The 57,179-nt window shown below is 74.6% G+C and carries 47 protein-coding genes (1 of these 47 cut by a window edge); 17 read left to right on the top strand and 30 right to left on the bottom strand.

The window, feature by feature from the left end; translation table 11 throughout:
• On the bottom strand, positions 1-374 hold the beginning of the coding sequence (locus ACFVVL_RS25030) for a menaquinone biosynthetic enzyme MqnA/MqnD family protein (protein WP_380286950.1). It extends 529 nt beyond the left edge of the window; only the first 374 of its 903 coding nucleotides appear in the window; the start codon lies at positions 372-374; the stop codon falls past the left edge of the window.
• A 378-nt stretch (positions 375-752) separates the two neighbouring features.
• Here ACFVVL_RS25030 and ACFVVL_RS25025 point away from each other — a divergent pair, with 378 nt between their 5' ends.
• Entirely contained in the window at positions 753-956 is a 204-nt protein-coding gene (locus ACFVVL_RS25025) for a cold-shock protein (RefSeq protein WP_380286949.1), read from the top strand.
• Between the two features lie 271 nt (positions 957-1,227).
• On the opposite strand, the gene ACFVVL_RS25020 is transcribed toward ACFVVL_RS25025, so the two are convergent.
• Positions 1,228-2,577, bottom strand: a complete 1,350-nt coding sequence (locus ACFVVL_RS25020; protein ID WP_387678802.1) for a dicarboxylate/amino acid:cation symporter — start codon at positions 2,575-2,577, stop codon at positions 1,228-1,230.
• Positions 2,578-2,956: 379 nt separating this feature from the next.
• Here ACFVVL_RS25020 and ACFVVL_RS25015 point away from each other — a divergent pair, with 379 nt between their 5' ends.
• Complete coding sequence (locus tag ACFVVL_RS25015; RefSeq protein ID WP_387678799.1) at positions 2,957-4,183, top strand: MFS transporter; 1,227 nt, start codon at positions 2,957-2,959, stop codon at positions 4,181-4,183.
• A 206-nt stretch (positions 4,184-4,389) separates the two neighbouring features.
• On the opposite strand, the gene ACFVVL_RS25010 is transcribed toward ACFVVL_RS25015, so the two are convergent.
• The 5 genes from ACFVVL_RS25010 to ACFVVL_RS24990 form a co-directional block, all read right to left on the bottom strand.
• A complete protein-coding gene (locus ACFVVL_RS25010) occupies positions 4,390-5,535 on the bottom strand; it encodes a LacI family DNA-binding transcriptional regulator (RefSeq protein ID WP_387678796.1) in 1,146 nt (381 codons plus the stop codon).
• Between the two features lie 11 nt (positions 5,536-5,546).
• Entirely contained in the window at positions 5,547-5,924 is a 378-nt protein-coding gene (locus tag ACFVVL_RS25005; protein WP_380286945.1) for a DUF4229 domain-containing protein, read from the bottom strand.
• Positions 5,925-6,036: 112 nt separating this feature from the next.
• On the bottom strand, positions 6,037-6,564 hold the full coding sequence (locus ACFVVL_RS25000) for a GNAT family N-acetyltransferase (RefSeq protein WP_387678793.1): 528 nt from the start codon (positions 6,562-6,564) through the stop codon (positions 6,037-6,039).
• A gap of 43 nt (positions 6,565-6,607) precedes the next feature.
• Entirely contained in the window at positions 6,608-7,939 is a 1,332-nt protein-coding gene (locus ACFVVL_RS24995; RefSeq protein ID WP_387678790.1) for an MFS transporter, read from the bottom strand.
• Between the two features lie 462 nt (positions 7,940-8,401).
• Positions 8,402-8,926 carry an ATP-binding protein gene (locus ACFVVL_RS24990; protein WP_387678787.1) on the bottom strand — a complete coding sequence of 175 codons (525 nt, stop codon included), beginning with the start codon at positions 8,924-8,926 and terminating at the stop codon, positions 8,402-8,404.
• A 571-nt stretch (positions 8,927-9,497) separates the two neighbouring features.
• On the opposite strand from ACFVVL_RS24990, the gene ACFVVL_RS24985 reads away from it, so the two are divergent.
• A complete protein-coding gene (locus tag ACFVVL_RS24985) occupies positions 9,498-10,178 on the top strand; it encodes a sigma-70 family RNA polymerase sigma factor (protein ID WP_387678784.1) in 681 nt (226 codons plus the stop codon).
• Positions 10,175-11,413, top strand: coding sequence for a zf-HC2 domain-containing protein (locus ACFVVL_RS24980; RefSeq protein ID WP_387678781.1), 1,239 nt, complete (start codon positions 10,175-10,177; stop codon positions 11,411-11,413). The genes ACFVVL_RS24985 and ACFVVL_RS24980 overlap by 4 nt, the downstream gene beginning before the upstream one ends.
• Before the next feature lie 42 nt (positions 11,414-11,455).
• Here ACFVVL_RS24980 and purU read toward each other — a convergent pair whose 3' ends face one another.
• Together purU and ACFVVL_RS24970 are read right to left on the bottom strand one after the other, a co-directional pair.
• A complete protein-coding gene (gene purU / locus ACFVVL_RS24975; protein ID WP_380286939.1) occupies positions 11,456-12,322 on the bottom strand; it encodes a formyltetrahydrofolate deformylase in 867 nt (288 codons plus the stop codon).
• Positions 12,323-12,446: 124 nt separating this feature from the next.
• Entirely contained in the window at positions 12,447-12,962 is a 516-nt protein-coding gene (locus ACFVVL_RS24970; protein WP_387678778.1) for a hypothetical protein, read from the bottom strand.
• Between the two features lie 174 nt (positions 12,963-13,136).
• Here ACFVVL_RS24970 and ACFVVL_RS24965 point away from each other — a divergent pair, with 174 nt between their 5' ends.
• Positions 13,137-14,435, top strand: a complete 1,299-nt coding sequence (locus tag ACFVVL_RS24965; RefSeq protein WP_387678775.1) for an ABC transporter substrate-binding protein — start codon at positions 13,137-13,139, stop codon at positions 14,433-14,435.
• A gap of 115 nt (positions 14,436-14,550) precedes the next feature.
• On the opposite strand, the gene ACFVVL_RS24960 is transcribed toward ACFVVL_RS24965, so the two are convergent.
• From ACFVVL_RS24960 to ACFVVL_RS24950, 3 genes are all read right to left on the bottom strand, one after another.
• Complete coding sequence (locus tag ACFVVL_RS24960; RefSeq protein WP_380286937.1) at positions 14,551-15,681, bottom strand: hypothetical protein; 1,131 nt, start codon at positions 15,679-15,681, stop codon at positions 14,551-14,553.
• A gap of 185 nt (positions 15,682-15,866) precedes the next feature.
• Positions 15,867-17,243: a transcriptional regulator gene (locus ACFVVL_RS24955; RefSeq protein WP_380286935.1), complete on the bottom strand. Its 1,377-nt coding sequence runs from the start codon at positions 17,241-17,243 to the stop codon at positions 15,867-15,869.
• 985 nt (positions 17,244-18,228) lie between these two features.
• A complete protein-coding gene (locus tag ACFVVL_RS24950) occupies positions 18,229-18,921 on the bottom strand; it encodes a metal-dependent transcriptional regulator (protein WP_380286934.1) in 693 nt (230 codons plus the stop codon).
• A gap of 223 nt (positions 18,922-19,144) precedes the next feature.
• On the opposite strand from ACFVVL_RS24950, the gene ACFVVL_RS24945 reads away from it, so the two are divergent.
• Entirely contained in the window at positions 19,145-19,909 is a 765-nt protein-coding gene (locus ACFVVL_RS24945) for an SIS domain-containing protein (RefSeq protein WP_380286933.1), read from the top strand.
• A gap of 260 nt (positions 19,910-20,169) precedes the next feature.
• A complete protein-coding gene (locus ACFVVL_RS24940) occupies positions 20,170-21,117 on the top strand; it encodes a DUF4231 domain-containing protein (protein ID WP_387678769.1) in 948 nt (315 codons plus the stop codon).
• Here ACFVVL_RS24940 and ACFVVL_RS24935 read toward each other — a convergent pair.
• The 5 genes from ACFVVL_RS24935 to pdxH form a co-directional block, all read right to left on the bottom strand.
• The gene (locus ACFVVL_RS24935; RefSeq protein ID WP_380286931.1) at positions 21,111-22,091 is read right to left on the bottom strand and encodes a 2-hydroxyacid dehydrogenase; all 981 of its coding nucleotides are present in this window, start codon (positions 22,089-22,091) and stop codon (positions 21,111-21,113) included. The genes ACFVVL_RS24940 and ACFVVL_RS24935 overlap by 7 nt on opposite strands.
• Positions 22,092-22,188: 97 nt before the next feature.
• Positions 22,189-24,450 (bottom strand): FxsB family cyclophane-forming radical SAM/SPASM peptide maturase, encoded by a 2,262-nt coding sequence (locus tag ACFVVL_RS24930; protein ID WP_387678765.1) that lies wholly within the window; start codon positions 24,448-24,450, stop codon positions 22,189-22,191.
• A 220-nt stretch (positions 24,451-24,670) separates the two neighbouring features.
• Positions 24,671-28,753, bottom strand: a complete 4,083-nt coding sequence (gene fxsT / locus ACFVVL_RS24925) for an FxSxx-COOH system tetratricopeptide repeat protein (RefSeq protein WP_387678763.1) — start codon at positions 28,751-28,753, stop codon at positions 24,671-24,673.
• Positions 28,750-30,243: a TIR-like protein FxsC gene (locus ACFVVL_RS24920; protein ID WP_380286928.1), complete on the bottom strand. Its 1,494-nt coding sequence runs from the start codon at positions 30,241-30,243 to the stop codon at positions 28,750-28,752. The genes fxsT and ACFVVL_RS24920 overlap by 4 nt, the downstream gene beginning before the upstream one ends.
• A gap of 242 nt (positions 30,244-30,485) precedes the next feature.
• Positions 30,486-31,118 (bottom strand): pyridoxamine 5'-phosphate oxidase, encoded by a 633-nt coding sequence (gene pdxH / locus ACFVVL_RS24915; RefSeq protein ID WP_380286994.1) that lies wholly within the window; start codon positions 31,116-31,118, stop codon positions 30,486-30,488.
• 415 nt (positions 31,119-31,533) lie between these two features.
• Here pdxH and ACFVVL_RS24910 point away from each other — a divergent pair, with 415 nt between their 5' ends.
• Positions 31,534-32,634 (top strand): citrate synthase 2, encoded by a 1,101-nt coding sequence (locus tag ACFVVL_RS24910; RefSeq protein ID WP_380286927.1) that lies wholly within the window; start codon positions 31,534-31,536, stop codon positions 32,632-32,634.
• 202 nt (positions 32,635-32,836) lie between these two features.
• A complete protein-coding gene (gene serC / locus ACFVVL_RS24905) occupies positions 32,837-33,955 on the top strand; it encodes a phosphoserine transaminase (protein ID WP_380286926.1) in 1,119 nt (372 codons plus the stop codon).
• Positions 33,956-34,158: 203 nt separating this feature from the next.
• Here the strand turns inward: serC and ACFVVL_RS24900 are convergent, their stop codons facing one another.
• Complete coding sequence (locus ACFVVL_RS24900; RefSeq protein WP_380286924.1) at positions 34,159-34,923, bottom strand: SDR family NAD(P)-dependent oxidoreductase; 765 nt, start codon at positions 34,921-34,923, stop codon at positions 34,159-34,161.
• 84 nt (positions 34,924-35,007) lie between these two features.
• Between ACFVVL_RS24900 and ACFVVL_RS24895 the strand changes: the two genes are divergently transcribed.
• Complete coding sequence (locus ACFVVL_RS24895; protein WP_380286923.1) at positions 35,008-35,604, top strand: TetR/AcrR family transcriptional regulator; 597 nt, start codon at positions 35,008-35,010, stop codon at positions 35,602-35,604.
• 54 nt (positions 35,605-35,658) lie between these two features.
• Here ACFVVL_RS24895 and thpR read toward each other — a convergent pair whose 3' ends face one another.
• Positions 35,659-36,249 carry an RNA 2',3'-cyclic phosphodiesterase gene (gene thpR, locus ACFVVL_RS24890; RefSeq protein WP_387678756.1) on the bottom strand — a complete coding sequence of 197 codons (591 nt, stop codon included), beginning with the start codon at positions 36,247-36,249 and terminating at the stop codon, positions 35,659-35,661.
• A 46-nt stretch (positions 36,250-36,295) separates the two neighbouring features.
• Here thpR and ACFVVL_RS24885 point away from each other — a divergent pair, with 46 nt between their 5' ends.
• On the top strand, positions 36,296-36,820 hold the full coding sequence (locus tag ACFVVL_RS24885) for a GNAT family N-acetyltransferase (protein ID WP_387678753.1): 525 nt from the start codon (positions 36,296-36,298) through the stop codon (positions 36,818-36,820).
• A gap of 84 nt (positions 36,821-36,904) precedes the next feature.
• Here the strand turns inward: ACFVVL_RS24885 and ACFVVL_RS24880 are convergent, their stop codons facing one another.
• From ACFVVL_RS24880 to ACFVVL_RS24850, 7 genes are all read right to left on the bottom strand, one after another.
• Positions 36,905-38,194 (bottom strand): MFS transporter, encoded by a 1,290-nt coding sequence (locus tag ACFVVL_RS24880; RefSeq protein WP_387678878.1) that lies wholly within the window; start codon positions 38,192-38,194, stop codon positions 36,905-36,907.
• Between the two features lie 360 nt (positions 38,195-38,554).
• Complete coding sequence (locus tag ACFVVL_RS24875; RefSeq protein ID WP_380286920.1) at positions 38,555-38,989, bottom strand: MarR family winged helix-turn-helix transcriptional regulator; 435 nt, start codon at positions 38,987-38,989, stop codon at positions 38,555-38,557.
• A gap of 143 nt (positions 38,990-39,132) precedes the next feature.
• Entirely contained in the window at positions 39,133-40,896 is a 1,764-nt protein-coding gene (locus ACFVVL_RS24870) for a hypothetical protein (protein ID WP_387678750.1), read from the bottom strand.
• A gap of 35 nt (positions 40,897-40,931) precedes the next feature.
• Entirely contained in the window at positions 40,932-41,780 is an 849-nt protein-coding gene (locus tag ACFVVL_RS24865) for a nucleic acid/nucleotide deaminase domain-containing protein (protein ID WP_387678748.1), read from the bottom strand.
• 16 nt (positions 41,781-41,796) lie between these two features.
• On the bottom strand, positions 41,797-42,336 hold the full coding sequence (locus tag ACFVVL_RS24860; RefSeq protein ID WP_387678745.1) for an SUKH-4 family immunity protein: 540 nt from the start codon (positions 42,334-42,336) through the stop codon (positions 41,797-41,799).
• Positions 42,337-42,386: 50 nt separating this feature from the next.
• Positions 42,387-43,388 (bottom strand): nucleic acid/nucleotide deaminase domain-containing protein, encoded by a 1,002-nt coding sequence (locus tag ACFVVL_RS24855; protein WP_387678742.1) that lies wholly within the window; start codon positions 43,386-43,388, stop codon positions 42,387-42,389.
• Complete coding sequence (locus ACFVVL_RS24850; protein ID WP_387678739.1) at positions 43,385-44,104, bottom strand: hypothetical protein; 720 nt, start codon at positions 44,102-44,104, stop codon at positions 43,385-43,387. The genes ACFVVL_RS24855 and ACFVVL_RS24850 overlap by 4 nt, the downstream gene beginning before the upstream one ends.
• 282 nt (positions 44,105-44,386) lie before the next feature.
• Here ACFVVL_RS24850 and ACFVVL_RS24845 point away from each other — a divergent pair, with 282 nt between their 5' ends.
• Positions 44,387-44,812 (top strand): VOC family protein, encoded by a 426-nt coding sequence (locus ACFVVL_RS24845; protein WP_387678736.1) that lies wholly within the window; start codon positions 44,387-44,389, stop codon positions 44,810-44,812.
• Between the two features lie 283 nt (positions 44,813-45,095).
• On the top strand, positions 45,096-45,878 hold the full coding sequence (locus ACFVVL_RS24840; protein ID WP_387678733.1) for an MHYT domain-containing protein: 783 nt from the start codon (positions 45,096-45,098) through the stop codon (positions 45,876-45,878).
• Positions 45,879-45,912: 34 nt separating this feature from the next.
• Here ACFVVL_RS24840 and ACFVVL_RS24835 read toward each other — a convergent pair whose 3' ends face one another.
• Entirely contained in the window at positions 45,913-46,836 is a 924-nt protein-coding gene (locus ACFVVL_RS24835) for a DUF4231 domain-containing protein (RefSeq protein WP_380286912.1), read from the bottom strand.
• 119 nt (positions 46,837-46,955) lie between these two features.
• On the opposite strand from ACFVVL_RS24835, the gene ACFVVL_RS24830 reads away from it, so the two are divergent.
• Positions 46,956-47,405, top strand: a complete 450-nt coding sequence (locus tag ACFVVL_RS24830) for a VOC family protein (protein ID WP_387678730.1) — start codon at positions 46,956-46,958, stop codon at positions 47,403-47,405.
• Between the two features lie 73 nt (positions 47,406-47,478).
• On the opposite strand, the gene ACFVVL_RS24825 is transcribed toward ACFVVL_RS24830, so the two are convergent.
• A complete protein-coding gene (locus tag ACFVVL_RS24825) occupies positions 47,479-48,942 on the bottom strand; it encodes an NCS2 family permease (RefSeq protein ID WP_380286910.1) in 1,464 nt (487 codons plus the stop codon).
• Between the two features lie 249 nt (positions 48,943-49,191).
• On the opposite strand from ACFVVL_RS24825, the gene ACFVVL_RS24820 reads away from it, so the two are divergent.
• The 3 genes from ACFVVL_RS24820 to ACFVVL_RS24810 are packed head-to-tail and all read left to right on the top strand — an operon-like array spanning position 49,192 to position 52,262.
• The gene (locus tag ACFVVL_RS24820; RefSeq protein ID WP_380286909.1) at positions 49,192-49,476 is read left to right on the top strand and encodes a DUF2530 domain-containing protein; all 285 of its coding nucleotides are present in this window, start codon (positions 49,192-49,194) and stop codon (positions 49,474-49,476) included.
• Positions 49,477-49,528: 52 nt separating this feature from the next.
• The gene (locus ACFVVL_RS24815) at positions 49,529-51,988 is read left to right on the top strand and encodes an HAD-IC family P-type ATPase (RefSeq protein ID WP_380286908.1); all 2,460 of its coding nucleotides are present in this window, start codon (positions 49,529-49,531) and stop codon (positions 51,986-51,988) included.
• Positions 51,989-52,025: 37 nt separating this feature from the next.
• Complete coding sequence (locus ACFVVL_RS24810; RefSeq protein WP_380286907.1) at positions 52,026-52,262, top strand: hypothetical protein; 237 nt, start codon at positions 52,026-52,028, stop codon at positions 52,260-52,262.
• A 30-nt stretch (positions 52,263-52,292) separates the two neighbouring features.
• On the opposite strand, the gene ACFVVL_RS24805 is transcribed toward ACFVVL_RS24810, so the two are convergent.
• Both ACFVVL_RS24805 and ACFVVL_RS24800 read right to left on the bottom strand, forming a co-directional pair.
• The gene (locus ACFVVL_RS24805) at positions 52,293-55,598 is read right to left on the bottom strand and encodes a sacsin N-terminal ATP-binding-like domain-containing protein (protein ID WP_387678725.1); all 3,306 of its coding nucleotides are present in this window, start codon (positions 55,596-55,598) and stop codon (positions 52,293-52,295) included.
• A 200-nt stretch (positions 55,599-55,798) separates the two neighbouring features.
• Positions 55,799-56,680, bottom strand: coding sequence for a DUF3027 domain-containing protein (locus ACFVVL_RS24800; protein ID WP_380286905.1), 882 nt, complete (start codon positions 56,678-56,680; stop codon positions 55,799-55,801).
• Positions 56,681-57,179: the final 499 nt, after the last annotated feature.

The raw sequence follows: 57,179 nt of genomic DNA, 5'->3' as shown, positions 1-57,179 counted from the left end.
CGGACCGAGGTGCGGCTGGTGGAGCCGAGGGCGACCCGCCGGCCGTCCAGCTCGGCGAGCGGCAGCTTGCTGACGATCACGCAGGACATCACCGGACCGTCGCTGCCCACGGCGATGTCCGGGAGCACCAGCAGCTCGTCCGCGTGCCGCAGGTACTCCACGCAGGTGATCGGTCCGATGTCCAGGGAACCGTCGACCAGCTGATCGCTCAGCTTCTCCGGGGTGTCCTTGGTGAGGTCCAGATCGAGCAGATTGCCGGTCCTGGCCAGCCCCCAGTAGAGGGGTACGCAGTTGAGGAACTGAATATGCCCGACCCGGGGCCGCGCCGGGGTGTTCTCCCGGGGCTCCCGCGTTTCCGCATCCGGTACTGCCACTGCGCCGCTCCCTTGCTGTTCGTGCGCCTCCCCGCAGCGTATGCCCGCCGTCCCGGGAGTCCCGCACCGCCCTTCCGGGACGCACCGGGACGACCCGCCGGAGCCCGCACCGAGCGTCACAACGGCCTTACGACACGCGCTGTCCAGCCCGTAAGTCACCCCTGGTCGTCACAGCAGCCGCATGCTAGCGTTGCCCTCAGTTGCAGTTTGATTCCCCTTGCAGTACTTGAAGCCTGCGGAGCATGTAACCGCAGGCTTTTTGTAGTTTTTCAGCAATATCGAAAAACTCCGGACCCGTCCGGAGGCAGGGCGATCAGCGCAGCGGACCGGGTGGCCACACGGTGTGGTCCCCGACACGTCCCTCGCAAGGAGAACGGCATGGCTCAGGGAACCGTCAAGTGGTTCAACGCTGAGAAGGGCTTCGGCTTCATCGCCCAGGATGGCGGCGGCCCCGACGTCTTCGTCCACTACTCCGCCATCAACGCGAGCGGTTTCCGCTCGCTGGAGGAGAACCAGGCGGTCAGCTTCGACGTCACCCAGGGCCCGAAGGGCCCGCAGGCGGAGAACGTCACCGTTATCTGACCATCCTCAATGATGATCTGATCGCTCGGGACCCCATCGGGTCCGCCGACGGCCCGCGGCCGTCACCATGAGCACAAGAGCTGCAGTACCCAAGGGGGCCCGCCGTCCGGTGGGCCCCCTGCCTTGTGCCCGCCCGCCTCGCAGCGCGCCGGGCGCCCGGGGCCGCCGGCCTCCGGGCCCGCCGCAGCAGCAGCAGCAGCGCGGGAACACCGAAGGGCCCTCCTCCCGTCCCGGGGAGGAGGGCCCTTCGCGGTACCCGTGCGAAGGAGCGTCAGGCCGTCGCGGCGGCCTGGTTCGGACCCTTGCCCTGGGACGGGATCACGGCCGGGGCCTCGTCGTAGAGCTCACCGGTGGGGTTGTTGTAGGCGACCAGGTCGAGGGTCTTCTCCCGGGCCGCGACCAGGATCGGCACCAGGGCCTGACCGGCGACGTTGGTCGCGGTGCGCATCATGTCGAGGATCGGGTCGATGGCCAGCAGCAGGCCGACGCCCTCCAGCGGCAGACCCAGGGTGGAGAGGGTCAGCGTCAGCATGACGATCGCACCGGTGAGACCGGCGGTGGCCGCCGAGCCGATCACCGAGACGAAGGCGATCAGCAGGTAGTCCTTGACGCCGAGGTCGATGCCGTACACCTGGGCGACGAAGATCGCGGCCAGCGACGGGTAGATCGCGGCGCAGCCGTCCATCTTGGTGGTGGCGCCGAACGGCACGGCGAACGAGGCGTACTCGCCCGGGACGCCGAGGCGCTCGGTGACCCGGCGGGTGACCGGCAGGGTGCCGACCGAGGAGCGCGAGACGAAGGCCAGCTGGATCGCGGGCCAGGCGCCCTGGAAGAACTTGACCGGGTTGAGGCCGGCGGCGAACTTCAGCAGCAGCGAGTAGACGACGAACATCACCAGCGCGCAACCGACGTAGACGTCCACGGTCAGCGTCGCGAAGGGCTCCAGCAGGTCCCAGCCGTACTTGGCGACGGACTTGCCGATCAGGCCGAGGGTGCCGAGCGGCGAGAGGCGGATGACCCACCAGAGGGCGGTCTGGACCAGTTCCAGCACCGACTCGCTGAGCTTGAGGATCGGCTCGGCCTTGGCGCCGAGCTTGATCACGGCGGCGCCGGCCACGATCGCCAGGAAGACGATCTGCAGGACCTCGACCTCGGTGAAGGCGGTGACGATGTTGGTCGGGAAGATCCCGGTCAGGAAGTCGATCCAGCTGCCGGTGGACTTCGGCGGCTTGAGGCCCTCGGTCTTGAGGTTGGTGCCCTCGCCCGGGTTGGTCAGCAGGCCGAGGCCGAGGCCGATGGCCACCGCGATCAGCGAGGTGATCGCGAACCAGAGCAGGGTGCGAACGGCGAGGCGGGCCGCGTTGGTGACGTTCCGCAGGTTCGCCACGCTCACCAGGATCGCGGTGAACACCAGCGGCGGGACGGCAAGCTTCAGCAGCTGGACGAAGATCCGGCCGATCGTCTCCAGGGTGGTGGCCAGCCAGGAGATGTCGGCCGCGCGGGCCAGGTAGCCGAGGCCGACGCCGAGCACGAGGCCGGCGACGATCTGGACCCAGAACGGGGTCTTGCGGATTCTGGCGAGCACGGACGGCGACGAAGTCGCCTCGGGCGCTGTGGACATGACGGTGCGGCTCCGGGGGAGGCGTTGCTGGTGGTGAGGCGGGGGTGAGGACGGCGGCACGGCACGCGGGCCGGACGGGAAGGGGACCGGCCCCGGTCAGGGGCGTGCCGCCTGAATACAGCTCATGGCGCGACAACGGCGCGGGCTGTCCACAGCACCGGACAGACGACACGCGCGGGCGGCGCCGGGCAGCGGGCCCGGGCCGAGCGGCGAACGTGCGTCTGAGGTGGTCACGGCCGACACATTAGCAGTAAAGCTTTGAGATGTTCAAAGTAGTTGTTTGAGTTCTGGGTACGGACCGATTGACCGGTCAACAGTTATACGTATAACTTGGTGGCATCCCCCGCCCGCTGCCCGCCCAGACCGGAGAATCCCGCCCATGGGCTACCTCGCCCTGCTCCGCGCCCCGCACGTCGGCCGTCTCCTCTTCGGCACCCTGCTCGGCCGCCTCCCGGCCGGCATGACCGCCCTGGTGATCGCCCTCGCCCTGCGGGAGGTCCACGCGCCGTTCAGCCGGATCGGCCTGGCCACCGCCGCGTACGCGATCGCGGCGGCCGTCGGCGGACCGGTGCTCGGCCGGATCGTGGACCGCACCGGGCAGCCGCGGGTGCTGCTGGTCTCCGCGGTGATCGCCGGCGGCGGGTACGCCCTGCTGGCCCTCGCCCCCGGCTCGGCGGTGGCGGCCCCGCTCGGCGCCGCGATCGCGGGCCTGGCGATGCCCCCGCTCGAACCCTGCCTGCGCTCGCTCTGGCCGGACGTCGTCGAGGAGGAGCAGCTCGACACCGCCTACGCCTTCGACTCCGCCTCCCAGCAGATCCTCTACGTCGCCGGTCCGCTCGCGGTGGCCGGCATCGCGGGCGCGGTCAGCGCCGTCGCCGCGCTCTGGGTGGCGGCCGCGCTGGGCCTGATCGGGGCGGCCGTCGTCGCCACCGCCGCGCCGGCCCGGGCCTGGCAGGCCCCGCCGCGCGCGCACTCGGCCGGCCTGCTCGGCCCGCTCCGCTCCCCCGGTTTGGTCCTGCTGCTGATCGGCCTGGCCGGCGCCGGCTGGGCGGTCGGCGCGCAGAACGTGCTGTTCATCGCGTACGCCGAGGCCCGTGCCGCGGACGGCCTGCCCGGCGGTGCGGGCACCCTGCTGGCCCTGGCGGCACTCGGCGGACTGCTCGGCGCGCTCGCCTACGGAGCGGTGCCGTGGCGCAGCTCGACGGCCACCCGCACCTGGCTGATGGCGCTCGGCATGGCCGTCAGCTACCTGCCGCTGGTGCTGCTCCCCGGGCCGGTCGCGATGGCCGGGCTCGCCTTCCTCTCCGGGATCGCGCTGGCCCCGCTGCTGGCGGCGGCGTTCGTCCTGGTCGCCGAGCTCGCACCGACCGGCACCGTGACGGAGGCGTTCGCCTGGCTGGTCACCCTCTTCGCGACCGGCAACTCGCTCGGCTACGCCGTCTCGGGCCACCTCGCGGAGGGCTCGCTGCGCCCGGTGGCGCTGTGCGCGGCGGGCGGGATCGGCCTCGGCGCCGCCCTGCTGTTCGGCGCCCGCCGCTGGTTCCGGCCGGCCGCCGCGTCGGCCGGGGCGCGGCCGCTGCCGACCGGACCGATGCCGGTGGGCTGACGCCCGCCGCATCCCCCTGGACGTGACTGCGCCCGTCGGACCGGGTGGTCTGGCCGACGGGCGCAGTCACTTCTTCGTCCCTTCGGCCCGCCGTGGCGGCCTCGGCCCCGCCGGGTGGAGATGACGGCCGGGTGCGCCGCGAGGCCGCGGCACGATCCTTCACCCTGCGGAGCGGCCCGCACGGCGCACCGCACCCGAACGCACCGTCAGTCCTGCGCCGGGGACGGGGCCTCCGTGGTGGAGGAGCGCCGCACCAGCGAGGTGGCGAGCGGCGGCACCGGCGCGACCGCCTCGCCCCGGAGCAGCCCGGCGAGCGCCGCCACCCCGGCCCGGCCGAGCTCCTCGCCCGGCAGGTCGACGGTGGTCAGCGGCGGGGCGAGCAGCGCGGCCACCGGGACGTTGTCGATGCCGATCACCGAGAGGTCGGCGGGCACCCGCAGCCCGCGCTCGGCGGCGGCCTGGTAGACGCCGGAGGCGACCACGTCGTCGTCGCAGATCACCGCGTGTGGCCGGTCCGGACGGGCGAGCAGCCGGTGGGCGGCCTCGCGGGCGGCCGGCTGGCCCTCGTTCAGGCTGACGCCGAGCTCGACCACCTCCAGGCCGAGCCGGCGGACCGTCTCCTCGAAGGCGGCCTGGCGGACCCGGAAGGTGTACGCGGAATGGGTGGAGCGCAGCCGGCCGATCCGGCGGTGGCCGAGCCCGGCGAGGTGTTCGACGGCGGCCCGCATGCCGCCGGCCACGTCCAGCTCGACGGTCGGCCGGGTCCGGTCCGTGCCCGGGTCGGCGTCCAGGAAGACGACGGGGGTGTCGGCGGGCAGCTCACCGAGCTGGCTGTCGTCGGGGGAGCAGATCAGCAGGCCGTCGAAGCGGCTGGTGGTGGCGGCCTCGGCGAGCGTGGCGCTCCCCCAGCCGGAGCTGACCACCACGGCCAGGCCGTGCCGGCCGGCCTCCTCGTGGACGCCCTCCAGGACCCGGCCGAAGAACGGGCCGAGGATGTTCGGCACGGCCAGCAGGATCATCCCACTGCGGCCCAGCCGCAGCTGCCGGCCGGCCGCCTGCGGGCGGTAGCCGAGGCTGCGGGCGGCCTCGCGGACCCGCTCGCGGGTGGCGTCGGAGACCCGGCGGCCGGCCTCGGAGCCGGAGAACACCAGGGAGACGGTGGCCTGCGAGACCCCGGCGAGCCGGGCGACGTCCCGGCCGGTGGGGCGGCGGACCGGGGCCGGCCAGGTCCCGGGCGCGGGCCCGTCGGCCCGCCCCGCCCCGGCGCCGGCCGGTGCGGGGACGCCCGGCGCGGCGCTGTCCGGCGCGGCACTGTCCGACGCGGCGCTGTCCGGCGCGGCGTTCTCCGGCACGACGGCGCGGGTCAGTTCTGCGGGGCGGAGGCGGCGGAGCCGGGGGCGGCCTTCTTGGCGGCCGCGGCGCGGGCGGCGTCGTCCGCGGCGTCCTCCTCGGCGTTCTGCGCGGCGATCCTGGAGGCGGTCCGGGAGCGGATGCCGTCCACCCTGCCGGAGATCTCGGCCGACATCTCGTCGCGCTGGCGGCTCAGCAGCGCGTAGCTCAGCGGGGCCGAGGCGACCGCGGCCAGCAGGAAGAGGAAGACCACGCCCGCCTCGCCGGAGACCGGGATGACCTGGAAGTGTCCGAGGAGCAGCGCGACCAGCAGGCAGCCGAGGAAGATGGAGACCCGCATCGAGGTGTACCGGAGCGTGGCGTGCGACTTCTTGCTCACATTGCTGCCCACCGGGGACACATCCTTCACTGCGCTGGGAACCGGGCCGGTCTCCCAGTGAAGCATGCCCGACGCGCCCGGCGGGGAACGGGTCCCGCCGGGCACCGCTCCGCCGAGCGCGCGATCAGCGCAGGTCGAGCCACATGATGACGTCGTCGCGGTCGTCCCCGGGCGCGACCCGGATGGTGGCGGGCACCCGGCCGACCTCGACGTAGCCGCTGCGGGCGTAGAACGACTCCAGGCCGAGCCCGCCGCGCACCTGGAGCTTCAGCCCGTCCAGGCCCCAGCCGCGCACGGTCCGCTCGGCCTCGGCCATCAGCGCCGCGCCGTGGCCGCGCCCCTGCAGCTCGGGGTGGACCATGACCTTGGCCACCAGCCGCCAGTGGTCCATCGGCCCGAACCGCATCGACTCGAAGACCAGCAGCGCGGCCAGCCTGCCCGTCGCGGCCTCCCGAGCGATCAGCAGCCGGTCCGGCCCGGCCGGCGCCAGCCCGGCGAACTGCGCCACCCCGGCGGCCCCGACCTCCTCCTCGGTCACCTGGTGGACGAAGCCGACGGCCCCGCCGGCGTTGCTGGCGGCGGTCCACAGGGCGGTGATCTCCGCACGCAGCGCGGGGTCGAGTTCCGGGTCGAGGGTGAAGGTGAGCGTCATGGCCCCGGAGCCTAGCCGCCCCTTACGACAGGACGGCCGCGCCTCAGGACGGGGCCGGGGCGGTCCGCTCGGCGCCCCCGGACCGCAGCGCCAGGCAGAGCAGCACCGCGACCGCGCAGAGCCCGCCCGCCGCGTACCAGGCGAGGTCGTAGTCGCCGAGCGCGTCCCGGGCGAAGCCGGCCAGGCCGGCCACCACGGCGGCGCCGATCTGGTGGCAGGCCAGCGCCCAGCCGAAGACGATCGGCGCGTCCTCCCCGAAGTGCCGGCGGCAGAGCGCGACGGTCGGCGGCACGGTGGCCACCCAGTCCAGTCCGTAGAAGATGACGAACGCCAGGATCGGCGGCTCCAGCGAACCCGCGAACAGCTGCGGCAGCACCAGCAGCGAGAGCCCGCGCAGACCGTAGTAGACGATCAGCAGCCGCCCGGCGTCGAAGCGGTCGGTGAACCAGCCGCTGGCGACGGTGCCGATCACGTCGAACACGCCGATCAGCGCGAGCAGGCCCGCCGCCGTGGTGACCGGCAGGCCGTGGTCGTGGGCGGCCGGGATGAAGTGGGTGCCGACCAGCCCGGCGGTGGTCGCGCCGCAGATCGCGAAGGAGCCGGCCAGCAGCCAGAACGCCCGGCTGCGGGCGGCCTGCCGGAGCACCCGCAGCGAACGGGCCAGCACCCGCTCGCCGCCGGCCGGGGCGGGCGGCGGCTCGGTGGCGCCGTACGGGAACAGGCCCAGGTCGGCGGGCCGTTCGCGCATCAGCAGCAGCACCGGGACGGCCACCGCGCTGGCCGCCAGCGAGACCACGACCACCGCCGAGCGCCAGCCGTGCTGCTCGACCAGCCAGGCACCGAGCGGCAGGAAGACCAGGTTGCCCGCCGCACCGGCGGCCGTCAGCACCCCGGTGACCAGCCCCTGCCGGGCCCGGAACCAGCGCCCGGTGATGGTGGTGGCGAACGCGCCGGCCATCGAGCCGCTGCCGAGGCCGACCAGGACGCCCCAGCAGAGCACCAGTTGCCAGGGCTGGCGCATCAGCATGGTGAGCCCGGCGCCGACCGAGATCGTCAGCAGCGCGCAGACCACCACCAACCGCACCCCGAACCGGTCCATCAGGGCGGCGGCGAACGGCGCGGTGAGGCCGTAGAGGGTGAGGTTGACCGAACTGGCGCTGGATATCGTGGCCATCGACCAGCCGAACTCGGTGTGCAGCGGGTCCATCATCAGACCGGGTGTGGACCGGAAGCCGGCCGAGCCGAGCAGCACCAGCAGGGAGACGCCGGCCACCACCCAGGCGTAGTGCACCCGGGGCGTGCGAGCGGGCACGGGGAGCGCGTCGGTGGGGGTGGTGGGATCAGCGGGGCCGGTGGGGGCGGCGGTCTCGTTCACCCGGCCGAGTCTTCCGACGGCGCCGAGCGACGACGAGGGGCGGGGCTGCCAGCTTCCGCCGGAATCGGGCCAACCGGGGGCGGGAACCGGCCGACCGGAAGCGGCGGTTCGGTGGGCGGGCCGGGTGGCCGAAAGGGATCGCCCGTGACGGGCGGATCGGATGGCGGCGGGCCGTGCGCACCCCGAGCACGGCACGGCCGGCCGCCATCCAACCTCGGCACACGGGCCCTGAAGCCGTGCCGATCCCTCCGCACTCGCCAAGGAGCCAGCGCACGACCGGTCCACGGCCCCCCTGCTGACGTGGTCCCCCTGGACAGCAGCACCGCAGCGGCGTTCGGGTGTTCCCTCGGCGTCCCCTCGCGACGGAGCGCTGCACCCAAGAGTGATCAGTCGGATACGTCACGTCAATGGGTAGTCGGAAATTCGGAATGGTTGCGTCAGCTTTCGGCCCGACGACGGGACCTAAGGCTGCGCCAGGGCCACCCAGTCGACGGCGGCGAGCGGGTCCGCGGGCCGGGCGTCCGGGCTGATCTCGCACCAGACCCGCTTGCCGGTGCCGTCGGGGTACCAGCCCCAGCGGTCGCAGAGCAGTTCCACCAGTTCCAGGCCGCGTCCGTTGGTGGCGTCGACGTCCGCGCCCGCGTGCCGGGGGGCGGGGGCGACCTGGCTGGCGTCGGCGACCTCGACCCGCAGCGGGCCGACCGTCGCCGCCTCGCGCACGCCCTCGCTCCCGGGGCCGCCCGGGGAGGAGCCGGGAGCGGCGCCCCGGTGGTCGTCCAGCGGGAAGCAGAGCCGCAGCACGGCCGGACGGCCGGTGTGCACCACGGCGTTGGTGACCAGTTCGGAGACCACCAGGACCACCGCCTCGGCGATCGGCGCGTCCGGGTCCACCCCGTGGTTGAGCAGCCGCGAGCGGGCCCACCGGCGGGCCCGGCCGACCTCGGCGGGGTCCGCCCGCACCGCAAGCTGTACCTGAAGAACCTGCACCGCTCCACCACCCGCACTCGCAGTTCGGCCACCGTCTCGGCCGGGCCCCGGTCGCCCGTCCGGCCCGGGCGCGCACCGGGCCCGCCGTCCGCCGGGGCGCCGCCCGGCGGGTGACCGCACGTCGCACCCGCCGCGGCGCGCCCGCGCCACGTCGTCCGTCGCGCACCGGCCGCGACACGAATACGCCTCAGGATGGTTCGGCGGGCGGACCGCAGCAAGCGCTTCGGGCATATTCCAGCGATCGGGGGACGGGCACGGCATACTGTCCCGTTCACTCTGGCGAGCCCCGGACCGGCGACCGCCCGGCCCAGCCCGACCCGGCCCGGGCCGCGACGCAGAGGCGAACCTACCGCCGTCCGCCCCTCGCACCGCACCCGCCACTCGCGAACCACCCGTGCGACATATGTCCAACCACCTTCGAACAGCACGGCCCCGGGATCCACCGCAGATCCCACGATCCGACGATCCGAAGCCCCGGCCTCCTGTTCTTCACCGAATCCACCCGGCGTCCGAACCGTCCGGGTTACCGTGGGACGCGTCAGCGGCCGGTCCGGCAGGAGGGTGGTGACCGGTGGCCAGCACCGACGGCGCCCCGCGCCGGGACGAACAGCTGCAGCGGCGCCTGGCCCGCGGCGAGGAGACCGCCCTCGGCGAGCTCTACGACCAACTCGCCCCGATGGTCCACGGATTGGCGGGCCGGATACTGGCCGACCAGACCGCGGCGGCGCAACTCACCCGGGAGATATTCGCCCACGTCTGGGAGCACCCCGAGGCCTTCGACCCGGCCCGCGGCTCGCTCCGCTCCTGGCTCGGCGCGCTGACCCACCGCCGCGCGGTGGACCGGCTGCGGGCCCGCCGCGCCGCGGAGGCGGGCCCCGCCGGGGAGGCGGAGGACGAGATCCGCGCGGTGGCCACCGCCGCCCGGGTCCAGTACGCGGTCGCCGCCCTGCCGCAACCGCTGCGTGAGACCATCGCGGAGTCCTACTACGACGGCCGCACCTACCAGGAGACGGCCCGTCGGCTGGGGATCAGCGAACAGGCCGCCAAGGAGCGGATGCGGCAGGGCCTGGAACTGCTCGCCGCCGAACTGGAACAGGAGCGCGCCCGGCACCGGGGCCCCGCCCCGGCCGGCCCCGAACGGGCGGACCCGGAACCGGTGGTCGCGGAACCGGTGGTCGCGGAACGGGCGGTCGCGGAACGGGCGGACACCGAACGGGAGCGCGGGCGGCGGCAGGAGGGCGGGGGGACGTGACGATCACCGACGAGCAGCACGAGGCCCTGCGCTCGCTGCTCGGTGCCTGGGCGCTCGGCGCCGTCCCGCCCCGGGAGGCCGCCGCGTTCGAGGCCCACCTGGCCGGCTGCCCGCAGTGCTCCGACGAGGCCGAGCGGCTGCGCGAGGCCGCCGGCTGGCTCTCCGTCGAGGAGCCGCTGGACCAGCCCGCCGCGCTGCGCCGGCAGGTGCTGGACTGGTGCCTGGCCCGCCGCCCGGCCGACCTGCCCGTCCCCGCCTGGGGCCTGCCGTACGCCGCCGAGACCGCCAAGTTCGACGCCCTGCTGCGCGACCTCGGCCCGGAGGAGTGGCAGGAGGTCGCCGAACTGCCCTGGCACGGCGGCACCGAGTACCTGCGCCCGGCCGAGGTGCTCTGCCACCTCGCCGCCGTGGACGGCTACGTGGCCGTCGCCCTCGGTCTGCCCGACCCCGTCCCGGGCGGATCCGGCCCCGGCTCCGGCCCCGGCTCCGGTGGCACGGCTCCCGGCGGCGCCGGACCGGCGGCCGAGCGCCGGGTCCCGCCGCAGGAGCCCGTCCTCCCGCCGGTCCCCCGGGTGCCGCCGCAGGCCGGCCGGCCCTGGGCCCGGATCGCCGACCGCACCGCCCGGCTCACCGCCGAGCAGGCCGGACAGCCGCCGCAGCGGGTCCGGGCCCGGTGGCGCCGGCACTGCCACGAGCTGGTCCGTTCGGCCGCGCTCGCCCCGCAGGGCAACACCCCGGTGGACTTCGGCTTCGTGACCGTCCCGCTCCGGGACGCCTTCGTCGACCGGGCCTTCGAGTGCTACGTGCACGGCGAGGACGTCGCCCGCGCGGTCGCCTACCCGTACGCCCCGCCGGCCCCGCAGCACCTGCGGCAGATGATCGACCTGGCCGTGCGGATGCTGCCGCTGGCCCTGGCCGGGCAGCGGGCGGCCCGGCCCGAACTCGCCGGGGCGCCCGCCGGTGCCCCCGGGCCCGCCGACGGGAGGACGGCCGGCCGACGGATCCGGCTGGTGATCGACGGCCCGGCGTCCGGCGAGTGGCTGATACCGCTGGACGGCCCGGACGCGGGACCGCCCGGCGGCGAGCCGGTGGCCGCGATGGTGCTGGACGGGCTGGAGTTCTGCCAGCTGGCCGCCGCGCACCGCGACCCGGACCGGCTGCCGGTCGGCGAGCACGGCGACCGGGCCGCGATCCGCGAGGTGCTGCACGCGACGCCGCTGCTGTCCCGGCCGTAGCCGGCCGGCAGGGCGGCGGCATCGGGCGGGCGGGCGGGCGCGTCAGGCGAAGACGACCGTCCGGGTGCCGTTCAGCAGCACCCGGTGCTCGCTGTGCCACTTCACCGCGCGGGCCAGCGCCTGGCACTCGACGTCCCGGCCGAGCGCGACCAGCTGGTCCGGCGTGACGTCGTGGGTCACCCGGGCCACCTCCTGCTCGATGATCGGGCCCTCGTCGAGGGCGGCGGTGACGTAGTGCGCGGTGGCGCCGATCAGCTTCACGCCCCGGGTGTGCGCCTGGTGGTACGGCTTGGCGCCCTTGAAGCTCGGCAGGAAGGAGTGGTGGATGTTGATCACCTTGCCGGAGAGCGCGGTGCACAGCCGGTCCGACAGCACCTGCATGTAGCGGGCCAGCACGACCAGCTCCACGTTCTCCTCGGCGACCAGGTCCAGCAGCCGCTGCTCGGCCTCGGCCTTGGTGTCGCGGGTCACCGGGATGTGGTGGAACGGGATCCCGTAGCCCTCGGTGAGGTCGCGGAAGTCGGTGTGGTTGGAGACCACCGCGGCGATCTCCACCGGCAGCGCGCCGATCCGGGTGCGGAACAGCAGGTCGTTCAGGCAGTGCCCGAACTTGCTGACCATGAGGACGATTCGCAGCTTCTCGTCGCTCGGGTGGATCTGCCAGTCCATCCCGAACGAGGCGCCGATCGCGGCGAAGCTCGCCCGCAGCTTGTCGAGGGTCACCGGCTCGGCGGCGGAGAAGTGCACCCGCATGAAGAACAGACCGCTGTCCCCGTCACCGAACTGCTGGCTGTCGATGATGTTGCACCCGGTCATGAAGAGGTAGCTGGAGACCGCGTGCACGATGCCCTGCTTGTCGGGGCAGGACAGCGTGAGGACGTACTGGGCGCTGGCCGGCTGCTGTTCCACGGTGGTGGTATCCCGTCCTGAGCTCGTGCGGATGTGGACGCTCCAGCGTGTCACACTCCGGGAGGCCCCCCTCCGGCTGCCCGCACTGCGGGACGGACCGCCCCGGACCGGGGCGGCGGCCCGTTCAGACCTGGGTCAGGATCCGCAGCACGTCCAGCGAGCGCGGCGGGACGTCCGGGTCCTCGCCGTCGTTGGCGGCCAGCCTGACGTGCGCCTCGCGGGCCGCCCGGACCGCCTCCGGCCAGCCGTGGTGCTCCAGGTAGGCGGAGACCGGGGCGTCCGCGCCGACCTCGTGCAGGATCCGCACCACCCGCAGCACCGCGACGTCCACCAGGGTCGCCTCGGCGGAGTCCCGGAAGATCGTGCCGACGTACTTCTCGGCCGACCAGCGGTCCAGCCAGGTGTCCTCGACCAGGCGGTAGACGGCGTCGGTGACGTCGCCGTACCCCTCGCGGCCGGTCAGCCAGGCGTCCCGCTGGAACCCGGGGTCGGAGAGCATGTGCAGCGCCGAGCGGAGCCGGGCCCGCCAGCGCCACCAGGGCAGGTCGTTGAGCGGCATGCCGCCCATCGTGCTGGAGCGGTGGCCCGGACGAGAAGGGTTTCGGGCAGACCGATACGAAGATTCTGTGCTGGCGGACATGGGGATCGATCGTACGTTCCCCCACCGTTCGGGCTCCACTCCCGATCTACACGCGTCCCCACCCGGATTTCCGCCCCCGTTTGCCGGCCGTTGGCTGGGCGGTCCTCTCGGCTTGCGACACCGGGGATTGGCTGGAACCGGTGCGCAGCACAGCGCCCAGGGAGGGAAAGACCGATGACCAGCCGTAGGGGCTCGTCCCAGGCCATGCACCCGATCGCGGGACGGCGCCGCCGGCGCCCGATCGCTGCCGTCGCGACCGCCGCGGCGGTGCTCCCAACCCTCTTCTCGGCCTCCGCGTGCGGCGGACCGGCCGATGCCGCCACCGGCAGCGGCGATCTCACCGTCATGACCTGGGCGCCGTCCGACACCGGATCGGCCGACCGCCCCGGGATGACGGCCCTGGCCGAGGCGATCGGCCGGGACGTCAACGTCAAGGGCGGCCTGCACGGCCGCCGGCTGCGGGTGATCACCTGCAACGAGCACAACACCTCCGACGGCGCCAAGGCCTGCGCGCAGCAGGCGGTGGACGCCAGGGCGGTGGCGGTGCTGGGCTCCTACAGCCAGTACGGCGACGACTTCATGCCCGCCCTGGAACGGGCCGGCATCCCGCTGATCGGCGGCTACGGCCTGTCCCAGCCGGAGTTCAGCAGCCCGCTGTCCTACCCGGTGGGCGGCGGCATGCCGGCCCTGATCGGCGGCAGCGGCCGGCAGCTGGTGGAGGCCGGCTGCAAGACGGTCTCGCTGATCCGCCCGGACACCCCGGCCGGCGACAACCTGCTCGGCTACCTGGGCAACGCGCTCAAGCCGGCCGGGATCAAGCTGCTGGACGTCAAGGCGCCGGAGAAGTCCAACGACTACTCCCCCGAGGTCCGCAAGGCGATCGGCGGTGACCAGCCGGGCGGCTGCGTCACCAGCGCGCTGGGCTCGGAGCCGACCGGCAACCTGCTCGACGCCTTCCGCCGGACCGGCGCGAAGAACACCCGGATCGCCTCGGTGATCGGCAGCGTCCAGCAGTCGGTGGTCGACTCCACCGGCGGCGACAGCGGCCCGCTCGCGGGAGCCTTCGTGACCGGCTGGTACCCGCCGGAGTCGGCCAGGATCTGGGACGGCCTGCGGGCGGTGATCCGCGCCGACACCGCCGGGCGGACCATCGACGCCGCCGACCCCGGGGTGCAGACCACCTGGGTGGCCTACGAGGTGTTCCGCCAGGTCGCCGACCGGCTGGCCGCGGCCGGGCGCCAGATCAGCAGCAAGACGGTCACCGGGCTGCTGGACAGCGGCGAGCAGATCGACGTCGGGCTCACCCCGCCGCTGAACTGGGCGACCACCAACATGCTGCCGTCCACCGAGTCGCCCCGGCTGGTGAACACCTGGGTCACCTACCAGGTGGTCAAGGGCGGGCAGCTGACCCTGCAGCGGCCGGGCTTCGTGGACGTGCGCTGGGTGCTCACCGGCGGCAAGCCGCCGGCCTGATCCGGCGCTGCGCCCCCGCGGTTCCCGGGGCCCGGCCGTCCTTCGGCCGGGCCCTTCGCCGTGTCCCGGTGTCCTGCGGCCGGGTCCGTGCCCCTGGTTGCGGGGTGCGGGCGGGTCAGAGGTCGCCGTCGGTGCGGGTGGGCAGGCCGGTCTGGCCGGCGACGGTGTTCCACAGCCCGGCCGCCTGCTTCTTGGCCGTGGTGGCGGTGCCGCTCGCGGCGACGGCGTTCTTGTAGTGCTGGTTGTCGTTCTTCTTCGGGTCGCAGCCGGCCTGGGCGTCCCCGGCCCAGGCCGCGTACTCGTCGTCGGCGGTCGCCGAGGCCGTCCACGCCGCGTTCAGCTGCTCGACCAGCTGCGGACCGCCGGGCAGCTTGTCGGTCTTCAGCCCGGCCAGCTTGCTCTGCAGCTCCCGGCGCTGCCCGGCCGCGGCGGTCAGCGCCTGCTGCGACTCCGGCAGCTTGTCGCACTTCTGCACCGAGGCGACCGCGCCGATCACGGCCTGCCGGCTGTCGTTGGCGGTGCCGAGCAGGTCGGAGAGCGCCTGGGCCTGCGCCTTGACCTCCGGGTTGACCGAGGCGGTCGTCGGGCCGGCGCTCTGGACGGTGGCGGCGACCGTGCCGCTGTCGGTGACCGGGGGGACGGCCTTCTTCTCCGTGCCGGACGTGTCGTCGTTGCCGTTCAGCAGCACCGCGACCAGGATCGCCGCCGCCACGCCACCGGCCACCACGCCGCCGATGAGCAGCTTGGAGGAGGAACGGCCGCCGCGGCCGCCGTCGCGCCCGGCCGGGGCCTCGCCCGGGTGGCCCGGCGCGGGCCGGTCGGCGTATCCCGGCTGCGCGGGCGGGTAGCCGCCCGCCGCCTGCGGGTCCGGGCCCGGGTACGGCGGCAGGTACTGGGTCGCCTGGGCCGGGTCGGCGGGGTGGCCCGGCTGCGGGGCGCCGCCCCAGGACGGCTGCGGGCCGCCCGGCTGGACCGGCATGGCCTGGGTCGGCAGCGCGCTGTCGCCGAAGTACTCCGGCTGCCCGGACGGCTGCCCCGGGTACGGCCCGGCCGGCGGCTGGGCGTGCGGCGGCTGGGCGTGCGGCGGCGGACCGGCGTGCTGCCCCGGCTGCGGGCCGTACCCCTGCGGCGGGCCCTGCTGCCCGGGCTGCTGTCCCGGCTGCTGCGGCTGCTGTCCGGGCTCCGGGCGGAACAGGTCGTCCAGGTTGAAGTCACCCGAGTTGGGGTACGAGCGGCGCTGGCTCAACGCGATTCCTCACCTGTGCACGACCGCGCGCTGACGGCGGACCACATCTCGTCGGTTCTTGGGAGCATCACAGTTCCTTGGACGTCGCGCCCACGCTACCGGTTCACCGAACCGGCCGACCACGTGGGCGGTCCATCCCTCACCGACCCTGCACGCTCTGCGCCGTCCTCCTCGACGGCCCCGGCTCAGGCCGCCTCCGCCTCCGCGCGGGCCTGGAACTCGCGGACCACCCGCTGCTCCCGGAAGGGCTCCAGACGGCGCCGGAACTCGTCCAGGTACTCCACGCCCCGGTTGGAGCGCAGCCCGCTCAGCAGCCGGACCGCCTGCGCCCCGGTCTCGCAGGCCCGCTCGACGTCCCGCTGCTGGAGCTGCGCCGTCGCCAGCAGCACGAGGTCCACCGCGCGGCGCCGCACCCGGGTCGGCGGGTGCAGGTCGAGCGCCCGGCGGGCGTAGTGCTCGGCCGGGCCGGCCTGTTCGAGGTCCCGGTGACAGTGGGCCAGTTCGTCGGCGAGGTAGGCGTCGTCGAAGTGGACGATCCAGTCCGGGTCGTCCTCCGGGCGGCGCTTCTCCATCATCTCCAGCGCCTTGGCGGCCACCGCCTCGCAGGCCTTGGCGTCGCCGAGCAGGGCGTGCCCGCGCGCCTCGGCCGCGTAGAACATCGCCATCGCGGTCGGGGTGGCGACCGACCGGGCGCCCTCCTGGGCGGCCCGGGCGAGCTGGGCGATCTCCCGCGGGTTGCCCAGGGTCGCCGCCAGGTGGCTCATCGAGGCCGCCAGCACGTACCCGCCGTACCCCCGGTCGTCGGCGGCCTGGGCCAGCCGGAGCGCCTGGATGTAGTAGCGCTGGGCCAGGCCGGGCTGGCCGGTGTCCACCGCCATGTAGCCCGCCAGCTCGGTCAACCGCGCGACCGCGGCGAAGAGCTGACGCCCGGTCTCGTCCCGGTAGGAGCCGCCGAGCAGCCCGGAGACCACGCTGTTGAGGTAGTGCACCACCACCGGGCGCACGTGCCCGCTGCCGAACCGGTGGTCCAGGTCGACCAGCATCGCGGTGGTCGCCTTGACGGCCGCGACGTCGGTCGGGCCGACCCTGGTCCCGCCGGTGCGGGCCACCACCGGGTCGGGCGGGGTGATCAGCCAGTCCCGGCTGGGCTCGACCAGCGCGGAGGCCGCCACCGTCGCCCCGGTCAGGAAGTCCCGGCGGCCGACGTCACTGCGCCACAGCTCGCAGACCTGTTCCAGCGCCGCGCCCAGCGTCGGCGCGAACTGCAGGCCGATGCCGGAGCTGAGGTTCTTGCCGTCGGCCATGCCGATCTCCTCGACCGACACGCTGCGCCCCAGCTTGCGCCCGAGCGCCTCGGCGATCACCGCCGGCGCCTGCCCGCGCGGCTGCTGGCCGCGGAGCCAGCGCGCGACGGAGGTCTTGTCGTACCGCAGGTCCAGACCGTGCTCGGCACCGCAGAGGTTGACTCTCCGTGCCAGACCGGCGTTGGAGCAGCTGGCCTCCTGGATCAGCTGCTGGAGACGCTCGTTGGGCTGTCGTGCGACAAGTGGTCTCGCGGCCATTGGGCTTCGCCTCCCCACACCCTCCGGTCCCGGCCGGCGGGCGACGCTTTCTGCTGATCTCTGTTGCCGAGTTGCCGACTGTCCGACCGTTCAAGGAAACTGACACCAGGTTAGCGATCAGCAACGCCAGCGGGATACCCACGGTGACGATGCCGACCCCCCACGCGCCCGCCCATATGCTCCTGTGCGCCCCCACTGCGCCCACCCCGCCTCCCCCCGGCGCGCTCCCGCCCGGTCCGCCTCACCGGTTCGGGTGAAGAGCCCCCACCTGGCGCAATGACCGGGCCCCGGCCGTAACCCGGCTCACGCACGGTAGTTGAGCATCCCGTGGAGGACCTCGGCGATCTCCCCGGCCGGGGGCGTGACGCGCCGTCGTCCGCCGCCCGGCCGGTCCGGCCCGCGGCGGTGCGCCGACCGCCCCCGGCCGCACCCCTGGACTGCCGCCCTGCGCCGATCGAGTGAGGGCGTGCGCTGCGCGAGACCCCGCGCGCGAGTGACGGGCCTTGTCTCCCACCGGAGACGGGGCCCGTCATACGCATGTGCGGATAAGGCTTCGGTGTACCCGCTGGCCAGCGGTGAAAGCCCCTCGTACGAGTGACAGCGCTCAAGGATTGCCTTGATCGTCCGAGTGGGAGAACTTCCAGCGAGAGGGGCCGCCGGACGGGGCGCTCGGTCGGGGAAGCCGGGCGAGGCGGACGGGAGGGACGGAGGGGACGGGAGGGACGGGAGGGACGGGAGGGACGGGGCGGGGCCGCGGTACCGGCCGGGTTCGGGGAGGCCGGTGCCGCGGAGAGCGGGAGGGAACGGGAGGGGCCGGACGGAGCCGGGAGCGCGGGGAGCGCCCGGCCCCGTCCGGCGTTGCCCGGCCGTCGCGCCGGCTGTCACGTGCTCAGGTCGCCACGCACCCGGGTCGCCGCCTGCCCGGGGCGCCACGCACCCGGGGCGCCGCGTGCCCAGGTCCTCACGCGGCCGGCCCCCGGCGTGCTCAGGTCTGCGCGACGAAGACGTGCGCGGCGATGTCCTTGCCCAGCTCGGCCGCGTTCTCACCGGTGCCCACCAGCACCCCGCCGACCCCGGCGCTCACCCGCACCGTCGACCCCGGCCGGACCCCGGCCCGCCGCAGCGTGCGCATGAGCTCCCCGTCGGTCTGGATCGGCTCGCCGATCCGGCGGACCACCACGTCGGCGCCGTCCGCGCCCGGCAGCACGGCGTCCAGCGGGACGAGCCCGGCGTCGAAGCCCTCGCCCTCGGCCTTGGCGTCGCCCAGCTCGTCCAGCCCCGGGATCGGGTTGCCGTACGGGGACTGGGTGGGGTGGCCGAGCATGGCGAGCACCTTGCGCTCGACCGTCTCGCTCATCACGTGCTCCCAGCGGCAGGCCTCCTCGTGCACCTGCTCCCACTCCAGGCCGATCACGTCGACCAGCAGGCACTCGGCGATGCGGTGCTTGCGCATCACCCGCACCGCGAGCCGGCGCCCCTCCTCGGTCAGCTCCAGGTGCCGGTCGCCCGCGACGCGCAGCAGTCCGTCGCGCTCCATCCGGCCGACCGTCTGGCTGACCGTGGGACCGCTCTGCTCCAGGCGCTCGGCGATCCGGGCGCGCATCGGGGTGATGCCCTCCTCCTCCAGCTCCAGGATGGTGCGAAGGTACATCTCAGTGGTGTCGATCAGCCCAGACATCGCCGCTGGCTCCGTTCCTCGGTGTCCTCATCGCCAATTCTGACCTACCGCACCGACTGCCGGGCCCGCCCCGGGGCGGCGGGGGCGGCTTTTCGCGACTGTTGACAGCGGCGCCGGTGAGGCAGCACGGTGCTGGCCGGAGCTTTCTCCCCCGCGGCCCGGACCACCACGGCCCGCCCCCACCCGGCCGGAATCCCCCACCGGCAGAGAGCGAAGGCAACTGATGAGCGAGCTGGTCGGCCGGTACTTCGACGCCGCGATCGCGCACCTCCAGCGGGTCCGCACCGAGGAGGCGGAGAACATCGAGGCCGCCGCCGCCCTGCTGGCCGGGGCGGTCACCGAGGGGCGCAGGATCTTCGCCTTCGGTGCCGGCCACTCCTCGCTGGCCGCCCAGGACGTCGTCTACCGGGCCGGCGGACTCGTCCCGGTGAACCTGCTGGAGGTCCCCGGGATGGCCGGGGTCACGGTGATGCCGGCGCCGCTGTCCAGCGCCCTGGAGCGGGTCTCCGGACTCGCCACCGCCGCCCTGGACCACACCCCCGCCACCAGCGGTGACCTGCTGTTCCTCATCTCGCTCTCCGGCCGCCAGGTGATGCCGGTCGAGCTGGCCCAGCACGCCCGGGGCCGGGGCCTGAAGGTGATCGGGCTGACCTCGCTCGCCTACCCCGGCGAGATCGCCTCCGCCCACCCCTCCGGCACCTATCTCAAGGACCACTGCGACGTCGTCCTGGACAACAAGATCGCGGTCGGCGACGGCGAGCTGACCCACCCCGGCGCCGAGACCACCTTCGGCCCCGTCTCCACCATCGTGACCAGCGCGTTGATGCAGGCCGTGGTCGCCTCCGCGGTGGACCGCCTGGCCGACGCCGCGCTCGCGGGCACCGGCGCCACCCCGCCGCTGTTCCGCTCCGGCAACGTGCCGGGCGGCACCGAGTGGAACGCCAAGCAGATGGCCGACAACGCGGAACGGATCTTCTACACCTTCTGACCGCCCTCCGTCCGCGTCCGGCCGTTCGCCGTAGGGCGGCGCGGCCGCCGGCACCAGGCCGGCTACGCCGAACGGCCGACCGGTCTGGACGCCCGGCCGGCGGCGGTCCGGAGCACGTCCGCGGCGCGCGCCCCGGCACCGGGCCGCGCGCCGCCACCCCGGCCCCACCGGAACCGGCCTCATCACCCGCCCGAGGCGTACCCGTCCCCCCGCCGGGGCAAGTACCGCCGGGGCGGTGGAGCGGCGAGCGGGGGGACGGGATGACGTCGGGCACGGGCGGGGCGGAGCGGGTGGTGCGGGAGCACGAGCTGCTGCCGGAACTCTTCTGGGCGGCCGACTCGGCCTCCCAGCAGGGGCAGACCAGGGCGGTGCGGCTCTCCGCCGCCGAACTGGTGCTGCTGGTCGCGGCCGCGACGGCGGGCTCCGCCGACGGCACGGTGTGGGCCTGGCTCGCCGCCGTCGCCTACCTCGGCGCGATCGCCCTCTCCGCGGTGATCAGCCGGCAGAACCCGCAGGGCCTCTGGTACGAGGGCCGGGCCGCCGCCGAGTCGGTGAAGACGCTCGCCTGGAAGTTCGCCGTCCGGGCCGACGCCGTCCAGCCGCCCCCGCGCCCGCTGCCGGACGCCGAGGGCCTCTACGGCCTCCAGCTCGGCCGGGTGCTGCACGCCTTCCGGGGCAGCCGCGCGGTCGGCCCCGGCCTGGCCGGCCGGCCGGCCGAGAGCCAGATCACCCCGGCGATGCGCGGGCTGCGCGAGCAGCCGCTCGCCGTCCGCCGGGACGTCTACCTGCGCGAGCGGATCCAGGTGCAGCAGGACTGGTACCGGTCGAAGTCGCGCCGCTGCGCCCGCGCCGGCTTCTGGACCGGCGTGGCCGGAGTGGCACTGCCGCTGCTCGGCCTGGTGCTCGCCGTGCTGCGGGCGATGGGCGGGTTCACCTTCGACGCGCTCGGCACCGTCTCCGCGGTGGCCGCCTCGGTCACCGCCTGGGCCCAGCTGCGCCAGTACCGCCCGCTGGCCGCCGCCTACGGCCTGGCCGCCGACGAACTGGCCCAGATCCGCGCCCAGCTGGCCCGGCTGGACGTCGGCTCCCCGGACGCCGAGGAGCTCTGGGCCCGCCTCGCCCGCGACGCCGAGGACGCCGTCTCCCGCGAGCACACCACCTGGCAGGCCCGCCGCGAGGTCAACGGCTCCGCCGACCGCGACTACTGAGCGACCGGGCCGGCCGGGGTGACCGGGGTGACCGGGTCCTCGCCGGCGAGGACGGCGAGGACGTTGTCGACGGCGAGGTCGCCCATCGCCCGGCGGGTGCGGACGGTGGCGCTGCCCAGGTGCGGGGCGAGGACGGCGCGGTCCTGCGCGAGGAGGGCGGCGGGGACGGCGGGCTCGTGCGCGAAGTTGTCCACGGCGGCGGCGAACAGGGCGCCGGACTCCAGCGCGGCGGCGAGCGCCTCCTCGTCGACGACGCCGGCGGTCATCGAGACCACCACGGCGCCGGGCGGCAGCAGGGCGAGCCGGCGGGCATCCAGCAGGTGCCGGGTGGCGTCGCTGAGCGGGCAGGTGACGACCAGGACGGGGGAGGTGGCGAGCAGCTCCTCCAGCGGCAGCCACTCGGCGCCGTCGGCCTGCTCGGGCGGGAGCGGGTGGCGGTTGTGGTAGCGGACCGGCATGTCGAAGCCGCGCGCCCGGCGGGCGACCGCCTGCCCGATCCGGCCCATGCCGAGGATGCCGAGCGGGGTGCCGGTCAGCTCCAGGCCGAGCAGGAAGTTCGGCGCCCAGGCCCACGTCCCGCCGGAGCGGAGCAGCCGCTCGCCCTCGCCGAGGCGGCGGGTGGCGGCGAGCAGCAGGGCCCAGGCCATGTCGGCGGTGGCGGCGGTGAGCACGCCGGGGGTGTTGGTGACCGGGATGCCGCGCTCGGCGCAGGCGGCGAGGTCGACGTTGTGGTGGCCCACGGCGTGGTTGGCGACGATCGCGAGGCCGGGGCCGGCCGCGTCGAGCAGTTCCGCGTCCACCCGGTCGTCCAGCGTGGTGATCAGCGCCCGGCGGCCGCGGACGGCGGCGAGGAGTTCGGCGCGCGCCATCGGCAGGTCGGAGTCGTGCACGGTGGCCGGGAGGTGCGCGGTGAGCCGTTCGGCGACACCGGGCGCGAGACGGCGGGTGACCAGGACCGGGGGCAGCTCGTTCATGGGTCCTGAATCTACGCTCCGCCCCCGCGCCGGGCCGGACGAGGGGGCGGGGTGCCGTCCCGGGCACCTGCGGCGCAGGGCGTCGTCCCCGGATCCGTCACGGCCAGGAGTCGAGCGACTCCCGGGCCCCGGTGGCGAAGCGGTGGCCGAGGGGGGTCAGGGATCCGCTGCCGGCGAGGAGGTCCACGGCCGCGTCGGTCAGCGCCCGCCAGTGCGCGAACCGCGACCGGGCGGACGGCGGGCCGTCCGCCGCGCGGGCGCCCCAGAAGGCGGTGACCGCCACGTGGGCGTAGACCGCCTGGAACAGGGAGCCGATCGGGCGCGGGGAGAGGTCGAAGGCCTCGAACAGGCGGGTGTCGCTGCGGTCGTACAGCTCCCGGCGGTCGAGCACCGCGCCCAGCTTCACGTGCTGGAACTCGTGGGCGAGGAGGAGGGCCAGGGTCGAGGCGTCGCGCGGGCGGGCGATGGCGACCGCGCCGAAGGCCTGGCGGGCCGCCGAGCTGAGGTCGTGCCCGTCCGGGGCGGGGCGCAGCGGGGTGACGGTGGTCAGGCCGGCCCGCAGACCGGCGGCGTGGGCCGGCAGGTCGCGGTCGAGCAGGCGGGCGGCGGCCCGCAGGTCGCGGGCCCACTCGGCGTACCCGGCGGAGGACAGCCGGTCCTCCACCGGCCAGCCGTGGACGGCTCGTCGGGGGTCGAGGTCCTCCAGCGCGACCGGCCCGATCCGGCGGACCGGCTGCCAGCGGGGATCACCCGGGCCGGTGAGCGTGCCGTCGTCGGTGCGCGCCGTCCAGCCCGTGCGCCCGCCGGTCACCCGGGCCTCGCGGACGCCCCCGCCGAGGGTGAGCCGGCCGAGGGTCGGCAGGTACAGGGATCCGTCGCGGACCGGCACCGCCACGGTGTCCCCGCGCGCCGCCACGACGGCTGCCGCGGCGGCGAGTTCGGCCAGCGGGCCGAGGCCCGCGGCCGGGTCGCCGCTCAGGCGGCGGGCGGCCCAGGCCCGGACGTACGGGTGGGCCAGCACGGCGTCCACGGCGGCCGGCCGGGTCGCGTCGAGGTCGGCGAGCAGTTCCCAGGCGGCCGAGCGGGCCAGGCCCGAGGAACCCCGCACGGCGGCCAGCATCGCGCGGGTGAGGGCGAGTTGGGAGCGGGCCAGCGCCCGGACGGTCTCCGGGGAGCCCAGTCCGGTCGCCAGTTCCGCCAGCTGGGCGTCGCTGAGTTCCGGCCCGGTGACGTTCACCGCCGGGGCCGGGCGTCGTGCGCCCCCGGCGCGCGCCGCCAGCCCGTCGATCAGCGCCCGCAGGTCCGCGCAGTACACCGAGGGGTGGTCGAACGAGCCGTCCCGGTAGCGGTGCGCGTACAGGCCCCCGCCGCAGGAACGCACCACCGGGCAGGCCCGGCAGGTGGCGCTCAGCCCGGACAGGCCCGACTGCCGGGCGGCGATCCCGGGATGCCGCAGGACGTCGTCGAGGCTGTGCCGGAAGACGTCCATCCCGGTGGCGGGCGCGCCGTCGTAGGCCGTCCGCAGGCTGTCCGCCTGCTCGTACGTGCCGTCCGTCTCCAGCACCACCAGGTCCACCGGCTCCAGCCCGAGCGACTCGCTCAGCCCGGGCAGCCCGGACAGGGTGCGGTGCACCGAGTCGAAGGTGCGGACGGCGAACGGGCGGCCGTCCGCCTCCCAGTGCGCGTGCACGGCCAGCAGCCAGTGGGCGTACGGTGTCGCGCCCGCCCCGGCGGGGCGCTGCGGCGGGTGCTCCCAGGTGGCGTGCGGGAGCAGGAAGTCCACGGCCGGGGGCTGCAGTTCGGCGAGCGCCCGGTAGACGGCCACCGGGTCGTTCGCCACGTCGACGGTGCAGAGCAGCCCCGCGAACAGGTGCCGGAACCGGGGCTCGCGCAGCAGTCCGACGGCGCGCAGCACCTGCGGATGGCTGGACCGGCCGTCCGCGAACCGGCGGTGGCGGTCGTTGGCGGCCCGGTCACCGTCCAGCGAGAGGCCGACCCGGATGCCGAGTTCGTCGAACAGCTCGCAGTACGCCGCGGTGAGCCGGACGCCGTTGGTGTGCACCCGCAGGTCCGGTTCGCAGACCTCGGGCAGCGCCGCCCGCAGCGCCTCCGCCGCCCGCCGGATCACCTCCGGTCCGGCGAGCAGCGGTTCACCGCCGTGCAGGACGACGCGCACCGCCGTCAGCCCGTGGGCCGCGGCGTGCTCCCCGATCCGCTCGGCGGCTCTGCCCAGCACGGCGTCCCCGACGACGCGCGGTCGGGAACGCCAGCCGGTGTCGGCGTGCTCGTAGACGTAGCAGTGGTCGCAGGCGAGGTCGCACCGGCTGTGGACCTTCAGCACGACCTGCGTGAACGGCATGTTCAGATAGCGGAGTTGAAGGGTGAGTACGGCTGGCCATCGGCGCAGGAGAGGGCCAGCTCGAAGAACCGGGCCAGTTCACCCACGTCGCAACGCGCCAGTTCCACAAGGGTGGGCCGCCCGGCAGCGCCACCCTGCCGTATCGGGTCCCCCGCGAGGTCCTGGTCCGCAAGCCGATCCATAGTCGATTCCCCTGTGTCAAAGGGCCGGAGGAGACCTGTCACACCACTGGCAGCTCGATCTCCACGTCCAGCCAGGCCCCCACCCTGATCCCTTCGGTCAGCGGATGGCCGTCGCCCAGATACGGCACCGCCCGTGCCCTGGTCAACGTCCGTACCCGCAGTTCCGCCGCCCTCGCGGGCTCGCCGACGACGGCGAGCGCCAGGACGACGTTCGCGGTGGCTGCCAGGGCATCGGGATGTTCCGGTCCGAAGCGCTCGGTGAGGAGCGCGGCGGCCGCTTCCGCCTGGGCCAGCGCTTCGCTGTGACTTCCGGCGTGCGCCAAGTCGTTGGCCCGGTTGAGACGTGCGATCCCGACGTACGGGTGCTCCTCTCCCAGCGCGGCGAGCAGATCGTCCAGGACCTTGCCCGAGACCGCGTGCGCCCCCTCGGCCTGGCCGGCCCGCCGGAGTGCCACGCCGAGATTGCCCGCCCCCAAGCGCTCCATGGGGTGGCCGGCGCCCAAGTGGTCACGGTGGTAGAGGTACGACTCCTCGGCAAGGGTTACGGCCTGTTCAGTGTCCCCGAGCGTGCCGAGCACGGCCGCCAGGCTACCCGCCGCAGCCGCCGTTCCGGGATGATCGGCGCCGAACCGTTCGAACAGCCGCTGGTGGACGTCCTCGGCGTCGACCAGCGCTTGCGGGAGCCGGCCCAGCCGGCGCAGGACTGCGCTCCGGTAGCGCCGGGCACGCAGGGTCTCATGGTGGTCCTCGCCAAGCACCTGCTGGCTCCGGCGAACGGCCTTGTCCATACGGGTGAGCGCCTCGACGGGTCGCCCCATCTCACACAGCACGTGCCCGTATACGACACCCCCGAGGATCGTGTAGGGGCTGCGCTTCCCGAAGACCTCAAGCTTTCGAGGATAGAGATCCTCGTGAATGGCCAGCGCACCGGCGAAATCTCCCGCGAGCATGATGGAGACGGCCAGATTGTTCTCCGCCATAAGTGTGCGCGGGTGGTCCTGGCCGAGAACCCGGCGCGCGGCGGCCAAGGTCTCCTCGTCGAGCTCCCGGGCCTCGCGGTAGCGGCCCAGGTGCCGGAGGTCGCCCCCCAGACTGGTGGCCGCGGGGAAGCTGTCCCGGTGCTCGCGCCCCAGCAGCGCGGTCAGCCGCTCGAACGCGTCCCGATCCGTCGCGTACGCCTCGCGGACCAGGCCCTGGGTCCGCTGGATGTTCCCGAGCTGCACGCGCAGCAACTGCACCTTGACGTCCGGCCCCACCCCCAGCGGGCCGAGCTCCCGCCAGCGGGCGAGGACGCGCTCGGCGAGCTCCCGGCCCGCGTCGTGGAGGCTGCGCTGCCACAGGTAGCGGACCGAGTTGACGATCCACTGCCGGACCGCCGGGTCGGTGGACCCGTCGGCGCCGGACGGGCGCAGGTGGGGCAGCAGTTCGGCGTACCGGGGCCAGTGCTGCGGGGCGTCGGGGTCGCCGGGGTCGGCGAGGGCCAGGGCCCGGTGGGCCACGCCGCGGACCCGGTCCCGGTCGGCGTCGCCGACCTGTTCGCGCAGCAGCGCCTGGACGATCCGGTGCACCACCAGGGTCCCGGCAGCCTGGTCGTAGCGGGCGAGGTTGAACTGGTTGACGGTGCGCAGGATGTCGCCGATGGCGAGCCGGTGGTCGGAGGTGCCGGGCGGGAGTCCGATCGCCTCGATCACCGGCGGGCTGTAGAGCAGCCCGATCGGGATGGCGTCCGGGCCGAGGAAGCCGCAGATCTCCAGCAGCCGGGCGGCCGGGGCGTTGATCCGGCGCAGGTCGGAGCCGGCGATCCGCCAGGTGGCCGCGGTGGCGGTGGCGTTGGGGCCCTCCTCGGCGGCCCGCCCGGCGTCGGCGCCGAAGCCGTTCCCGGCGGAGCCGGAGCGGACGGAGCGGTCGAGGATGTCGGTGAGCGTCTCGTCGAGCAGGTCGGCGTAGGTGGCGGCCGGCATCGGCGTCTCCTGGAGCCAGGCGGCGGCCTGGCCGACGGCGAGCGGCAGGTCGCCGAGGAGTTCGGCGATCCGTTCCGCGTCGGCCCGTTCGACGCCGGTGTTGAAGTGCCGGACGAGTTCGACGCTCTCCGCACGGTCGAACACCTCGACCTCGGTGCGCCCGGGCCGCCGGGCCCAGCGCCGGTCGCGCGAGGTGACCAGGACGTGGCCGTCCGGCCCGGCGGCGGGCAGCCAGGGGTCCAGCAGCTCCGGGTCCTCGGCGTTGTCGAAGATCAGCAGCCAGCGGCGGTGGGGCCGTCCGCTGCCGAGCGCCTCCAGTACCGCGCGCGCGGTGCGGGTGACGTCGCCGTCGGTCTCCAGGCCGAGGGCGGGGGCGAGTTCGGCGAGCGACTGGGGGATCACCGCGGTCTGCTGGGAGGGCACCCACCAGACCACGTCGTAGCCGGCCGCGAAGCGGTGCGCGTACTCGATCGCGGCCTGCGACTTGCCGACCCCGCCGATGCCGTAGAGCACCTGGACGGGCGCGGCGTCGGCACCGGCGGTGAAGCCGTCGCGGACGGCCTCCAGCAGCCGCGTCCGGCCGGTGAAGGTGGGCAGCCGCGGCGGCACCTCCAGGACGGCGGGGCGGCCGGCCGGGAAGCGCGGCGGGCGGGCGGCGGCGGGCTCGCCGGAGTCCATCCAGCGTCCGACGCCGGGCGGCGGGCCGATCAGCTCGAACAGCTGGGCCTCGGCCTGCTGGGCGGAGCCGGTCGCGAGGTCCAGCGCGCGCTGCCCGGCGAACTGGGGCTGCTCCGGCGTGCCGATCCGCACCGCGAGCAGGCCGCCGGAGTCGCCCGCCGGGTCCTCGGTGGTGAGCCGGCGCCAGATCTCCCGGGCGCGCGGCAGGGCGGCGTAGTCGGGGCTGAGCAGGGCGAGCAGCCGGCCGTCGCCGTCCAGCGGCGCGGCGGCCTCGGAGAGCGGGGCGGCCTGCGCCGGGCCCGGATCGAGCGGGACGGCGGCGCTGTGCAGGGTGGCGAGGTAGCCGAAGCCGTCCAGGGTTCCGGCGATCCACTCGGCCCAGACCCGGTCCTTGGGGGCGTAGCTGACGTACACCTGGCGGGAGCGGGTGCGGCCCTGGCGCAGGTAGGCCGCGTACAGCCGGCGGCGGGCCTGGTCGGGGACGGGCCGCAGCTCGCGCACCCGGCCGTCGGTGAGCCAGTCGGCGAGCCGTTCGAAGGCGGCGAGCAGGGTGCGGTCCTGTTGCGGCCGGTCGACGACGGTGGCCGGCACCTCCTCGTAGGCGTAGAACGGCTTGTACGGCACCTCGACGTCGCGCCAGTACTCCGCGCGGCGCTCGGGGCCCAGCCAGTCCAGGTAGGGGGCGAAGGCGTCGTGGGCGAGGTCGCGGCCGGCCGCCAGCCCGGCGCGTTCGGCGTCCTCGACGCGCATCGGGACCGGCAGCACCCGGATGTCGCGCTCGTCGGCGTCGACGATGGCGCGGGCCGCGTCGACGCCGCCGCGGATGCTCTGCGCGCCGAGGGTGAAGCAGTCCACGACGGTGTCGGGCATCAGCACGGTGCAGATCCCGGAGGTGTCACTGACGCCGGTGCGGCTGTCGATCAGCACGTAGTCGTAGCTGCCGGTCCACTGCTCGCGCAGCGCGTACAGGAACTCCGCGCCGCGGATGTCGGTGCGGGTGTAGAAGCTGCGCCAGTTGAAGCTGGTGACGGCGGCCGAGTAGGAGGCGTTCTGCCGGCCGGCCGGCATCAGGTCGAGCCGGCCGCCGTCCGGGAGGTCGAGCGCCAGGCCGCACAGGTACTGCTCCAGCCGGCCGGGGGCGGCCAGCCACTCCCGGGGGTCCGGGCCGGGGCCGGGGCGGCCGGGGCCCGGCAGCGCCTCGTCGACGTAGGCCCGGAGCATGTCGATCAGGCCGTCGGTGGCGTGGAGTTCGGGGTCGACCAGCAGCGGGTGGTAGTAGCGGTGCAGGCCCGGGGCCTCCAGGTCCCAGTCCACCACCAGGACGCGCAGGCCCTGGCTGGCCAGGATCCAGCCCAGGTTGGCGAGCGCCATGGTGCGGCCGGTGCCGCCCTTGAACGAGTAGAAGGTGACGACGGCGCCGGTGTCGGGGGGCGCCAGGGCGGCGGACCCGTGGTCCGCGAGGGCGGCGTGCTCGGGGCTCATCGGTCCGCTTCTCCTTCACTGGGCGCCCGGGTGGCCGGGGGCACGGTCTCCTCGCGCAGGGCCGCCCGTGCCCCCGGGGCGGCTCCGTTCCCCGGGGTGTTCCCCGGGCGTGGCAGGGGTGGACCCGCCTGGGTCGGCGGTTCCGGCGGGTCCGGCGGGACGGACGGCGACCAGGACGGGATGGTGAGCCCGGGCATCGGCCGCGGGTCGGGGCCGAGGCCGAACTGGGCGCGGATCGTCTCCGGATCGTCGTCGATCTGGTCCAGCAGCCGGTTCTGGGCCACGGTCACCGTCGACAGGAGCTCGCGCTCGAAGCGTTCCCGCTGGACGTGGATGCGAAAGAGCGGCTCGGGCCCGGACCGGTGCAACCAGGTGCGCGCGAACACCTCGCGCACCCCCTCCCAGAGCCGGGCGCGCGCCGGACCGGGCGGCGGGTCCTCGGTGCTGTCGGGCAGCAGGACGGCGGTGACCGGGTGGTTCTGCCGGTCGAAGTCGCGCAGCGCCTGCCGGTAGGGCTCGCGGCCGGCCGCCCACGGGTCCACCAGCAGGACGCTGACCTCGTTGTTCTCCCGGGCCCGGTCGAGCGCGTCGGCGAGGTCCGGGCCGACCGTCTCCAGGCTGGTGCTGTGCCCGGCCCGGGTGATCACCTGCTGGGCCTGGACCGCCAGCGAGGGCATCCGCGGCGGGTGGTAGGGCGCCCAGTCCCGGGGGTGCGCCCCGTACCATCCGCCGTGGTACCACTCGTCGCGCTCGGCGCCGCCGTCCCCGCCCACGGCCGCCGGGCCCCCGGCGCGCTGCGGCGGGACGCGGTCCCCGGCGCCCTGGACGGCCCGGTCCCCGGCCCAGCGGGCGGCGACGAACAGCCGCACCAGGCTGCTGCGGCCGGTGGACACCAGGATCTCCGGCACCGGGAAGCAGCCGTCCACCCGCCCGAGGTCGAGGTCCCGCTGCTCGGAGACCCGCCAGGCGGCGGCCTCCCGCACCCGCTCCGCGATCACCCGCACCACCTGGCGGTACGCCGTGCCGTGCGGGTCGGTCCGCAGCAGGTGGCGCAGCCCTCCGGTGGCGTACTCCGGGCCGAAGTCGTCCTGCACGTACTGGATCCGCAGCACCTCGGCGGGCAGGTCCCGGGGCGGCGGCTCCCACAGGACCGGGATCAGGGCCGGGACGCTCTCGCCGGTCTGCTCCTCGTGGCGCCGCGTCCGGCGGTCGAAGGCGGTCCACTCCTTGCCGCAGTAGTCGCTGGCGAAGTAGGCGGGCGAGTAGAGCGCGACCATGGTGCGGCTGGCGCCGACCATCCGGGAGAGCTGCCGCTCCCAGTCGTCGCCGACCCGCAGCCGCTCGGTGTCGCGGTAGGCCAGCTCGCCCGGTCCGGCCTCGGGCTCGATCCGCGCCAGTTCGTCCCGCAGGTCGGTGAAGAACTGGTCGACGAAGGCGCCTCCGGCCAGCTGGTCCCGCCGTGCGTAGCTGAAGAAGAAGTACGGCCGCACCGACAACCCCCCACCGACCCGGTGAACGCCCCCACCTTACTGGCGGGCTTGACGGAGGGTCAGCCGATGGGCGGAGGAAGTTGTCGCGGTGTCGTCACAAGTCCGGCCCGGCGCCTCGACGCCCCTGGTCGGGGGCGTGCGGGCGGGGAGCGCGGACGGCCCCCGGGGCGCCCCGGCGGGCGGCGGCGCACCCGTTCCGGGGGCAGTTCCCCGGTGCCCCGGCGGGCAGCGCCGCACCCGCCTCAGGGGCAGAGCCGCTCCACCCGCCAGCCCGTCGGGGCGTCCGGGGCCGCGACGTAGCGCAGCCGGTCGTGCAGCCGGTTCTCCCGCCCCTGCCAGAACTCCACGCTGGCCGGCACCACCCGGTACCCGCCCCAGAACGGCGGCACCGGCACCCCCTCGCCCTCCGGGTAGCGCCGCTCCAGCTCCGCGTAGCGCTGCTCCAGCACCTCGCGCGAGGCGACCGGGCTGGACTGCTCGCTGGCCCAGGCGCCGAGCTGGGAGCCGTGCGGGCGGGTGCGGAAGTAGGCGGCGGTCTCGTCCCGGCCGACCTTCTCCACCCGGCCCTGGACGATCACCTGGCGGGCCAGCGCGATCCACGGGAAGAGCAGCGCCGCGTGCGGGTTGGCGGCCAGCTCGGTGCCCTTGCGGGAGCCGTAGTTGGTGAAGAAGACGAAGCCGCGGGCGTCGAACGCCTTGAGCAGCACGGTGCGCGTGCTGGGCAGCCCCCCGGCGTCGGCGGTGGAGAGCACCATCGCGTTGGGCTCGACCACCCCCGCGTCGTCGGCTTCGTGGAACCACCGCGTGAACTGGCCGATCGGATCGGCGGCGAGCTGCTCCTCGGCCAGGCCCTCGTGCGCGTAGTGCTTGCGCATCACGGTGAGGTCCGGTCCTGGGCGGGCCTCGTCGGCCAGGATCCGGGTGGCGGGGGTCAGGGGCGTCGACTGGGCGCGGTCCGGGGTCTGCACATCAACATCATCCCGTACGACAAGCAACCGGCACCGCTACCTCCGGACAAACCCCGGTGGGAGATAAGGTGACTCGCCACCGATCGGCTGTCCGTCGTACGGTGATTTGTCCGCAACCGTGCCCTTGGTTCCGGAGATCCGCCGGGCCCGGTCGGCCGCCGCGAGAAAAGTCAAGTGCGCGCCGGGGAAACATCACCATCGTGGTGTATGGCGCAATGCACCCCGTGCCTGTCACCCTGGCACCGAGTGCCAACCACCATTCGGTCAGAGGCGTGCCTCCCCACCACGGCGGCCGCCGATCGCAGAACTGAAGGAGCCGTGCATGTCCGACTTCGTACCCGGGCTCGAAGGTGTCGTCGCGTTCGAGAGCGAGATCGCCGAACCCGACCGTGAAGGCGGCGCTCTGCGGTACCGGGGCGTCGACATCGACGACCTGGTCGGCAATGTCTCCTTCGGTCACGTCTGGGGCCTGCTGGTGGACGGCCGCTTCAACCCCGGCCTGCCGGCCGCCGAGCCCTTCCCGATCCCGGTCCACTCCGGCGACATCCGGGTCGACGTGCAGTCCGCGCTCGCGATGCTCGCCCCGGTCTGGGGCCTGAAGCCGCTGCTGGACATCGACGCCGAGCAGGCCCGCGACGACCTCGCGCGCGCCGCCGTCATGGCACTCTCCTACGTCGCCCAGTCCGCCCGCGGCCAGGGCCTGCCGATGGTCCCGCAGAGCGAGATCGACAAGGCCGAGACCGTGGTCGAGCGCTTCATGATCCGCTGGCGCGGCGAGCCGGACCCCAAGCACGTCAAGGCCATCGACGCCTACTGGACCTCCGCCGCCGAGCACGGCATGAACGCCTCGACCTTCACCGCCCGGGTCATCGCCTCCACCGGCGCCGACGTCGCGGCCGCCCTCTCCGGCGCGGTCGGCGCGATGTCCGGCCCGCTGCACGGCGGCGCGCCGTCCCGCGTGCTCGGCATGATCGAGGAGATCGAGCGCACCGGCGACGCCACCACCTGGGTCAAGAACGCCCTCGACAAGGGCGAGCGCCTGATGGGCTTCGGCCACCGCGTCTACCGCGCCGAGGACCCGCGCGCCCGCGTGCTGCGCCGCACCGCCAAGGAGCTCGGCGCGCCGCGCTTCGAGGTCGCCGAGGCGCTGGAGAAGGCCGCGCTGGAGGAGCTGCACAACCGCCGCCCCGACCGCGTGCTGGCCACCAACGTCGAGTTCTGGGCCGCCATCATGCTGGACTTCGCCGAGGTCCCGGCGCACATGTTCACCTCGATGTTCACCTGCGCCCGGACGGCCGGCTGGTCGGCGCACATCCTGGAGCAGAAGCGCACGGGCCGGCTCGTGCGTCCCGCCGCGCGCTACATCGGCCCCGGCCCGCGCAGCCCGCAGGAGATCGAGGGCTACGACGCCATCAAGCACTGACCCCCGGGCGGGCCGGGCACCGCGGCCCGCCCCGCGCCGGGGCACGCGGCCGCTCGTCGTCGCGCGTCGCCGCAGGTCGCCGAGCAGCGGGTCCGGAATATGAACCGGACCCGCTGTTTCCGCAGCTCGCAGGCCGGTCGGCGGCATCTCAGCGGGCGGACCACCGTCGATTCCCGACCGCCCCGGCGGGTAGGCTGCGCCCGTGGCTCAGATCCAGATCCCCGCTGACATCAAGCCCGCAGACGGCCGTTTCGGCTGCGGCCCGTCCAAGGTGCGCCCCGAGGCCCTGAGTGCCCTCGCCGCCACCGAGACCTCCCTGCTCGGCACCTCGCACCGCCAGGCCCCGGTGAAGAACCTGGTCAAGCGCGTGCGCGAGGGCGTGAGCAGCCTGTTCTCCCTCCCCGAGGGGTACCAGGTGGTCCTCGGCAACGGCGGCTCCACCGCCTTCTGGGACATCGCGGCCTTCGGCCTGGTACGGGAGAAGTCCCAGCACCTCGACTTCGGCGAGTTCTCCTCCAAGTTCGCCTCCTCCGTGAAGGCCGCGCCGTGGCTGGCCGAGCCGAGCGTGATCAAGACCGCGCCCGGCACCCACCCGCTGCCGGTCGCCGAGGCCGGCGTCGACGTCTACGCCCTCACCCACAACGAGACCTCCACCGGCGTCGCGATGCCGATCGCCCGCCCGGCCGGCGGCGACGAGGGCTCGCTGGTCCTGGTGGACGCCACCTCGGGCGCCGGCGGCCTGCCGGTGGACATCACCGAGACCGACGTCTACTACTTCGCCCCCCAGAAGTCCTTCGCCTCCGAGGGCGGTCTCTGGCTGGCGTCCTTCTCCCCGGCCGCCCTGGAGCGCGCCGCCGGGATCGCCGGCTCCGGCCGCTACATCCCGCCGTTCTTCGACCTGCCGACGGCCATCGACAACTCGTCGAAGGACCAGACCTACAACACCCCGTCGATCGCCACCCTGTTCCTGCTGGCCGACCAGCTGGAGTGGCTGAACGGCAACGGCGGGCTCGACTGGGCCGTCGCCCGTACGGCTGATTCCTCGTCCCGGCTCTACGGCTGGGCCGAGAAGTCCTCGTTCGCCAACCCGTTCGTGGCGAACCCGGCCGAGCGCTCGCAGGTCGTCGGGACGATCGACTTCGACGACGCGGTGGACGCCGCCGCCGTCGCCAAGGCGCTGCGCGCCAACGGCATCGTCGACACCGAGCCGTACCGCAAGCTGGGCCGCAACCAGCTGCGCGTCGCGATGTTCCCGGCGATCGACCCGGCCGACGTCGACGCCCTCACCGCCTGCGTCGACTACGTGGTCGAGCGGCTCTGACCGCTCCGCGCGGACACATGGGGAAGGGCCACCGCCTCCGGGCGGTGGCCCTTCCCGTGTCTTCGGCCGCCACTGGGGCCGCTACTGGCCGACCAGCGAGCTGATCAGCACGACGACCAGCAGCAGTACCAGGGCGCCGGTCACGATTCGCATGCGAGTCTTGGGATCCACGGTCAACGAGCGTACCCCCGGCCGGTCCGCGCTCAGACGCCGAGGTTGGACCCGCCGGTGGCGTCCAGGTTCTGGCCGGTGATCCAGCGGGCGTCGTCCGAGGCCAGGAAGGCCACGACGTCCGCGATGTCGCCGGCCTCGGCGACCCGGTCGAAGACCGAGTACCCGGCGGCCCTGGCCCGCTCCTGCGGATCGGCCAGCCAGGGGTTGATGTCGGTGTCGACGATGCCCGGCAGGACGGCGTTGACGGTGATCCCGCGCGGCCCCAGCTCCTGCGCGAGGGTGAGCGTCAGGGTGTTGAGCGCGCCCTTGGTCATGGCGTAGGCGACGGCGACCGGGAAGGCCACCCGGGTGACGCCCGAGGAGACGTTGACGATCCGCCCGCCGTCGCGCAGCCGGCCCAGGCCGTGCTGGACGACGAAGAACGGCGCCTTGGCGTTGACCGCGAAGACCCGGTCGAAGCCGTCCTCCGGCACCTCGTGGATCCGGCCGTACTGCCCGATCCCGGCGTTGTTGACCAGGATGTCCAGCCCGCTCCCCCCGTCGTACCCGGCCAGCCCGGCGTCGAAGGCCGCCCAGAGCGCCTCGGCGTCCCCGGGGACGCCGAGCTCGGCCGTGACCGTGAAGGCCCGGCCGCCGGCCTGCTCGATCGTCTTCACCACCTGCTCGGCCGCCGCCGTGTCCCGCCCGTGCACCGCCACCAGCGCGCCCTCGCGCGCCAGCCGCTCGGCGATCCCCCGCCCGATGCCCCGGCTGCCGCCCGTCACCAGCGCCGTCTTCCCGGTCAGCTTCGACATGACCGCACCCTCCCATTTGTGTAGCGGTCGCTAATGAAAGGAACCGTAGCACGCTTTCTGTAGCGGGCGATATAGAATCGGCGCATGACCACTCCCGCCGCGAAGCGCGGCCGCCCGCGCTCCTTCGACCGCGAGGCCGCCCTGGAGCAGGCCCTGCGGCTGTTCTGGGAGCGCGGCTACGAGGCGACCTCGGTCGCCGACCTCACCACCGCGATGGGCATCCGCCCGCCGAGCCTCTACGCGGCCTTCGGCGACAAGCGCGCCCTCTTCGACGAGGTGGTCGCCCGCTACCGGGAGGGCCACGGCGCCTACGCGAACCGCGCGCTCACCGAGGAGCCCACCGCCCGGGCCGGTGTGGCCCGGATGCTGCGCGAGGCCGCCGCCGAGGCCACCGATCCGGACCACCCGTGGGGCTGCCTGCTGATCAGCTCGACGGTCAACTGCACCTCGCCCGAGGTGGTCGAGGCCGTCCGGGAGCTGCGCAACGCCAACGTCCGCGCGCTGGAGTCGCGGATCCGCGCCGACGTCGCGGCCGGCCACGAGCCCGCCGGCACCGACCCGGCGGCCCTGGCGCAGTTCACCGCCACCGTGGTCCAGGGCATGTCGCAGCGGGCCCGCGACGGGGCCGGCCGCGCGGAGCTGGAGCGGGTCGCGGCGGACGCGATGCGGGTCTGGCCCTGAGCCGGCGGCGGGGGCCGATCCCGGCCCCGGCCCCGATCCCGGCCCCGGCCCCGGTCAGGCCTCCCAGCGGGCCAGCGGACAGGAGCACAGCGCGGTGTGGCGGACCCTGCCGCCCTCGTGCGCGCTGAGCATCAGGTGCAGCTCGGCGGCCTCCCACTGCGGCCCCCGGTAGCCCTCCAGCGCCCGCGCCAGGGCGTCCAGCTCGACGGCCGCCGTCCGCTGCTCGGCCCGCCGACGGCCGCGCGCGGAGCCGGCCCGGGCCAGCGTGAGGTGCGGGTGGAAGCGGAACGCGTCGCTCTCCCCCGCCACCTCCGCGGTCGCCTCGTACACCGCCTCGGCGAGCCGGCGCAGCGCCCAGTCCTGCCCCTCCACCCCGGCCCAGAGCACCCGGTCGCCGAACCGCCCGCCACCGGCCAGCCGCAGTGTGTGCACCGGGTGCCCCTCGGCGACCTCCGCCAGTGCGACCTCCAGCTCGGGCACCCGTTCGGCGGGCACCTCGCCGAGGAAGGCCAGGGTCAGGTGCCAGGCGTCGGCCGGGGTCCAGCGCAGCCGGTCCGCCCCCGGCAGACCGCGCACCGGGGCCACCGCGTCGGCCAGGCCCTGCAGGGCCTCCACCGGAGGCAGTACCGCCACGAAGAGCCTCATGGGGCCATCTTCCCCCGCGAGACGGTTTGGACTAGAACGGATTGCCATGAAGATCCGCAACGGGAGCCCCGAGGACATCCCCGACATCCTGTCCCTGCTCGACGGCGCGGTGGCCTGGCTGGCCGCCCGGGGCCGCACCCGGCAGTGGGGCGACCGGTCGTTCAGCGGCATCCCCGCCCGCGTCGAGCACATCGGCCGGTACGCCCACGAGCCGTTCCTGATCCGGCTCGCGGTCGACGACGACGGGCGGACGGTCGGCTCCTGCGTCCTGTCCGAGCAGCGCCCGGAGTACGCCACACCGGTGGACGAGCCCGAGCTGTACATCCGCAACCTGGTGACGGACCGGTCCCGCAAGGGGTCCGGGATCGGCGCCGCCCTGATCGCCGACGCCCTCGACGAGGCCCGCCGGCGCGGCATCGGCCTGCTGCGGGTGGACTGCTTCGGCGGTGACGACCGCAAGCTGGTCGGCCAGTACCGGGCGCTCGGCTTCACCGAGACGGAGTCCTTCGAGGTCGAGCAGCCGGCCGGCCCCTGGCCGGGGCAGATCCTGGCGATCCGGCTGACCGGCTGACCGACCGACCGGCTGGTCGGCTGAAGGCCCGCCCCGGTGCGCCGCCCCGGTGCGCCGCCCCGGCGCGCCGGGGCGGGGCCGGGGTCAGCAGGCCGTGGCCAGCTCCGGCTTGGCGCTCGCCGCCGTACGCGGCACCAGCGCCACCACCCGGCCGCCGCGGCCCGGGTGCAGGTCCAGCCGCAGCCGCAGCTCGGCGCTGCGGGCCAGCACCAGGCCGACCACCCCGGCCGCCGCCGCCGAGACCAGCCCACAGGCCAGCAGCCCGATCCGGGGCCCGTACGAGGCGGTGACCCAGCCCACGACCGGCGCGCCGATCGGCGTCCCGCCGGTGAAGACCAGCATCAGCAGGCCCATCACCCGCCCGCGCATCGCGGGCTCGGTGGCCAGTTGGAGCGAGGCGTTGACCGAGGTGTTGAAGCTCAGCCCGAACACCCCGACCAGGGTGAGCAGCAGCGCGAAGGTCCAGTAGCCGGGCGCGAACGCCGCCACCACCTCCAGCGCCCCGAACGCGAGGGCGGCCCCGACGAGTCTGCGCAGCCGTGGCACGCCCCGGCGGGCCGCGATCAGCGCGCCGGTCAGCGAACCGACGGCCATCGCGGTGTTCAGCAGGCCGTACTGCCCGGCGCCGACGTGGAAGGTGTCGGAGGCGAAACCCGCCAGCAGCGTCGGGAAGTTGAACCCGAAGGTGCCGATGAACCCGGCCAGCACCATCGGCCAGAGCAGCTCGGGCCGCTCCTTGACGTACCGCAGCCCTTCCCGCAGCTGCCCCTTCTCGCGGGCGATCGGCGCGGTCGGGCGCAGTTCGGCCGTCCGCATGGCGAGCAGCCCGCCGATCACGGCGGCGAACGACAGCGCGTTCAGCGCGAACGCCCAGCCGCTGCCGACCGCGGCGATCAGCAGGCCCGCGACGGCGGGGCCGACCAGCCGGGCGGTCTGGAAGTTGGCGGCGTTCAGGCTGACCGCGTTGGCGAGGTCCTTCGGACCGACCATCTCGGAGACGAACGCCTGCCGGGTCGGGTTGTCGACCACCGTGACCAGGCCGAGCAGCAGCGCGAACGCGTACACGTAGTACGGGGTCACCACGCCGCCGATGGTCAGCACGGCGAGACCGGCGGCGAGCAGGCCCATCGCGCCCTGGGTGAAGATCAGCAGCCGGCGCTTGGGCATCCGGTCCGCGAGCACCCCGCCGAACAGGCCGAACAGCAGCATCGGCAGGAACTGCATGGCGGTGGTGATGCCGACCGCGAGCGGGCTGCCGGTGAGGCTCAGGACCAGCCAGTCCTGGGCGATGCGCTGCATCCAGGTACCGGTGTTGGACACCACCTGGCCGGCGAAGTAGTAGCGGTAGTTGCGAACGCGCAGTGAGGAGAACATCCCCCCGGGCCGGGTGAAGCGGGCGCCGGTGGGGGACGGGGCCGGGCGGGTCCGGCCGGGAGCGGCGGGGTCGTCCGCCGCGGCGCGTTCGTCGGGGTCGTCGTCGCCGTTGCCCGGCAGCCCCGTCGGGGCCGGTGCCTGGGTCTCGGCGGCCGCGGCGCTCGCCGCGGCGGGGTCGGTGGTCTGCTCGTCGGTCCGGGTACGGGTGGCGGCGGCGCTGGCTGCGGCCGGCGGTGTCACGGTGGTCTCCCCTCGCGGCGCGGCGGCCCGTGGCGAGGCCGTCGCGCTCCTGGTGTCGGTCAGCTGTCCTGCGGTGATGCGGTTCTCCTTCGTCCTCCGGCGGCTACCGGATCGCTGTGCCTAGAGGTGTGCGAGCTTGTAGAGCACGGGCGCCGCCTCGCGGAGCTTCGCCCACTCCTCCTCGTCGAGCCCCTCGGCGAGCTCGGCGAGCCAGGCGTTGCGGCGCCGGCGGGACTCCGCCAGGATCGCCTCGGCCTCCTCGGTACTGCTGACGACCACCTGCCGGCGGTCCTCCGGGTGCGGCTCGCGCCGCACCAGGCCCTTCTCCTCCAGCATCGCGACGATCCTGGTCATCGAGGGCGGCTGTACGTGCTCCTTCCGGGCGAGCTCACCCGGCGTGGCCTTCCCGCACCGGGCGAGGGTGCCCAGCACCCCGATCTCGGTGGGACTGAGCGACTCCTCGACCCGCTGGTGGCGCAGTCGACGGGAGAGGCGCATGGCGGACGACCGCAGCTGACTGATGGCTGCGAGGTCCTGCTCGGACATCTCGGGCATGTTCTTTAGCCTACGTCATTACTCTGGCTAAAGAAAATTGGATTCCGGCGCTCCGCGTCCCGGCTCCCGGCAGCGGCTCGGCGCCGTTCAGCCGCGGGTGTTCGGCGCCTGGTGGCCACCGCCGGATGTTCGGCGCCGGGTGTTCAGCGCCTGGTGTCCACCGCCGCCAGTCCGTCCGGCATGCCCAGCACCAGCAGCGTGCCGGCCAGCGCCAGCGACCACACCTCCGAGCCGGTCCGCACGTCCAGCACCCCGCCCGTCGCCAGGTCCCGCACCCGGACCAGCCCGTCCGACCAGGCCGCCGCCACCACCGGCCCGGCCGCCGTCGCCCCCGCCGCCACCGCCGTCACCGGGCAGCCCCGCCGGTCCGAGGGCTCGGGCATCGGCGCCGAGTGCGGACCCCAGAGCCGGACGGCACCGTCGAAGCCGCCGCTCACCAGCAGCGGGATCTCCGGGTCGGACAGCGGCCCGCTGCCCAGCGCGGTCCCGGCCAGCGCGGTGACCGGGCCGTGGTGCAGCCGCTCGCTCACCACCTTGCCGTCCTCGGCCCAGTGCACGGCGCCGTCCGCGTCGCCGAAGGCGGGCGCCGATCCGGCCATGGCGCCGATCGCCGCCACCGCACTGAGGTCCCCCGCCACCGCCCGCACCGCGTCCAGCGCCGCCGCCGGCCCGGACGCGTCCGGGCCCGGCCGCGGCCCGTCCGGGGCCACCGGCTCCGGGCGGCCCCAGGCGTCCAGCAGCACCACCGTGCCGCCGGCCGTCACCGCCAGCCCCCGCAGCGGACGCGGGTCGGGCACCACCACGGCGCCCAGACGGCGCCCGGTGGCGGCGTCGAAGGTCCGCACCGAACCGGTCGGGTCGGCCACCAGCACCTGCGACAGGTACGGCCCCGCCCCGGCGGTGAGCGCCACGGCCGGGCCCGGCCAGTCCCGGTCGGCGCCCTCCCAACGCGCCCAGCGTCCGCTCCAGGGCGCGGGCAGCTGCGTCAGGACGGCCGCAGCGGCCGCCGACACGGTGTCCGCGCCGAGCAGCCGGGTCCGCAGCACGGCGGCCCGGACCGCCGGGTCGGGCTCGTCGACCACCGCCGGACCGGCGGCCCGCCAGGCCCGGGCGAGCGCGTCGTCCCGCCGCTCGACGGCCGCCGTCACCGGAACGGGCCCGGCCAGCGCGTAGAGCAGCGGGTCGGCGGCCAGCGGGCCGGGGTCGGCGGCGGCGGCCGTCCAGAGCGCGGACAGCGCCTCCTCACCCAGCGAGCGCAGATCGGCCCCGGGCGGCGGCGGGACCGGTGCGACCGGGGCCGCGGACGTCCCGGGCACCCGGCCGGGCAGCGGGTACGCCGTCGCGTCGCCGCCCCGCTCCGCCGCCCAGGCGGCGAACCGCGCCGGGTCCGTCCACTGCGGATCGCCGAGGTCCAGCACGGCGGGCGCCGGTACGGCGGTGAACGCCCCGGCCGCCGCACCGCCGGTCGCCGCCTCGACCACCAGCCGCACCCCGGGCAACCGCAGCAGCGGGTCGAGCAGCCCGGTCACCAGCGCGGCCGGGTCCTCGGCCAGGTCCAGCCCGGGGACGCAGACCACGGCCGGCCGGCCGTCCGCCGCGACCGCCTCGACCAGCGGGCCCGGGGCGTGCGCGACCAGGTCCAGCTGGCGCCCCAGCGACCAGACGGCGGTCCGCACGGTGGCCCCGGCCGCGGGCAGCACGGCGTGGATCCGCCGCCCGCCGAGCAGCTCCCCCGCGACGGTGCCCCGCACCAGCCACGCCAGCAGATGCGACTTCCCGGACCCCGGCGGCCCCGCCACCCGGCACAGCCTCGGCGCCCTCGGGTCGTCCAGCCACCCCAGCAGCGCCAGTCCGGCCGGCCTGCGCCCCGCCCCCAGCGGCGGCATCCGCCGCCCGTCGCGCACCATCGCCCGCTCTTCCCCCTCCCCGTTCGGCCCCGTCCTCAGCCGCGCCGCTCGGCCACGCTGAGCATCAGGGCCTTGATCCCGTTCTCCCTGGACTCGGCCGTCGCCCCGTAGTCGAAGCCGTGGGTGAACTCCGCCTGCGGGAACTCCCGCGCCATCCAGCGCGCACAGTAGTGCCCCGGCATCATGCACGGCTCCAGCTCGCAGTACACCCGGACCACCTGCCCGGCCTCCACGCCCTCCGCCCGCAGCCGGTGCCAGAGCCGCTCCTCCGGGTGCAGCAGCCCGGGCCCGCCCACCTCCGTGACGATGCGCTTCCCGCCGTGCTCGTCGACCACCTCGAAGGCCGCCGAGGAGTCGATGTTCAACGGGCGCCGCAGGTCGTCCAGCACCCGCGGCCACCAGCCCTCGCGGTCGTCGAACGCCGCCGGGTCGACGGCCAGCAGGCCCTGCCGCAGCTCCCGGTACGCGGCCAGCGCCACGTCCGGCCGCTCCGACGCGGCGATCGCCGGCAGCAGCCGGTCGAGCAGCAGCAGCCCCTGCGCGAACGCCCCGACCCCGGGAGCGACCGGCAGGTCGAGCGGCCCGGCCCCCGGCACCACCGCCCGCACCGACCGGTCCGGCGCGAAGTACAGCTCGGCCCCGCCGTCCGTCCCGATCCGCAACTGCGCCGCCGCGGCCCCCGCGTCCCGCCCCGCCGCGGCCGCCCATTCCCCCACCGACAGCGGATCCGACTCCCCCGTCGCCCGGAAGTACGGCCCCACCTGCACCGGCAGCCCCGGATCCCGCAACGGCCCCGCCGGCGCGATCGGCAGCGCCCGCAACCCGCGCACCCCGAAGTGCGCCACCAGCGCCGCCGCCAGCTCGTCGTCCCTGTCCGCGCTCACGTCCGAACCGGCCCTCTCATGTCATGTGGTAGGAGTCCATGAAAGCCTCCCAGAATCGCGTGCCGTCCCCGAACGGCACCTCGTCCCAGCGGTTCATCCCCTCCCGGACGCACTCCTCGGCGTTGGACCAGTCGTAGGGCGTCGGATGCTCCTCGTCCGTCGGCTTCTCGACCTCGATCTTGTACACCAGGTACGCCAGCGAGGAGATGTCGCGGTGGATCAGCTCGTACTCCTCGTCGGCGTCCGGATCGCAGACCCAGATCGTGCCGTCGTCGAGGTTGAGGAAGACGAACCCTCCGTACAACTCCCCCAGCTGCCGCAGCCGGCCGTGCTCCGTCTCCACCAGCGAATCGGTCAGCGGCCGCGCGAACGCCCAGTCCGGGTTCTCCGGCCGCCGCTCGGCCAGCTCGTCCAGGATCCGGAAGAGCCCGTTGGAGAACGGCACCCCGACCTCGGTCACGAACCGCACGGCCTCGGCGTCGCCCGCCCAGAGCTCCGTCGCGGCCTCGGCCCGGAACCTCAACAGGTCGCCGGCCACGGCTCGTTCCACGAGCACGGGCCAGTCGATTCCTACCAGCACCAGTCAACCATCCTGTCGTTCTGCCCCTACATGCCCTTGTGCTTCTTGGCGGCCTTCGCCGCCTCCTCGGCCGCCTTGAGCTTCTTCCCCTCCGCTTCGAAGTCCTTCGTGCCCATCGTGCCACCGTGCTGGTTCGCGCCGTGGTCCTGCTTGAGCTGCTCCACATAGGCCCGGTGGCCCCAGTCGCGGTCCGCCTTCGGGACCTTGGCGTCGTATTCGACGCCGTGGTTCACGTCGAGACCGGGATTCCTGGACGCGAAGTGCCGCCCCAGCCAGCGCTCGCAGTTCTCGTTGGCCTGACAGGGGGCACGTTCGGTGTAGAGCTCGCTGACGTACTGCTCCCGGCCGCCGAGCAGCGGTTTGCCGATGGACCGCTCGGAGTGGCTGCGGTCGCCGCTGCGACCGACGAGGACGATCTCCTCGCCGTCGGGGTGCTTGTAGCGGATCGCCGCGTAGTTCTTGCCCTTGTAGTCGCCCTGGGCCTGGCGGGCCTCCTCGACCGCCCTGGAGAGCATGGTCGGCCCGTCGATCCTCCGGCTGCCGACCTTCTCGTCCTTCTTGGGGTCGCCGTTCTCGTCCTTGTCCGTGTCCTTGTACTTCTTCGCGTGGTACTTCTTCTTCTGGTCGTCCGGAGACGCGTCCTTGACCTGGTGCGAGGTCCCGTCCAGCAGCGTCTTGAGCGACGCCTCCGGCGGGCCGGCCAGGTCCACCAGCTGTCCGTTCCTGATCTCCTGGACGCGGCCGTCGTCGTGGACGTAGTACTTCCGCGGCGCCTTCGTGGCTCCGCCGCCCCCGTCGCCCCCGCCGCCCTGGCCCGTCTTCGGCGGCGGGGCGGCCTTCTCCGCACCCTTCTTGGTGAAGTCGTCGGCGTTGTGGGTGTCGTTGTCCTTGTGGTGCTTGGCGGTCTTGGTGAGGTTGTCGCCCGCCTGCTTGTACATCTTGGTGGCGGCCTTGCCCATGTCGTCGGCCAAGGTCTTACCGAGCTTCTTGGCACCGTTCTGGAGCGCCTTGACAACCGGGTCGCTCACTCGAAGTTCACCGCCGCCACCCGGCCGCCGAAGACCTGGGCGTGCCGGGCGACCTTCTCGGCCTGCTCGTGCAGGGCGCGGGCGTGCGCCTCCACGGCCGCCGGGTCGATCTTGAATCCGCTGCCGGCCGCGTCGCCGCCGTTCACCGCCGCCTCGGCCGCCTCGAAGACCAGCCCGGCCACCGCCTCCGCGACGACCTCCACCAGCGGGTTGATGGCCGCCTCGACCACCTGCCCGACGACGTAGTCCTCCAACTGGCGCGCCAGGTAGGCCATCAGCTTGCGCGCGGCCTGCTGGGCCGCGACGGCGCCCGCCTCCGCCAGCCCGAGGGTCGCCACCGCGGCGGCCTGGGCGGCGACGAACGTCGCGGCCAGGCCGATGAGTTCGCCCAGCGCCTCCAGCTTCATCGCGACGATCGCGTCCGCCGCGACGTCCATCGCCTGCGCCACCGCGTGGGAGGCCTGGACCACCTGGTCGAAGTGCTTGTCGGACATCAACGCCCACTTGGCGGCCAACGCCTGGTACGACGCGCCCTCGTACGCCCCGCCCAGCTGATGGATCGTCGCCGACGAGTCCGCGTGCACCGCTTCGAGGCCCTTCGCGAACTCCTTCACCTGTTCGCCGAACTCACGGACCCTGTCCTCGTTGACCGCGGGCCAGCGGATGCCGATGAAGTCAAGGAGCGTCGCCACTTCACTCGGAAGCTCGATCGCCATCGAAAAACCCCCCGTGAATAGCAATCCCCCGATTGGATCAAAAGTTTATCCAACCAATCTTTGCCCGCCGACCCTCACATCGTGCCGATTGTGTAGCGATCCGGAATGCCCCCAATCCATTTGCGCTGATCAACAATTCGAAGATCACCATCCGGCCCCCTTTCCCCCACCCCGCTCCGGCCTGCCGTGCCCTCCGTGACTCCCGGTGCGATGCTGGTCCTGAGGCCCGGTCCACGCGGGCCCCGGAGCCGCACCACCGCTCAGCAGAAGGGTCGAGCAGCCATGACCGACGTCGCCGCCGAGCAAGCCACCAAGGCCGACCCGGCCGGGCAGGACGACTCCGGCTTCGCCCGCCTCGCCATGGTCACCATCGACTGCGCCGACCCGGTCGCGCTGGCCGCCTTCTACGGCGAGCTGCTGGGCTGGGAGACCCGGCACGCGGACGAGCAGTTCGCCATCCTGGACAACCCCGAGGGCGGCAGCCCGATCGGCTTCGGCCGGGTCAGCGGGTACCGGCCCGAGCCGTGGACCGAGCCGGACGGCGGCAAGCACTTCCACCTGGACTTCTACGTGGACGACCTGGAGGCGGCCACCGCGCGCGCCCTGGCCCTCGGCGCCACCGAGCCCACCTACCAGCACGGGCGCACCCTGAAGGTGCTGATCGACCCGGCCGGCCACCCGTTCGGCCTGGCCCCCCTGGACGCCTGACCGTTGCGCCCGTTTTCGGATGGATCCGGCTCTTTTGGGAAGAGTGCGTCAGGGCTTGGTGCCAAGATCATGCCGATGGCGTGAAGGGCACCTCTGACCTGCGATTTCACAAGAAAAACGCACATTGTGGGACTCATCGGGAGCAGCTACTCTCCGGCGGTGTCAGGGCACCCCCCACCCCCCAGGCATCCCCCCTCGCGGACCCGGTTCCCGGCCGGCCGGTCCGCCCTGCCCCGGTGTCGGTGCTCCCCCCTCCTCCCCCAACCCCCGACAGGAGTCCCTCGTGGGTGAGATCCACCATGCCGCGCACGGCTGGGTGACACCGGCGGCCTCGTACCTGGTCGCCTGCCTCGGCGCCTTCGTCGCCCTGCGCGGAACCCGCTGGGCCCTGGTCTCCACCGGCCGCACCCGGGTCCACTGGCTGCTCTTCGCGTCCGCCTCGCTCGGCGCGGGCATCTGGTCGATGCACTTCATCGCGATGCTCGGCTTCTCCGTCAGCGGCGCGGAGATCAGCTACCGGCCCGACCTCACCCTGCTCAGCCTGCTCGTGGCGATCGCGGTCGTCGGCATCGGCGTGTTCTCCGTGGGCTACGGCCGGCACCGCCGGACGGCGCTGCTGGCGGGCGGGCTGACCACCGGCCTCGGGGTCGCGGCGATGCACTACCTCGGCATGGCCGCGATGGTCCTGCCCGGCTTCGTCGGCTACGACGGTCGCACCGTCGCCCTCTCCGTCGCCATCGCGGTGTTCGCGGCGACGGCCGCGCTGTGGGCCGCGCTGAACATCCGGGGCACCCTCGCCGTGCTGGCGGCCGCGCCGGTCATGGGTGTCGCGGTCTGCGCGATGCACTACACCGGGATGGCCGCCGTCTCCGTCCGGCTGCACAGCACGCGCACGGTCGACGACGGGCTGATGGCGCTGCAGTTCATCTTCCCGCTGGTGGTCGGGCTGGGCTGCTTCATCTTCGTCGGTTCGCTGGCCTTCGCGGTGTCGCCGAGCCGCTCCGCCGCCGGCGCCCAGCCGGTCCTGGTCGGCCGCGCGGCACCGCTGGCCCCGCGCGAGCGGTGACACCGCACGGGCGCGGCCGCCTCCCGTGCGCGCCTCAGCGCGGGAAGGCCCGCCGCGCCCGCCAGGTGGTGTGCTCGCGCGACACCGCGTCCTCCGCCTCGGCGGCCAGCCGGGCCCAGCGCTGCTCGGCGTCCGGCGCCCGCACGTCGAGGTCGGACAGCTGGTTGCCGACGTTCTCCAGCTCCCGCGCCGCCAGCTGGTACGCGGCCGCCAGCGGGCGGAGCTGCTTCAGCTGCGTCCAGGCGATCACCGCCGCGGCCGCCGCCGAGGTGGCCCCGAAGACGTGCACCTGCAGCGCCCCGGTCGCCTGCGCGATCGCCGCCGCCGCACCGATGATGATCAGGACCGCCACCCCCAGCCCCCAGGTGACCGCCTGCGACTCGCAGGACTCGGCGCGCGAGCGGTACCACGTCCGCTGCCCCTCCACCCGGGTGCGCAGGTAGAGCGTCCGCCGGGCGGTCAGCGACTCCGCCCGCACCCGGCGCATCTCCGGGGTGATCTCGACGGTCGACCCCGGCGGCACGATCGCCGGGTCCTCGAACGCCCGCAGCACGTCCGCCACCTGGAGCTCGTAGCCGCGGTCGACGTCATCCGACGCGGCGTCACCCTCGAACGGCCGGGCCCGCACCGAGTACTTCCAGGCCAGCGTCTTCACCGACTCGGCCGCCGCCCGCGCCTCGTACCACCGCGCCTGCGGATTGCTGCGGCGCAGCCGCGACCAGAAGTACCCGGCCACCAGCAGCGCCACCACCGAGAACAGCGGCGTGATGTCCGAGGCCCCCTTCTCGTCCGGCCCGGGCAGCGAACCCACCGCCGCCGCGACCACCAGCATCGAGATGAGCCCCCGGTACCAGCGCAGCGTCTGCTGCTGCCCGGACAGCGACGCCTGATCGGCCGTCCGGAACAGATCCGGCAGCAGCTGCTCCTCGACCCCCGTCGGCGGATCCTGTCTCACCATCGAACCGCTCCCCTCCCCCGTCTCAGCCGGGAGTATGCCCCCCGCCAACTCCCCTACACCGGTGCCTTCTTGACATTCGACCTTGCCACCGCCCGATCGCAACCCCTATAACCGGTTACATGCCCATGCACTGGAAGCTCGTCATCGACGCCGCAGACCCGCACCGCCAGGCCGCCTTCTGGGCCGCCGCCCTCGACTACACCGTCGAGGACCACAGCACCCTGATCGCCGGCCTGCTCTCGGCCGGCGCGATCACCCCGGACCTGGTCACCGAGGTCGACGGCCGGCACGCCTGGCTGACCCTCGCCGCCGTCCGCCACCCCGAGGACCCGCACGACCCCGCCGGCGGCACCGGCCTCGGCCGGCGGATCCTCTTCCAGCGCGTCCCCGAGCCGAAGCAGGGCAAGAACCGCCTCCACCTCGACCTCCACCCCGGCCCCGCCGCCCGCGCCGCCACCGTCACCCACCTCACCGCCCTCGGTGCCACCCCCCTGCGCGAGGTCACCGAACCGGGCGGCTCCTGGACCGTGATGCAGGACCCCGAGGGCAACGAGTTCTGCGTCCACTGACACCCCGGCGCCACGACGGCAGCGGCCCCGCGCTCCGGAGGGAGCGCGGGGCCGCTTCGGCCGTCGGCGGGGGTCAGAGCAGGCCGAGGGCCGGCATCAGGTAGTAGAAGGCGAAGACGGCGGAGACGGCGTACATCGGGAGCGGGACCTCGCGGCCGCGGCCGGTGGCGAGGCGCAGGACGCAGAAGGTGATGAAGCCGAAGCCGATGCCGTTGGTGATGGAGTAGGTGAACGGCATCATCGCGATGGTCAGGAAGGCCGGGATCGCGATGGTGTAGTCGGACCAGTCGATGTCGCGCACGGAGTTCGCGAGGATCAGGAAGCCGACGGTGACCAGGGCCGGGGTGGCCGCCTGGGCGGGGACCATGGTGGCGAGCGGGGTGAGGAAGAGCGCCACCACGAAGAGGCCGCCGGTGATGACGGAGGCGAAGCCGGTGCGGGCGCCCTCGCCGACGCCGGCGGTGGACTCCACGAAGCAGGTGTTCGCGGAGGAGGAGGTGGCGCCGCCCGCCGCGGTGGCGATGCCGTCGATCATCAGGACCTTGTTGATGCCGGGCAGGTCGCCCTTCTCGTCGAGCAGGTGGGCCTCGTCGGCGACGCCGAGGATGGTGCCCATCGCGTCGAAGAAGCAGGACATCAGGACGGTGAAGACGAAGAGCACGCCGGTGAGGACGCCGACCTTCTCGAAGCCGCCGAACAGGCTGACCTCGCCGACCAGGCCGAAGTCGGGGGCGGCGACCGGGTTGCCCGGCCAGGCCGGGACGGTCAGGCCCCAGCTGAGGGCGGGGATGTCGGCGAGCTTGTCGATCACGACGGCGACGCCGGTCATCACGGCGATGGAGACCAGGATCGCGCCGGGGACCTTGCGGACCACCAGGACCAGGGTGAGCAGCAGGCCGAGCACGAAGACCAGGACGGGCCAGCCGAGCAGGTGGCCGCCCGTGCCGAGCTGGAGCGGAACGGTGGTGTGGGCGGCGTCCGGGATGCGGCTGACGAAGCCGGAGTCGACCAGGCCGACCAGGGTGATGAACAGGCCGATGCCGATCGCGATGGCCTTGCGCAGGCCGAGCGGCACGGCGCTCATGACCCGCTCGCGCAGGCCGGTGGCGACCAGCAGCATGATCGCGAAGCCGGCCAGCACGACCATGCCCATGGCGTCCGGCCAGGTCATCTTGGGGGCGAGCTGGAGGGCGACGATCGTGTTGACGCCGAGGCCGGCGGCCAGGCCGATCGGGACGTTGCCGATGACGCCCATGAGCAGCGTGGTCAGACCGGCGGTGAGCGCGGTCGCGGTGACCAGCTGGGCGCTGTCCAGGTGGGCGCCGGTCATGTCCGTGGCGCTGGCCAGGATGATCGGGTTCAGCACCAGGATGTACGCCATGGTGAAGAAGGTGGCGACGCCGCCGCGGATCTCGCGCGGCAGGGTGGAGCCGCGCTCGCTGATCCGGAAGTAGCGGTCCAGCGCGCCGAACGGGGGCTTCGGCGTGTCGGGCTGGGCGGGCTCGGGCGACTCGGTGGTCGGCTGGGCCACGGGCATGCTGCGTCCTCTGTGGGGGGCGGAGGAGAGGGGGACCCGCCCGGGAACGACGGTGGCGCCGGGCGACCCGGTGGGACGGGCACGAAGCACGGTGTCCTGAGCATGCCGCGACCGACCGGAGAGACAAGTATGGGTTCCTCGATCGCTCGTACGCTATCTTCGCGCGTAGAACGAATAACCCACGTAACAGGCGCGTACAGCCCCCGCCAGAATCGATCGGACGTACGCCCGCACCGTACCCTAGGGCCCATGCCCAAGACGCCACTGCACCCCTCTCCCCCGCCGCTGGAGGCCAACGACGTCGCCATCGTCGGCGGCGGCACGGTGCTCTGGTTCGTGGCATTCGTGGTCCTGCTCCCGTTCTGGGGCACGCTCTCCGACCACGGCCACGGCAGCTGGCCGTGGATCTGCCTGGCCGGCGGCGGGCTCGGACTGATCGGCCTCTGGTACTGCCGGGCCCGCCGGGACGCCATCGCGCGCAGCCGGGCGGCGGCCGCCGCGGAGGCGCAGAATCCGGCCACCCGGTCGGACTGAACAGTCCTTTAGTAGCACGCATCGGACATAAGGCACCCGTAGAGTCGGTGCCATGACGCAGCCTGCGCAGCCCGCCGAGGAACAGCCCGCCGGTGACCAGCCGGACGGCGCGCACCCGCTCGGGCTGCTGCCCGGGCGGCACGGCGGGCTGACCGCCGGCGAGGTGGCCGAACGGGTCGCCCGCGGCGAGGTCAACGACGTTCCGGTCCGCTCCAGCCGCTCCACCCGGGAGATCGTCCGGGCCAACGTCTTCACCCGGTTCAACGCGATCATCGGCGTGATGTTCGCGATCATCCTGGTCGTCGGCCCGCTCCAGGACGGCCTGTTCGGCCTGGTCATCGTCGCCAACACGGCGATCGGCATCATCCAGGAGCTGCGCGCCAAGAAGACCCTCGACAGCCTCGCCCTGATCGGCGAGGCCCGGCCCCAGGTGCGCCGCGACGGCGTCGCCCAGCAGGTCGCCGTCGGCGAGATCGTGCTGGACGACACCGTGCTGCTCGGCATCGGCGACAAGGTGATCGTCGACGGCGAGGTCACCGAGGCGGACGGCCTGGAGATCGACGAGTCGCTGCTCACCGGCGAGCCGGACCCGGTGCTCAAGCACCCCGGCGACCCGGTGATGTCCGGCAGCTTCGTGGTGGCCGGCGCGGGCGCGTTCACCGCCACCAAGGTCGGCCGCGAGGCGTACGCGGCGCAGCTGGCCGAGGAGGCGAGCCGGTTCACCCTGGTGAAGTCGGAGCTGCGCAGCGGCATCGACAGCATCCTGCGGTTCATCACCTGGCTGCTGGTGCCGACCGCGATCGGCCTGATCATCAGCCAGCTGGCGGTGGAGGGCCGGGACTGGCGCGAGGCGGTCCGCCGGATGATCGCCGGGATCGTGCCGATGGTGCCCGAGGGCCTGGTGCTGCTGACCTCGGTGGCCTTCGCGATCGGTGTGGTCCGGCTGGGCCGCAAGCAGTGCCTGGTGCAGGAGCTGCCCGCGATCGAGGGGCTGGCCCGGGTGGACACCGTCTGCCTGGACAAGACCGGCACCCTCACCGAGGGCGGCATGGACGTCGTCGACCTGCGGATCATCGAGGCCGACGAGCCCGGCGGACCGGAGGACGGCGCCCGCAAGGAGACCGTCCGGCAGGCCCTGGGCGTGATGGCCGGCGCCGACGCCCGCCCCAACCCGTCGATGCAGGCCGTGCTCGACGCCTACGGCGACGGCAGCGGGGAGCGGCGCGACGGCTGGCGGGTGATCGAGGCGATGCCGTTCTCCTCCGCCCGCAAGTGGAGCGGCGTGCAGCTGCTGGAGCCGCGCGGCGACGAGGCCAGCTGGCTGCTCGGGGCCCCCGACGTGCTGCTGCCCTCCGGCCACCCGGCCCTGGCCGAGGTGGACGAGCTGGGCGCCCAGGGCCTGCGGGTGCTGCTGCTGGGCCGCACGCCCGTCCCGCTGGACGCCCCGGACCCGGCCGCCGGGCTGCGACCGCTCGCCCTGGTGGTGCTCCGCCAGCGGCTGCGCGAGGACGCCGCCGAGACGCTGCGCTACTTCGAGGGCCAGCGGGTCGAGGCCAAGGTGATCTCGGGCGACTCGGCGGTCTCGGTCGGCGCGGTCGCCGCCCACCTCGGGCTGCCCGGCGCCGAGCACCCGGTGGACGCCCGCACCCTGCCCACCGAGCCGCAGGCCCTCGCCGACACGGCCGAGCGCACCGCCGTCTTCGGCCGGGTCACCCCGCAGCAGAAGCGCCGGCTGGTCGGCGCGCTGCAGTCGCGCGGGCGCACCGTGGCGATGACCGGTGACGGCGTCAACGACGTGCTGGCGCTCAAGGACGCGGACATCGGCGTGGCGATGGGCAGCGGCAGCGACGCGACCAAGGCGGTCGCCCAGATCGTGCTGCTCGACAACTCCTTCGCGGTGATGCCCTCGGTGGTCGCCGAGGGCCGCCGGGTGATCGGCAACATCGAGCGGGTGGCCGGGCTGTTCCTGGTCAAGACGGTCTACTCGGTGCTGCTGGCGCTGCTGGTGATCTTCACCCACTCCCCGTACCCGTTCCTGCCCCGGCACTCCACCGTGCTGTCCACCCTGACGATCGGCGTGCCGGCCTTCTTCCTGGCGCTCGCGCCCAACAACGAGCGCGCCCGCACCGGCTTCGTGCGCCGGGTGCTGCGGCTGGCGATCCCGGGCGGCCTGATCGCCGGGACGGCCACCTTCACCGCGTACGCGCTGGCCCGCGCCGACCACGCGACCGATCTGGAGTCGGACACCAGCGTGGCGACCCTGACGCTCTTCCTGGTCGCGATCTGGGTGCTGGCGATCGTCGCCCGCCCGTACAACTGGTGGCGGCTGCTGCTGATCGGGACGATGGGCGGGGCGTTCACCCTGGTGCTGACCGTGCCGTGGCTCTCGGACTTCTTCCAGCTCTCGCTGTCCGGGACCCGGGACCCGTGGATCGGCGTCGCCATCGCGGTCGCCGCCGGGCTGGTGCTGGAGGTGGTCTGGCGGATCATGCGCCGCCGGACCGATGATTGACCGGGGACCGGGGAGCGGGCGACAGGGGGGTGCCGCGATGGGACGCAGGGGCGGTGAGCTGGAGGCCTTCGCGGCCTTCCTGGGCGGGCTGCTGGCCACCGGGGTACTGGCCCTGGCGATGGCGGGGGCCGGCGCGCTGGCCGGGATCGACGCCGGACCGCGGCTGACCAAGGTGGTGATCGCCGTCCTGACCGCCGCCTGGGTGGTGATCACCCTGGCGATCTACCTGCGGCTGACCGCCCGCGGCCGGACCCGCTCCGGCTCCCGCTCCTGAGGCACGGGAACCGGAGCACGGCGGCGCCCCTCAGCCCTCGAAGTCGCGGGCGGCGGACAGCTCGTAGGCGCGGTCCGGCTCGCTGAGCGCGGCCAGCACCTCGAACCGGCGGTGCCACTGCCCCACCGACCAGGCCAGCCCGGCGGCCAGCCCCTCCGGCGTGGCCGCGTGCAGCAGCCCGGGCACCGGCGGCACCTCGAACTCGTCGTCCTCGTCCGCCTCCTCGGCCGACTCCGGGTCGTACGGCGCCTCCGGGGTGCCGGCCGCGGGGTCCCAGCGCCAGTCGACGGCGGCCTCCTCGCCGTCCGGGCCGACCACCAGCAGTTCCTCGTGCTCCTCGTAGGCGGCCGGGCAGCCGGGCAGCAGCTCCCGCACCACGGCCGGCACCCGGTGCAGGGCGCCCTCGGAGAGCACCCGGCCGCCGGCCACCTCGCTGGCCAGCGAGACGTGCAGCCGCTCGGCGAGGTCGGCGGCGAGCGCCGGGGCGACCGGCAGCAGCGGGTGGTCGTGCAGCAGTTCCACCAGGTCGGGGGCGTCCGCGACGACCGCCTCGGAGGCGTCCACCACGATCGTCCGGTCGGGGCGGCGGCCGGTGGCGCGGTCCAGCGGCGGCACCGCCCGCACCACGTCCAGCGGCTCGATCCGCTCCGGCTCGACCCGGGCCAGCGCGCTGTGGATGCCGTGCAGCTGGCGGTGTCCGACCTCGGCGGCCGGGTCGGTGAGCCGGTCCAGCACCTCGTCCGGCCCGTGCGGCTCGGCGAGCAGCGCGGCCAGCGTGGTGCGCACCCCCAGCGCGTGCAGGAACTGCTCGTCCAGGGTGGTGCGGGCCTCGTCGTACAGGCCGCGCAGCAGCGGGTCGGCGCCGGCCGCGCGCAGCCCGGCGGGCTCCCGGCCGTCCAGCACCGGGTGGTCGCGCAGCCACCAGGCGGTGTACGGCGGCAGGTCGGCGTACGAGCCGTCCGGCAGCAGGGTGCGGACCGGGGTGACCACGGCGTCCCGGTACGGCGGGCGGGCCAGCGCGGCCAGTGCCTGCGGCCAGGCGTCGTCGTCCACCAGGTCCAGGTCGCGGACGGCGAGCAGTTCGGCGGCGACCGGCGGGACGCCCACGGTGTCCCCGTCGTCGGCGTGCAGCGCCTCCAGGGCGTCCTCGGCCCAGTCGGCCAGGCCGTCCGGCGCCTCGTCGATCAGACCGGTGGGGTGGCCGCCGGCCGCCCGGTCGGTGGGCGCGGTCGGGTCGAGCCGCTCCAGGTCGTCGGGGTCGAGCACCACGTCCTCGGCGCGGACCAGCACGAACTCGGCCGGCACGCCGGCGGCGGCGAGCACCTCCGGGCCCCAGCGCTCCAGCAGCTCGTCGTCCACCCAGGCGGCGTCGTCCTCGCGTGCCAGCGCGGCGAGCGGGCTGTCGGGGAGCAGCAGCTCACCGGCGCGGGCGGGCTCGCCCTCGTCGTCGAGCAGGGCCAGCCGGGCCAGCCAGGGGTGCTCGCCGGGCGCCGGGGCGGCCGCCCTGACCAGCGCCAGCACCGCCTCGGCGAGGTCGGCGGCGGCGTCCGGGTCGTCCTCGGCCAGCTCGTAGGAGCGGGCGACGGCGGCCCGTACCTCGGGCGTGTCCAGCACCCCGGCCGGGGTGGCCGCGCCGGCGCCGAGCTTGGCCAGCAGCGGGTGGGCGGCCTCCGGGTGGGCGAGCCGCAGGTCGAGCACGGCGAGCGCGCCGGCCAGCGACTCGGGGTAGCCGGGGAAGGCCGCCCAGTCGGCGTCGTCGGAGGGCAGCAGGACGCGGCGCGGGCCGGTGATCGTCCGTCCGTCGGCCAGCGGCACCGGCAGCGCGCCGAGCGCCTCCGGGTCGGCGCCGCCGAGCGCCGCGTACAGGTTGCGCCACCAGGCCGGCTCCCGGTCCAGGCCGCCCAGCTGGTCGACCACCTCGGCGAGCGGGACCCGGCGCACGTTGAGCACCCGCAGCTCGGTGCGGCGCTCCAGGCCGGCCGGCAGCAGGCCGGGGAAGATCGGCGCCAGCGCCTCGACCACCGAGCCGTCCGCGCCCTCCAGCAGCGTGGCGTCCCGGGGCCGCAGCGCGGGCGTGCCCTCCTCGACCGGCGCCGGGTGCGGCAGGAACGGCGTGCCGGGCAGCCGGGAGAGCACGGCGGCGCGCAGCGCGTTGTCCAGCGCGCCCTGGCCGAGCGGGCCGGGCACCAGGCCGAGCGAGCCGAGGTCGCCGCCGCGGGCGCGCAGCAGGTCGGCGTAGGCGTCGGCGGCGCGCTCGGTGAGGAAGTCGGCGAGCGGGCCGGGGGCGACGTGCCGGCGGGTGGAGTCCAGCGGGTAGGAGGCGATCAGCAGCGCGGGCAGGCCGAGCGGCTCGTCGCTGGGGGTGGGCGCGTGCAGCACCGGGGCGATCGCGGGCCGCTGCGGGGCGCCCTCGTCGGAGACCGGCACCGCCCAGGTCACCGTCCAGTAGGGGCGGGCGCGCTCCTCGGTGGGCCGGTCGGCGAGCAGGTCGGCGCCGAGCGCGCCGGCCGCCTCGGCGGTCTGCCAGACGGTGCGCCGCAGCCCGCCGCCCGCGTCGTCGGTGACGGTCACCTCGGTGACCCCGTCGGGCCGCGGCTCGGCGGCCGTACGGGTCAGGGTGCGGGTGCCCTCCGAGGTCTCCACCACCACCTCGGCCAGGCCGGGCAGGGTGAGCAGCAGCGCGTCGTCGATGCCGGCCAGCAGCCGGCGGGTGAGGTCCTCGGCGGCGGCGTCGCGCAGCGGCAGCACCACCACCGTGTCGTAGCCCTCCGGTGCCGGGCCCTCGGCGGCGAACGGCAGGCGCAGCAGCGGGACGTGGCCGTCCCGGCGGCGCAGCTCGTCGGCCAGCGCGGGCTGCTCCCCGGCCAGCGCCCGGGCCTCGCCGAGCGACCAGCGCACCCCGCCGGCCGAGCCGAGCACGGCGGGCTCGTCGGTGACGGCGAGGACGGCGGCGAAGCCGACGCCGAACCGGCCGACGGTGGTGTCGTGCCCGCCCCGCTTGGAGGACGCGCGCAGGGTGGACAGCGACTCCACGGCGGCGGCGTCCAGCGGCGCGCCGGTGTTCGCGGCGGCCAGCACGCCGTCCGCCAGGGTGAGCCGCAGCCGGCCGGGGCCGTGCCCGGCGCGGACGGCGGCGTCGGCGGCGTTCTGCGCCAGCTCGACGACCAGCCGGTCGCGGTAGCCGCCGAGGGCCAGTTCCTCCTCGGCGTTGGCGTCCTCCCGGAACCGGGCCGGGGAGGCGGCCCAGGCGTCCAGCACCCGACGGCGCAGCTCGGCGCTGCCGAAGGGGTCCGCGAGGTGCTCGTCCGTGCCGCTGCCGATGATCCGAGGTTCCACTGGACCTGCCGCCTTCCGCCGCCCTGTTGTGCCCTACGGGGGCATTCTTCCCTGCCGGAAGGACTGCTCCGGACACGCCCCCGGCGGCGGCACGCCTCCGGGGCCCACCGCGACGCGGGCGGCGACGGGGCGGCGATGCGGGCGGCAACGGCGGCGGCCCGCCCCACCGGGTGGGTGGGACGGGCCGCGGGCGGCTGCGCTCAGGAGTGGCCGAGCTCCTCGGTGGGCGCGTCCGGCTCGACCGAGCCGGAGAGCCGGTCCGGGTGCAGCGGCAGCGGCTCGACCACCAGCTCGTCCAGGATCAGCTCGGCGGGCGCCGGCGGGGCCGGGATGACGGCCGCCTCGGAGTGCCCGCCGCAGCCGTAGGCGAAGGAGACGATCTGGCCGTCGGCCGGGCCGAACTCGTTGCCGCAGACGCCGAAGGCCTGGCCGAGCGTGCCGCCGATCGGGACCAGGAAGCCGCAGCTGACGCAGGAGGCCGGGGCGGACTGCGCCATCGGGGTCTGCGGGCCGTGCGCCTTCTCCCAGCGGTCGGCGGCCAGGTGCATGCCGAGCCGGGAGAGCACCCGGCTGCGGCCCATGCCGAGTTCGTCGGCGACGGCGCCGATCTGCGCGCGCACCGGCGCCGGCTGGATGTCCGGGTCGGAGACCAGCACGTCCTCCTGCGCGGCCTGGGCCACCGCGGAGTTCGGCGCGGGCTCGTCCTCGCCGGTCCAGCCCGGCTCCAGGCGCAGGTCGTCGGCGTCGGTGGGCAGGAGGTCCCCGGGGCCCATGTCGCCCGGGCGCAGCCGCTCGCTCCACGGCACCCACTGCGGGGCGAGGATCGCGTCGGCGCCGGGCAGCAGCACGACCTCGTCCAGCGTCACGTTCTTGGCGCGCGGGGCGCGGGCCACGGTGACGGCCCAGTGCCAGCCCCGGTACGCCGCGTCCAGGCACTCGAAGGTGTGGGTGACGACACGGTCGGCCTCGGCCTGGACACCCAGGTGCGCGCCGACGGTCTCGGCACCGACGGCGTCCTCGGCGGCCTGGCGGGCGAGTTCGACGGCCTCGGCACAGAGCCGATCAGGGGTACGGCTTCGCATCGCAGCACTCACGGCGTCGATTCTCTCCCAGTTCTTCGGTCGCCCACGGCGAGTTGCCTGTTCCGTCGCGGCTCGGTTTCCCCGTCCATTCTGCGCGACCGCGGGCCGCCGCGGATACCGGCCGCGCCGCTCGGCAGGTCCGCCGGCGCCGGTCGGGCCGTCGGGCGGACCCTGGGCAGGCTACCCGCCGGTCGGCCACCCGGCACAGTCCGGGGCGTCAGCAGTGGCTCCGGAGCGTCCGGAACGGGAACGCCGGCCGTCGGCCGCGCGGCGCGGAGCGGAATCCCGCGTTGTCGTCCCGATTCTGGGGCAGGATGGGCATGTGGCGGACGAGAACCCGTCGCAGCACGCACTGCGGGCCTCGCAGGACGGCATTCCCGACGAGGCGAACGCGGTGCCGCGACAGCAGCCTCCGGTCCACGCTGCGGGCGAACCGCAGCCGGTGGACCCCTCGCCACTGCCCGCCGCCGACGGCCCCGGAGCCACCGGGCCCGTCGCG

This window comes from Kitasatospora sp. NPDC058115 (assembly GCF_042884635.1).
Taxonomy (GTDB): domain Bacteria; phylum Actinomycetota; class Actinomycetes; order Streptomycetales; family Streptomycetaceae; genus Kitasatospora.
The sequence above is the reverse complement of the archived record's forward strand: the minus strand, read 5'-3'. Positions and strand labels throughout refer to the sequence as shown.

Excerpts from the sequence above, each read along its gene's own strand:
- ACFVVL_RS25025 (WP_380286949.1), top strand. The coding sequence starts at position 753 with ATGGCTCAGGGAACCGTCAAGTGGTTCAACGCTGAGAAGGGCTTCGGC.
- ACFVVL_RS25020 (WP_387678802.1), bottom strand. The coding sequence starts at position 2,577 with ATGTCCACAGCGCCCGAGGCGACTTCGTCGCCGTCCGTGCTCGCCAGA.
- ACFVVL_RS25015 (WP_387678799.1), top strand. The coding sequence starts at position 2,957 with ATGGGCTACCTCGCCCTGCTCCGCGCCCCGCACGTCGGCCGTCTCCTC.
- ACFVVL_RS25000 (WP_387678793.1), bottom strand. The coding sequence starts at position 6,564 with ATGACGCTCACCTTCACCCTCGACCCGGAACTCGACCCCGCGCTGCGT.
- ACFVVL_RS24970 (WP_387678778.1), bottom strand. The coding sequence starts at position 12,962 with ATGTCCGCCAGCACAGAATCTTCGTATCGGTCTGCCCGAAACCCTTCT.
- ACFVVL_RS24965 (WP_387678775.1), top strand. The coding sequence starts at position 13,137 with ATGACCAGCCGTAGGGGCTCGTCCCAGGCCATGCACCCGATCGCGGGA.
- ACFVVL_RS24955 (WP_380286935.1), bottom strand. The coding sequence starts at position 17,243 with ATGGCCGCGAGACCACTTGTCGCACGACAGCCCAACGAGCGTCTCCAG.
- ACFVVL_RS24950 (WP_380286934.1), bottom strand. The coding sequence starts at position 18,921 with ATGTCTGGGCTGATCGACACCACTGAGATGTACCTTCGCACCATCCTG.
- ACFVVL_RS24945 (WP_380286933.1), top strand. The coding sequence starts at position 19,145 with ATGAGCGAGCTGGTCGGCCGGTACTTCGACGCCGCGATCGCGCACCTC.
- ACFVVL_RS24940 (WP_387678769.1), top strand. The coding sequence starts at position 20,170 with ATGACGTCGGGCACGGGCGGGGCGGAGCGGGTGGTGCGGGAGCACGAG.
- ACFVVL_RS24935 (WP_380286931.1), bottom strand. The coding sequence starts at position 22,091 with ATGAACGAGCTGCCCCCGGTCCTGGTCACCCGCCGTCTCGCGCCCGGT.
- ACFVVL_RS24930 (WP_387678765.1), bottom strand. The coding sequence starts at position 24,450 with ATGCCGTTCACGCAGGTCGTGCTGAAGGTCCACAGCCGGTGCGACCTC.
- fxsT (WP_387678763.1), bottom strand. The coding sequence starts at position 28,753 with ATGAGCCCCGAGCACGCCGCCCTCGCGGACCACGGGTCCGCCGCCCTG.
- pdxH (WP_380286994.1), bottom strand. The coding sequence starts at position 31,118 with ATGCGCAAGCACTACGCGCACGAGGGCCTGGCCGAGGAGCAGCTCGCC.
- ACFVVL_RS24910 (WP_380286927.1), top strand. The coding sequence starts at position 31,534 with ATGTCCGACTTCGTACCCGGGCTCGAAGGTGTCGTCGCGTTCGAGAGC.
- ACFVVL_RS24900 (WP_380286924.1), bottom strand. The coding sequence starts at position 34,923 with ATGTCGAAGCTGACCGGGAAGACGGCGCTGGTGACGGGCGGCAGCCGG.
- ACFVVL_RS24895 (WP_380286923.1), top strand. The coding sequence starts at position 35,008 with ATGACCACTCCCGCCGCGAAGCGCGGCCGCCCGCGCTCCTTCGACCGC.
- thpR (WP_387678756.1), bottom strand. The coding sequence starts at position 36,249 with ATGAGGCTCTTCGTGGCGGTACTGCCTCCGGTGGAGGCCCTGCAGGGC.
- ACFVVL_RS24885 (WP_387678753.1), top strand. The coding sequence starts at position 36,296 with ATGAAGATCCGCAACGGGAGCCCCGAGGACATCCCCGACATCCTGTCC.
- ACFVVL_RS24880 (WP_387678878.1), bottom strand. The coding sequence starts at position 38,194 with ATGTTCTCCTCACTGCGCGTTCGCAACTACCGCTACTACTTCGCCGGC.
- ACFVVL_RS24875 (WP_380286920.1), bottom strand. The coding sequence starts at position 38,989 with ATGCCCGAGATGTCCGAGCAGGACCTCGCAGCCATCAGTCAGCTGCGG.
- ACFVVL_RS24870 (WP_387678750.1), bottom strand. The coding sequence starts at position 40,896 with ATGGTGCGCGACGGGCGGCGGATGCCGCCGCTGGGGGCGGGGCGCAGG.
- ACFVVL_RS24850 (WP_387678739.1), bottom strand. The coding sequence starts at position 44,104 with ATGGCGATCGAGCTTCCGAGTGAAGTGGCGACGCTCCTTGACTTCATC.
- ACFVVL_RS24845 (WP_387678736.1), top strand. The coding sequence starts at position 44,387 with ATGACCGACGTCGCCGCCGAGCAAGCCACCAAGGCCGACCCGGCCGGG.
- ACFVVL_RS24835 (WP_380286912.1), bottom strand. The coding sequence starts at position 46,836 with ATGGTGAGACAGGATCCGCCGACGGGGGTCGAGGAGCAGCTGCTGCCG.
- ACFVVL_RS24830 (WP_387678730.1), top strand. The coding sequence starts at position 46,956 with ATGCCCATGCACTGGAAGCTCGTCATCGACGCCGCAGACCCGCACCGC.
- ACFVVL_RS24825 (WP_380286910.1), bottom strand. The coding sequence starts at position 48,942 with ATGCCCGTGGCCCAGCCGACCACCGAGTCGCCCGAGCCCGCCCAGCCC.
- ACFVVL_RS24820 (WP_380286909.1), top strand. The coding sequence starts at position 49,192 with ATGCCCAAGACGCCACTGCACCCCTCTCCCCCGCCGCTGGAGGCCAAC.
- ACFVVL_RS24815 (WP_380286908.1), top strand. The coding sequence starts at position 49,529 with ATGACGCAGCCTGCGCAGCCCGCCGAGGAACAGCCCGCCGGTGACCAG.
- ACFVVL_RS24810 (WP_380286907.1), top strand. The coding sequence starts at position 52,026 with ATGGGACGCAGGGGCGGTGAGCTGGAGGCCTTCGCGGCCTTCCTGGGC.
- ACFVVL_RS24800 (WP_380286905.1), bottom strand. The coding sequence starts at position 56,680 with ATGCGAAGCCGTACCCCTGATCGGCTCTGTGCCGAGGCCGTCGAACTC.